A 57,671-nucleotide genomic window follows, 5' to 3' on the forward strand; every position below is an offset into this window, starting at 1 on the left:
TCTCGGAGGCCCTCGGCCTGGACGTCTCACAGGGCGACGAGCCGGGCCGGGTCGACGCGACGGTCGGCCTGCCGCTCGCCGGTGACGTGACCGTGAGCGCGGGCGTCTCGGTGGCCGACGGCAACCGCATCGCCTTCTCGGACTTCCGCATCGCCGAGGGCGAGCCGATCCCTCCCGTGAAGGCGCTGCTCGACAAGACCCTGGAAGAGCCCGTCCCCCTCCGGAGCATCCCCGAGGGCCTACACCTGCGGTCGGTCACCACCACGGAGAAGGGGATCAGCACCCGCTTCACCGGCAAGTCGGTCACCTTCCGCCCGAGTTCGACGTCCGCGTGATCCCTCCGCGGGTGTCCGGCACGGCTGCGGGCAGGCGGCCATGGAACACGCCTGCACGCTGGCCCCGCTCGATCCTCGAAGTCCCCGTCAGGCGGCTCCTCCAGGGCGCTCCGGCGGAGCAGGCCGTCAACCCTGCCGTGGTGGACGCCCCCGACCTCATCGACTACCACGCCCGCTTGGCGCCGACCGCCGCGGGCGGAGGAACACCGCGGCATGAGGCCGGCACAGATCACCGGACGAAGGCGCCTGTACGACGGCTCAGTCGTCGGCCGCGGCCACTGTCGGTGCGACAGCCTCGGCCACGGCCTGCGCCCGTTCCTGGGGCACCCCGGCCGCGATGAGGGTGGAGATGGTGACCTGGAGCCCGTCGTCCGCCAGCGCGCCGGTGTTGACCGACTCCAGGAACGCGACCGACATCGCTTCCAGCCCGGCGCTCAGCACGGCGGCCGGCAGATGCGTGTGGAAGACGCCGTCCCGCTGTCCTCGTTCCAGAATGGCCGTGACCTTCTCGCGGGCCGGCGCGAGCACCTCGGTCACGCGTTCCGCGCCCAGGTCGCGCTGGGCCAGCGCCAGGAGCAGGCGGTAGCGGTCCCCCACGGGCCACATCGAGAGCAAGAGGTGGGCGAGCGCCCGATCGGCAGGCTCCGATTCCGCGAGCTGCGCACGTTCCAGCGCGCTCCGAAGGGCCTCGGAGGCTTCCTCGGCGAGCGCCTCCAGCAACGCCGCTCGTCCCGGAAAGTGACCGAAGAGAGTACGTCGTACGACGCCTGCGGCCTGTGCGAGTTCCTCCAGCGTGACGTCCGGGTTCCGCCCGAGTTCCCGGCGGGCCGTGGCCAGGATGCGCTCGCGGTTGGCCCGCGAATTGCGTCGCAACGGCTCGCGGACAACGGGCTTGGCGGCCACGGAAACCTCGATGGATCAGTGCGGGGAGCGGAGGACGGGGCTGGACGAAGAGCGCGTCCATTCTCGCACGGAGAGTATGTGTCCGATTTGGTCAGTCGCTCGGCTGTCAGAGGGTGAGCAGTTCCTCGTGGAAACCGCCGAACCCCCGCTCGCGATCGACCAGATGAATCTCCAGGATCCAGTGGCAGCGGTGCCCGGCCTTGTCGGTGCGGCGCAGCGGGGTGTCGTTGGCCGGGGTGATGTACGACTCGGTGTCCGCGCCGTCGATCCATTCGTGCGGGAACTCGCCGACCAGATGGCCGGCGTGCCAGCCGCCCAGCTCCCAACCCGCCTTGTCGGCCAGGCGGGAGACCTCGGTGTGCAGGCGTTCGCCTGTGATGTCCGGGGCGTTCTCGAAGAAGCGCTTGCCTGCCGCGAACACCTCGGGGAGGTCGTCGCGCAGCCGGTGCTTGACCGGGTCGTCGCCCAGGACGAAGGTCCGGCCGAAGTCGGCCTCGTACTCCTCGAAGATCGGCCCGAAGTCGGCGAACACGATGTCGTCAGCGCCGATCACCCGGTCCGGCGCATTCTCCCTGTACGGCATCAGCGTGTTCGGCCCCGAACGCACGATCCGCTTGTGCCAGTGCCGAGTCGTGCCGAACAACTCGTTCGCCAGGTCCCGGATCCGGTCACTGACCGCCCGCTCCCCCTCGCCGGGCGCCACCATCCCGCGCACCTCGATCTCCGTGAAGAGCCGTGCGGCCTTGGCCTGGGCATCCAACAAGCGCGCGGCTCGCGTGGGTTCGTCATCCGCCATGGGCCGAAGCTAGCCAGCCGTATCGCTCCCGGCAACGGAATTCCTGACGGCTCAGTCGCGCAGGAACCGGGCCTCACGCCCGTCGAGAGCGGCGAGTACCTCGGCGCAGACGGCAAGCGCCGTCTCGGCCGGTGTGCGGGCGCCCAGGTCGAGGCCGATCGGGCCGTGAATGCGCGCGATGTGTGCCTCGTCGAGGCCGGCCTCGGCAAGGGCTTGGGCGCGACGGGCCTGGGTGCGCCGTGAACCGAGCGCGCCGACATAGGCGATGCCGGTGGTCAGCGCGGTGTGCAGAGCCGGGATGTCGACGTCCGGTTCATGACTGAGGACGATCAGGCAGGCGGCGGCCGGACGGTCGGCGATCAGCTTGACGGCGTCCTGGGCGGCGAGCGCCACGGTGGCCTGCCAGCCCAGCAGATGGGCCTGCGCGACGAGGAGCTCGGCGAGTTCGCCCCCTCCGGCGATGACCAGTTGGGGTACGGCCGGGAAGGACTCGATGAGGACGAGTCCGTCGTCCGTGACGCGGGTGTCGCGGCCCGCCCGGCGGCGGGCGAGCAGATCCCGGGCACGTTCGACGGCCTGGACGGGCCCCTCCGCGCCGACGCCGCCCGACTGCTCCGGTGTCGCTACGGTGCTGACCGCCTGCGTCCGGTCCTCGTCCAGCCGGGTGATCAATGCCGCGTCGGCCCCCTCGCCCAGCAGGGCCCACCAACGGGCGGGAATGGTGTCGAGCCGTTGCAGCAGGACCTCGGCCTGCCCTCCGCAGGTCAGACCCGCCTGCTTCACCTCGTCGTTGTGGACGGACACCTCGCAGACGCGCGCCGTGCGCTCCGCCGCGGTCAGAGCAGCGGCTTCCACCGCGAGGTGCTCGTCGAACACCCCGCGGTACAGGGTGCCGTGGCAGCGCCCGTCCTCGTCGATCAGAACCGCGTCGGTGGGATGCCGGGGACCGAAGCCCTGCTCGGTGACGGGGCGGGCGAGTACACCCGTACGGCCCTGGGCCGCCCACTGCCGTGCCGTGTCCGCCAGTTCGCGCATGAGCGCGGCCCTCCTCATTCCGAGCGTCGGCGCCGGGAACCTGCCTGGTCGGCGGACGGCACCGTGACCGGAATTCTAGTGAGAAGCGGCCCCTGGAGTTCAGGAGCGGGCGGCGGAGAACCGTCGTAGCCCACCACCTCGCCGAACCCGCATGCGGAACTTGGGCACAGTGGAGGGTTCTACCGGGTGTGCCCAACGCCCTCGCGGTAGAGGACAAGGTGTTCGTGGAAGAGGACGCCGTCGCGGACGTCGCCGGTGGCGGTGAAGCCGGTGTCGTCGGCGTAGTCGATGTGGTTGCCGGTGACGGTGTAGCTGCCGGTGTAGGCGCTGCGGCGGTTGCCGCGGGCCTCGTCGTAGCGGCCGTTGGGCAGCAGTTCCTGGCGGATGAATCCGTCGGCGGTCACCCACATTCCGACGTACGAGTGCGGGTCACGGGGCGTGTCGTTGCTGGTCATGGCTCTACGATCGGCCCGGCGGCCGGGAGTAACCAGGCCGCCGTCTCCCCAGGTGAGAGCATCCTGGGTTCCGCGCACCCAGCATCGTGAGGGATGGCACCCTTTACCGAGAGATGAAGCAGTCCTGCATCAAATGAGGTAATACTGCTCCAGAGGGCGAGGTGATGTGCCGGTGCGCACGGACATGGATGCGGTGCTGGAGCGGGCGATCAGGGTGATCGCGCAGGACCGGGGTGCATCGATGGGAGACATCGCCGCCCGGGTGGGGGTGTCGCGGGCGACGCTGACGCGACTGTTCTCGACCCGCGAGGGGATGATCGACACGATGGGCCGCAGGATCCTCGCCCACTGCGAGGAGGTCCTCGACGAGGCCCGCCTGGACGAGGCGCCGGTCGATGAGGCCCTGGCCGTGCTGGTGCGGAACTACGACGTGCTCGCCCAGCTGTGGAACGTCGTCTACGTGGAAGCGGATGTGCTCGGCGTCCCCGAGCTGAGTGATGCCGCGGACGTGGTCGTGGAACGGATCACCGCCTTCGTCGTCCGAGGTCAGGGCGACGGCCTGTTCCGCACGGACATGCCCGCGACCTGGCTCGCCTCCACCCTGTGCTCCCTGGCCGAGTGCGCGTGGGAACTCGTCGGCGAGGGCGACATGGGTGAGCGCCAGGCCCCGGACTACCTCACCAAGCTGCTCCTCGACGGCGCACGCCCCTGACCGCCTGCCGGGCGGCCTGTCGACGTACTTCATCACCCATGGGCAACCCCGGCCAGGGCATGCCGATGTTCGGCGCAGGTTGGGGCTGGCGGGGTTCGGGACCCGAGACGGAACCACAGGGCCGCCAGGCGTCGCCAAGGTGTTGAACCGGGCCCTAAACAGCCCTAGCGGTCTTCGTCGAAACCGAGGCCGGGGCGTCGGCAGGGCACTGGCGCCTACCCGTGAAACGCTCGCGAAGATGCATACATGCCTCTACTGAGGCAGAATTGCGTCATAGGTGTCGTGGTGCGAACGGGCGCGGACGAGGTCGAGTGAGCGGCAGGTCCGCGGCTTCATCGCCACGATGCCGCTGCATGGCACGGTGCCTGCCCCGGCTGTGCGCCTTTCCATCGAGCGAAAGAGCGACCATGACGAAGCGTGTATTTGAAGGCTTGAGCCGTCGCGGCCTTCTGGCAGCGGCGGCGGGATCCGTGGTGTCGCTGGCGGGCTGCGCCGGCACTGAACCCCGGAGCCGAGCCGGCGGGCGCGGTGTCCCCGATCCGGTGTCGTTCCTGCGCACCTCGTGGTCCACCGATCCCTTGGCGCTGTGCTCGTACTCCTTCCTCGCGCCGAGCCCGCTGGGCGTCGACGTCCGTACCCGGCTGGCCTCATCGGTCGGCGGGCGACTGCACTTCGCGGGCGAGGCGACGTCCAGCGAGGCTCCGGCCACCACCACGGGCGCCCTGATCAGCGGGCGCCGCGCGGCGCGAGACATCCTCAAAACCGCCCGCCCGGGCCATTCGGTCACCGTCGTCGGAGCCGGGTTCGCGGGACTGGGGTGCGCTCGCGCGCTGACGGACGCCGGGGTGCGGGTGACGGTGCTGGAGGGGCGTGACCGGACCGGCGGGCGCGCGTGGACCAAGCAGATCGCGGGCGTGCCCGCGGAGATGGGCGCGTCGTGGATCCACGACTGGCGCGGCGGCAATCCGGTCGGCCGGCTCCTCAAGCAGAGCGGCGGGCGATCCTCGACCTTCGACTACGAGAGTGTCGACGGAGAGGACAAGGCCGCGATGGCGGAGCTGCAGCCGTACACCCGCAAGGTGAACGATGCCGCCGACCCCGACACCACGGCGATCGGTGACCTCCTGCCCGACAAGCCGTCGGCCGCGCTGCGGTGGGCGGCCAACGAGACTTACACCCAGGAGTACGCCGCCGAACCGGACCAGATCGCGGTCAGCGCATTGGAGGAGGGCACCGGCGGCAGTGGAGGCGACGTCCTGCTCCCCGACGGCTACGACAAACTGATCGCCGAAGTCCAGGGCGACATCAAGGTGCGTACCGGTGCCACGGTCACAGGCGTCCGCCACGACAGCACCGGGACCACCCTCACCCTGGACGGCGGCGAGGAGATCGAAGCCGACCACACCGTGATCACGGTGCCCATCGGCGTACTCAAAGCCGGCCGTATCGCCTTCGACCCGCCCCTGCCCGACGAGAAGCAGCAGGCCATCGATGCATTGGGGGCCGGGCTCCTGGACAAGCTCTGGCTGGAGTTCGACGAGGTCTTCTGGGACCGCGACGCCAGCGTCATCGAATGGTTCGACCACGACGACCCCGGCCTGTGGGCCTATTGGATCAACGGCCACAAGGCCTTCGGCAAGCCCGTCCTGCTCGGCTTCAACGCCGGCGCCTACGCCCACCGCCTCGCCGAGCACACCGACCAACAGGTCGTCACCAGCGCGCTGACCGCACTGCGGGGCATGTACCCCTGACCCGGTGTGCGTCATGCCACCAGCAGGCCAAGAACCTACTGACCGCCGTTCCCCGTTCTGAGGCAGAGTCTGGCTTGCCGACAGCTGCTTCCAAGACCCGTCGCTACAGCGCTCCAACGGTGTCCTCGACGGGACACCAACCCCGACCTGGCCGACGACAGCGCCGCACGAGCCGACAGGCCGACTGACCGAGAACCGACCGTCACCCCGGCCGCCCCGGAGCCGTGGTCGAACTGCGCACCACCAGCCGGGACCCGACCCGGATGAGCCGACCGGCACCCTCCGGGCCGCCGGGTCCGCCGTTGTCGGGTCGGCCGTCGATGCGGCGCAGCAGTTGCTCCGCGGCGAGCTCGCCGAGATCGCGGGCGCCGTTGTCGACGACGGTGATCGGCGGGTGCCAGTACGAGAACCAGGGGGCCTCCTCGTGGCACACGAGGGAGAGCTGCTCCGGCACCCGCACCCCGAGCTGGACCAACGCCCCGAGCGTCCCGAACGTCGCCTCGTGGTTGGCGCTGTACAGCGCGGTCGGCGGACGCTCCGCGGCCATCACCCGCCGGGCCGCCTCCGCACCGAACGCCATGGTGTACGGCCCCCGCGCGCACAGGTCGGGATCCGGTTCGAGCCCGGCGGCACCGAGGGCGGCGGCGAACCCGGCGTACCGGTCGCGTCCGGAGTCGATGTGCGCGGGCCCGCCGATGAAGGCGATGCGCCGGTGGCCGAGCCCGAGCAGATGCCGGACGGCCAGCTCGGCGCCCTCCCGGTCGGCAGCCATCACGGAGTCGCCGGGCACGTCCTCGGGTGTGCGCATCAGGTTGACCACCGGGATGCCGGCCGCGCCGACCTGCCGGACCATCTCGGTGTTGTCCCCGGTGCCCACGATGATCAGCCCGTCGACCCGGTGGTCGAGCAGCATGTCCAGGTAGCGGGCCTCGCGGGCCGGATCCGCGTCCGTGACGCACAGCAGCACCTGGTAGCCGCGCTCGTCCAGGCGCTGCTGGAGCACCTCGGTGATGACGTGGAACGAGGCGTTCACCAGGTTGGTTATCACCAGCCCGATCAGGTTGCTGCGCCGCGTGCGCAGCCCGCTGGCGATCCGGTTCGGCCGGTAGCCGAGCCGCTCCGCCGCGGACTGCACCGCCCGCTTCGTCCGGTCACTGACCCGGCTCGATCCACTGAGCACCCGCGAGGCCGTGCTCTTGGAGACCCCTGCGGCCTCGGCCACCTCGTCCAAGGTGACTGCCACCCGCCCACCCCCGATCCGATCTGATCCGATCATGAAATCGATCCCATACAACCCTGCTCACACGCGGAGTCGAGATCGCCATGATGGCAGATCCGGTGAAGTCAGTGGCGTAAACAATGCGTTTCACAAGCAGTTTCCAGCCAGAACGGCATTGACCCCCGCCCCGACCCGCTGCCACCGTGCTGTGCAATCGATCCCACACGGAGCACAGCATGACCTCTTCGAGTGCCGTCCCCTGGCGAGGCTACTGGCCCGCCGCCCCCACCCCCTTCGCCGCCGACGGCTCCCTCGACGAGGACGCCTGGCGCGCACTGCTCGGGCTGTACGCCGAGCACGGCGTCCACGGGGTCCTGGTGAATGGCACGACCGGCGAGTGGTTCACCCAGACCCCCGAGGAGCGCCGCCGGGTCGCCGAGATCGCGGTCGCCGAACTCTCCGGGCAGATACCGGTGGTGATCGGCTGCGGCGCGTACACGGCCGCCGAGTCCGCGCGCTACGGCGAGCACGCCCGCTCGATCGGCGCGGACGGCATCCTCACCACCCCGCCGCCCTACGTCCATCCCAGCCAGGACGAGATCCACTCCTTCTACGCCACCCTCGCCGGGGCGGTCGACCTGCCGCTCATGGTCTACAACTGGCCGCGCGGCACCGCCGTCGACATCAGCGTCGACACCCTGGCCAGGCTGGCCGAACTGGACACCGTGGTGGCCGTCAAGGACAGCTCCGGCGACGAGTTGAAGGTCGCGGACACCTGCGCCGCCCTGTCCGGCAAGGTCCAGGTCTTCGGCCGCTTCATCCACCGCCGCGGCATGGCCGTAATGGCCGAGTTCGGCGGCGCCGGAAACATCGACGGCGGCGGCCTCGGCGCCCCCTTCGCCGTCCCCTTCTACGAGGCCTACTGGGCAGGCGACTTGCCGCTCGCCCGGGAATGGTCCGCACGTTACGAACGGCTTGTGAACCTGCTCGTCAACGACGACTACAGCTCACGGTTCGCCTCACCCACCTCGCAGCTCAAAGCCGCCATGCGGCTGCTCGGGCAGCCCGGAGGGCATGTACGCCCCCCGCTGCTCCCCCTGGAGGACCCGTCCGCGCTGCTCGGCCTGTCCGAGGCGCTCGACGAGGCCGGGCTGCACCCCTGTTCCACCAGCACCGGAAAAAGGTGAACCGACCGTGCGCAGACTTCTCATCGCGGCCTCCTCCGCCGCCGCCCTGCTCCTGACCGTGACGGCCTGCGGCAGCGAGGACTCCTCGTCGTCCGCCGCCGCGGCCCCGACCGGCTGCACGCCCAAGGTGGCCAAGTCGGACCTGGTCAAGGCGGGCACGCTGACGATCTCGACCAACGCGACCCTGCCGCCCATGCAATACCTGGACGCCTCCAACAAGATCGTCGGCATGCGGGTGGACCTCGGCAACGAGATAGCCAAACTCCTCTGTCTCACCCCGAAGTTCGTCAACATCCCCTTCGACGCGCAGATCCCCGGCGTGCAGTCGGGCCGCTGGGACATGATCGACACCGGCATGTTCTACACACCGGAGCGCGCCGAGACCATCAAGCTCGTCCCGTACGAGATCCAGGGCGTCTCCGTATCCGTCGCCAAGGGCAACCCGAAGAAGATCACCTCCGAGGACGACCTGTCCGGCAAGACCATCGCCGTGGAGGCCCCGGGCTACGAGTTCGACACCCTCACCGCGCTCAACAAGGAACTGAAGGCCGCCGGGAAGTCGCAGATCACCATCCGCTCCTTCACCACCACCGCCGACGCCTACCAGGCGCTGTCCGCGGGCCAGGTCGAGGGCGTGGCCATCGTCGAGTCGGTGACGAGCTACTACCAGAAGGACGGCCGCTTCGAGACGGCCGTCGCGGGCATGAACCCCGCCCCTCTCGCCCTGGGCTTCGGCAAGGACAAGCCCGCCGAGGCGGTGGCGGAGGCGCTCAACACCCTTCGGGACAACGGCTACTTGGCGAAGTTGTTCAAGGAGTACGGCGTCACGTCCTACACCGGCGACCTCAAGGTGACCACCGGCGCGATCAGCGCGAAGTAGCGATCGAAGGGCGAGAGCCATGTGGTCCTGGGATGCCTTCTTCTCCTTCCTGACCAATCCCCAGCTCATTCAGGGAGCTTGGACGACGATCTGGCTGACCACGGTCAGCATGGTGCTCGCCCTTCCGCTCGCCGTGCTCGTGGCGCTCGGCAGAGCGTCCCGCATCGCACCGGTCCGGGCGGTCACCGGCTTCTACGTGTGGCTGATGCGCGGCACCCCGCTGCTGGTCCAACTGGTCATCATCTACACGGGGTTGCCCCAGCTGGGCCTGCGCCTCGGCGTGATCAGCGCGGCCCTGACCGGCCTGGTCCTCAACGAGGCGGCGTACCTCTCGGAGATCGTCCGCGCCGGGGTCATGTCGGTCCCGCGCGGCCAGTCCGAGGCCGCCCGCGCGCTGGGCATGCCGCCCTGGAAGGTGTTCCGGGTGGTGGTCATGCCGCAGGCGCTGCGGGTGATGGTCCCGCCGCTCGGCAACAGCTTCAACGGCCTGCTCAAGACGACCACGCTCGTCTCGGTGATCTCCGTCGAAGAGCTGCTGCGCCGCACCCAGTTCGCCGTCCAGACCAACTTCCGCGTCCTGGAGGGCCTCACCGCGGCGGCCCTGTACTACCTGGCGATGACCACCCTGTGGGGCCTGGTCCAGCGCTGGCTGGAGGCCCGGGTGGGCCGCGGTCACGAGAACAGGCCGACCAGTGGCCGCCGCATGAAGAGCGCGGTCCTCGAATTGGAGACCCGATGAGCACCGAGACGGTCGTCGAAGCGCGCCAGGTCCGCAAGTCGTACGGCGACGTCGAGGTCCTCAAGGGCATCGACCTGACCGTCCGGCGCGGTGAAGTCGCCCTCGTCCTGGGCCCGTCGGGCGGCGGCAAGAGTACGTTCCTGCGCACCCTGAACCACCTGGAGAACCCCGACTCGGGCACCGTCACCATCTGCGGCGAGCGGATCGGCTACGGCGAGAAGGGCGCCCTGCGGGAACGGCGGATCGCCGTCCAACGGCGGCGTACCGGCATGGTGTTCCAGCAGTTCAACCTGTTCCCGAACATGACCGCCCTGGACAACGTGGCGTCCGGTCCGGTGCATGTGAACGGCGTCTCCAAGGCCGAAGCCCGCGGTGCGGCAAGGGAGTTGCTGGCGATGGTCGGCCTGGCCGACAAGACCGGCTCCTACCCCGCCCAGCTCTCCGGCGGCCAGCAGCAGCGGGTGGCCATCGCCCGTGCCCTGGCGATGCGCCCGGAGCTGCTGCTCTTCGACGAGCCCACCTCGGCGCTCGACCCGGAGATGGTCGGAGAGGTCCTCGACGTCATGGTCCGGCTCCGCGAGGAGGGCATGACCATGATCGTCGTCAGCCATGAGATGGGCTTCGCCCGTGCGGCGGCCGACCGGGTCGTGTTCATCAGCGACGGGCAGGTCGTGGAGGACAAGGCCCCTGATCTCTTCTTCTCCGCCCCGGAGCACGAGCGCACCCGCCAGTTCCTGGACCGGATCCTTTGAACCCCCCGCCCCTCTTGAGCCCTGTGAGCACCACCATGAGCACACGCCCCCTGCCGGAGACCGTCACCGTCACCATCGACGGCACCCCCAGCCAGGCCTGGGCGGGCCAGTCCGTGACCGCCGCCCTGGTCACGGCCGGCATCTGGCCCCTGCGCCGCAACGCGGTCAACGGCCAGTTGCGCGGCCCGTTCTGCGGGATGGGCGTCTGCATGGAGTGCGAGGTGACCATCAACGGCCGCCCGGATTCCCGTAGTTGCACCGCGCACGTCACCGACGGCATGGACATCCGGACGGCGGCACATGGCTGATGTCATCGAGGAGTCGCAGGCGGACGTGGCGGTGGTCGGCGGCGGCCCCGCCGGACTGCACGCGGCGCTGGTGCTGGCCCGGGGCGGCCTGAACGTCGTCCTGCTCGACGAGTCCGACACCCTCGGCGGTCAGTACTACAAGCGCCGGCCCGCCCAACTCGCCGCTTCCTTCGGCGACTTCCGCCCGCGCGGCACCGAACTGATCCGCGAGGTACGGGAGGCGGGCGTGGACTGCCGCACCGGCACCCTGGTCTGGGGCGCCGAGGACGACGGCCGCACCCTCTTCACCTCCGACGTCCGCACGGGCGCCCTCGGTCGCGTCAACACCCGGGCCACACTGGCCGCCACGGGCGCGTACGAACGCTCCCTGCCCTTTCCCGGCTGGACACTGCCGGGCGTGGTCACCCCCGGGTTCGCCCTGCACCTGGCCACTATGGACCGGGTTCCCGTGGGCAGCCGGGTCGTGCTGGCCGGGACCGGCCCGTTCCTGCTCCCGGTCGCGTGCGCGCTCCTTGAGGTGGGCGCCGGGATCGAGGCGCTGGTCGAGCTGAACCACCCCTACCGGCCCGGGGTTTCCTCGATCGGCGGCGCACTGCGGCAGCCCGCCCGACTCGCGGAGGCGGCCCGCTACCTGCTGACCCTCGCCCGGCACGGCGTGCGCGTCGAACAGGGCGCCCGCGTGGTGGCCGCGCACGGCGACACCCAGGTCACCGCGGTGGACATAGCGGGCGCGGACGGTGGCGTCCGCCGGGTGGAGACCGACGCGCTGTGCGTGGGCTTCGGCTTCCGCCCCAGCACCGAACTGCCCCGGCTGCTGGGCTGCCGTACCGAGCCGGACCCGACGGGCACGGAGCAACTCCCGGTGGTGGACGCGGACGGCGCGACCTCGGTGGACGGGCTGTACGTCGCCGGGGACTGCGCCGGTATCGCGGGCGTGCACGCGGCGGGCGTACGAGGAGAGCTCGCCGCCCACGCGATCCTGCGCCGCCTGGCACCCGAGCGCGCGCCCGTGCAGGTGCCCGACCTCCGCCGCAGGGCCCGCGCCCTGGACCGTTTCGCGGCACTGGCCGACCGCCTCTACCCGATGCCAGCCACGGCCGACATCCCCGACACCACCCAGGTCTGCCGCTGCGAGGGCGTCACCGCCGGAGAGATCCGTGCGGCCGTCGACACCGGCTGGAACGACCTGCACGGCACCAAGGCCGCCACCCGCGCCGGCATGGGCCCCTGCCAGGGGCGCGAATGCGGCCACATCGTCGCGGCGCTGACCGCGCGGGGCTCCGGGCCGGGACGGGCGGCGGAGTGCTTCGCGGCCCGTATGCCACTGCGGCCGCTGCCAATGGCCACGATGGTCGAGGCAGTCGAGGCGCAGGAGGTGGCGGACCGGTGACCCAGCCCGACGTCATCGTCATAGGCGCCGGCATCCTCGGCGCCAGTGCCGCCTTCCATCTCGCCGAACGCGGTTACCGCGTCGTCGTGTTGGAGCGCGGCGCCCCCAACAGGGAAGGCTCCGGCACCACCGCGGGCAACCTCCACATCCAGGCCATCCACACCCGCCGCCCCGGTCAGGAGGTCCCGGTCGACAGTGCCCGCCTGCTGCCGCTGCAGCGCCGGGCGTCGGACCACTGGGCGCAGATCGAGGAACGACTCGACGCGGACGTGGAGTTGCGGCGCGGCGGCGGCTTCATGGTCGCCGAAACCGCCGTACAGGAAGAGGAGTTGAGGGAGAAGCACGAGTGGGAGCGCCGGGCGGGCATCCCCACCGAGGTACTCACCGGCGACGAGGCCCGCAAACAGCTGCCGTTGCTCTCCGACCGTGTACGCGCCGCCAGTTGGTGCTCGCTCGACGGTTACGCCAACCCGCTGCTGATCACCCCCGCCTATCTGGCCGCGGCCCGCCGCCTCGGCGCCGAACTGCACACCTTCACCCCGGTGACCGGCATCGAGCGGATCGGCGACGACTACAAGGTGCTCTCGGGCGACCGGAGTTGGACGGCACCCGTGGTCGTCAACGTGGCCGGACCGTGGATCACCGAGATCTCCGCACTCGCGGGGGTGGGGATACAGATGTCCCCGGTCGCGATCCAGATGCATGTGACCGTGCGGGTCCCGCCGGTCATGCACCACCTGGTCCAGCACATCGGCGAGGGCATGTCGGTCAAGCAGGTCAGCGCGGGCAATCTGCTGATCGGCGGCGGCTGGCCCGCGGCGAGGCTCGACATGGAAGGCCGCAGCACCGTCAGCGTGCCCAGCATGACCGGCAACCTCGCCCAGGCCGGGCGCATCCTGCCGTTCCTCGGCGACCTGCGGCTGCTGCGCATGTGGGCGGGACCGCTGGCCGCGACCCCCGACGAGATGCCGGTGGTCGGCGAAGTCCCCGGCCACCCGGGCTTCTTCGTCGCGGGCGGCACCTACGCCTTCACCCTCGCCCCGGTGTGGGGCGACACGCTGGCCCGCCAGATCGCCGGGGAGCCCTCGGCCGACCCGGTGGACGACCTGGGCCCCGGGCGCCTGCTGCACAAGGTCACCATCCCCACTCCCCGAAAGGCCACCGCACCATGACCACTCTGAGGATGTTCGTCAACGGCCAGGCGATGTCCGGAGGCACCCTCAACCACGCACTGCGCGAGGCCCGCCTCCTCGGCCCCACCCGCACGGCACCCGCGTACCGATTCTTCTCCGTACGCGACGAGTTCCCCGGTCTGCACCCGGTCGCGGAGGGCGGCGCCGCGATCAACGGCGAGGTGTACGAGGTCAGTTACGAGGTACTGCGCGAGCAACTGCTGCCCGAGGAACCCGCGGAACTCGAACTGGGTGTGATCGCCCTGGCGGACGGCTCGGGCTCCTTCTCGATGCGCATGCGCGCCTCCGCGCTGACGGCACCCGGCGTCGTGGACATCACCGCCCACGGCGGCTGGCACGCCTACCTCGCCACCCTCTGACAACTCGTCCTCGCTGGAGGTCTGCCATGTCCCACCCCTCATCGATCGAACCCGTCGACCTCGTCGTCCGAGGCGGCACCGTGGTCAACGCCGACTGGCAGGGCGCCGCGGACGTCCTGGTGGGCGGCGGCAAGGTGCTCGGGGTGGTGGAGCCGGGCGCGTACCGCACCGCACAGGCCCCCGGCATCACCGAGATAGACGCCTCCGGACGCCTCGTGCTGCCCGGCGGCGTGGACCCGCACTGCCATGTCGGCTTCACCTCGGGGGACTTCACCTCCCTCGACGACTACCGCCAGGCCACCACCGCGGCCGTGTTCGGCGGTACGACCACGATCGTGGACTTCGCCATCCCGCGACCCGGCGAGAACCCGGCCGATGTCGCGGCGGCCCAACGCGCCAAGGCGGCACAGGGCTTGTGCGACAGCGCACTGCACGCGTGCGTGGTCGAGTGGGACGACTCCGTGCCGGAACAGCTGCGGTCGCTGGCCTCCGACGGCATCGTCACGGTGAAGATGTTCACCACGTATCGCGGCGAGACCATGGCCGACGAGAAGACCATCCTCAACGTGATGACCACGCTGCGTGACCTCGGTGGCATGGTGGTCATCCACTGCGAGGCCGACCACATCATCGCGGACACGCAGGAGCGCGGCGAGGCGGCCGGGTCGATCAGCGCGTCCCATCACGCCGGTACGCGACCGGAGTTGGCCGAGAATGCCTCGGTCGCCGAGATCCTCGCCATCGCGGAGTCGGTGTCGGCCCCGGTGTACTTCGTCCACCAGTCGACACCCGAGGCAGTCGACCTGGTGGCTCGTGCCCGCGGCCGGGGAGTGCGGGCGTTCACGGAGACGGTTGCCCACCACCTGGTTCTGGACGACACGGCGTACGCGGGTCCGCACCCCGAACGCTTCGTGTGCTGCCCGCCGTTGCGGGACGCAGGCACGGTCGCCGGACTGCGCTCACGGCTGCTCATGGGCCAGGTCGCGACGATCGGCAGCGACCACTGCTGCTACGACACGGCGCAGAAGGAGTCGGTGAGCCACGACGTACGGGCGATGCCGAACGGTCTGCCGGGAGTGGAGACCCGCATGCCGGTGATCTTCAGCGAGCTGGTGGTCAAGGGCGGCCTGCCCATGGGCCGCTTCGTCGAATTGATGTGCGCCAACCCGGCCAGGCTCAACGGCCTGTACCCCCGCAAGGGAGTCATCGCGCCCGGCTCGGACGCGGACCTGGCGATCTGGGTCCCCACGGCCACCCGGACCGTCCGCAGCACCGGTCTGCACATGGCCACGGACTACACGCCGTACGAGGGCATGCCGGTCACCGGCTGGCCGCAGACCGTCGTGGTGGGCGGTCGTCCCGTCATTGAGGCGGGCCGGCTGACGGACACCGCGCCCCGGGGCCGTCACCTGCGCTCAGGCCCACTGAGCCGGTCCCTGGTCTGCTGATCCCGCAGCTCTCCTTGCCGCGACCATTACCTTGCGCTCGGTCCGGGGGCCGTCGCCGCCGGGAGACGGGAGGGCAAGACCCCCGGGCCGATCACGGAGTGCTGCGCTCAAAACCCTGCCACCCACCGAAACCGGAAAGGTCCGCAAGTCCGTGTTGCGCGAACGCGCGGTGACGACCCGTACCTGGGACCGCGTCGGTGGTCGCTCCGTATGCCCCGGGGAGCGACCACCGACGGCCCGCAACTCGCAGTCAAGACGCTTCGGAGATCACGCCCTGACGCTCCTTCAGCCAGGCCACGCTTTCCGCCACCAGGTCGAAGATGTCCGCCCCTTCGGCGATCCCGTCCGCCTCGATTATGTGCGCGCGGATCGAGTCCCGGCCGGCGTCGAGCGCGTCCGCCAGGGCCACCGAGCCCTGCCCGGCCGCGACCTGCGGTTCGCCGCGTACCGCCGGGCCGTCCTTCACATGGACCAGCTCGACCCGCTCGCCGAGCCTGGCGACCACCTCGGCGGGCACCTGGCCCGCGGTCTGGGCCCAGTAGAGGTCGACCTCGGCGACGACCGCCGGGTCGAGGGCGTCCCACAGCACGTCGTAGCCGTATCGGCCGTCGTCGAGCGGGGTCCACTCCCAGTAGTGATTGTGGTAGCCGACCCGCAGGCCGTGGGCGGCAGCCGCCTTGGCCAGGGCGTTGAGCCGGTCGGCGTAGCGGCGCACCCCGTCGGCCGAGACCAGGGCGTCGCGAGTGAATCCGGGGAGCGCTTCGGGGGTGGAGGCGATGGCGATGGGCGCGCCCGCCTCGGCCATCTCCTCGAAGAACCAGCCGGGATCCTCCGCGTCGGGCAGGCGGGCGTGGGTCGAGGAGACCGTGAGGCCGGCGGCGTCGATGTCGTCCTTGAGCGAGCGCGCCTCTGCCAAGCGCGCGGCACGGTTCAGGTCGCTGCGGCCCAGGCGGAAGGGCTCCACCGAGGTCACCCCGAGGCCGGCGATCCTGGCGAGCGTGGCGGGACGGTCCGCCAGGACGTCCATCAAGGTATAGAGCTGCAAGCCTATGGTCGGCATTCCAAGTTCCAATCTGTCGGGGACACTTGGTCACTTCACGGCGCCGGCGGTGAATCCGGTGATGAGGAAGCGCTGGAGAAGCAGGAATCCGGCGACGACCGGGACGGACACGACCAGCGAAGCGGCCATGACCTGGTTCCAGTAGACGTTCGCCTCGGTGGAGTAGGCCTGTAGGCCCACGGCCAGGGTGCGGGTCTGTTCGGTGGTGAGGACCGAGGCGAAGAGCACTTCGCCCCAGGCGGTCATGAAGGCGTAGATGCACACGGCGACGATTCCCGGCGTCGCGGCGGGCACGATGATCTGCAGCAGGGTGCGCAGCGGCCCGGCGCCGTCCATCTTCGCCGCCTCGTCGAGGTCGCGCGGAACGGTGTCGAAGTAACCGACCAGCATCCACACCGCGAACGGCAGGGAGAAGGTCAGGTACGTGACGATGAGCCCGGTACGGGTGCCCACGAGGTTGGTGCCGAGGTTCTGGTCGGCGTAGACGAACAGCAGGTACAGCGGCAGCAGGAAGAGGATCCCGGGGAACATCTGGGTGGCGAGCACCGCTGACTTGAAGCTTCCGCTGCCGGGGAACTTCCAGCGGCTCAGCGCGTAGGAGGCGAAGATCGCCACCAGTACCGACAGCACCGTGGCGGACACGGCCACGATCGTCGAGTTGACGAAGTACTGGGCGAGCGGCACGGTGCGCCAGATGTCGATGAAGGACTGGATCGTCGGCGACGACGGGATCCAGGTGAACTCGCCCTGCACGTCGGGGAGCGTCTTCAGCGACGAGGCCAGCATGACGTACAGCGGGGCTATGACGAACACCGACAGCAGCGTCAGGGTGACGTACCGGAATAGCCGGTAGCCCGGGGTGTCATGATTCATGGCCGGTCCTCCGGGTGAAGGCGAGATAGCAGGCGCTGACCAGCGTCAGGAACAGCAGGAGCAGCACGCTCATGGCCGATCCGAGGCCGAAGTTCCAGGTGGCGAACGAGCTCTGGTAGATGTGCACCGAGATCAGGTCCCCCGCGGGCGGGGCCGAGCCGCCGAACAGGATGTACGGGGTGCTGAAGTCGTTGAAGGTGTGCAGGAACATCACGAGGACCAGCACCTTGTTGACCGACGAGAGCAACGGCAGGGTGATCATCTGCAGTTGCCGCCACGGCCCTGCTCCGTCGATGCTCGACGCCTCGTAGACCTCGCCCGGAATCGCCTGCATGCCGGCCATGAGGATCAGAAAGGCGAAGGGCCACATCCGCCAGATCCCGACGACGCACTCGGCCCAGAAGGCGTTCTGGCCTATCAGCCAGAACGGGTTGTCGTCGATCAACCCGAGCTGGCCCAGCAGGTGGTTGAGCATGCCGTTGTCGCGCTGGAAGATGAAACGCCAGGTGATGACCGCGGCGTACGCGGGCAGCGCGTAGGGCACGAGGAACAGCGTCCGCAGCAGACCCCGGCCACGGAAGCCGCGTTGCAGCGCGAGCGCCGCCGCCATGCCGACGATCCAGGCCCCGGTCAGGACGACGGCCGTGAAGCCGAGGGTGACCAGGAACGACTGGGCCAGAGCCTTGCCGGTGGGGCCGTCGAAGTCCAGGGCGATCCTGAAGTTCCCGAGGCCGGTGAAGGGCGCCTCCCACCAGTGGCTGATCTGATACTGCGTCACACGCAGGCCGCTCATCGCCATGCCGAGCACGATGGGCACGAAGTGGATGAGCAGTTCTAGGGCCAGGGCGGGGAGCAGGAAGGCGTACGGGATCCAGCGGCGCCCGCGCGCCCGGGAGCGGCCGCCTGGGGACTGCTTCGGTATGTCCGGTGTCCCGGGACTCTCGCGTGTCCCGGAAGGACTGATGACTGCCATCGTCCCGCTCCTAGCTGCCCGCTTCGAGCTTCTGGTTCGCCGCGGCCATCTCGCTCTTGATCTCGGCCTTGCCGGGCTGCTTTCCGGTCGCGGTCTGTGCGGCGAAGGAGCTCATCGCCTGGCCGACCAGGGTCTCGAACTGCGCTTCCTCGGCGATCTGCGGAAGCGGTACGGACCGGGAGGTGAGGGTTTCGCGGGCCACGGCCAACGTCGGGGTGTCGAACGCCGGGTCCTTGGCGTCCGTGACCGAGGGCAGCGTCCCGTAGACCTTGTTGAGGATCACCTGCTCCTTGGCGCTGGTCAGGAACTTCACGAACTGGGTGGCCCCGTCGAGGTTCCCGGTGTTCTTGAAGATCGCCACGTTGATCCCGCCGACGAACGAACCGATGTCCTTGGCGCCCGCGGCCGGCGAGTCCTGGGCCGGCACCGGGACGACTCCGTAGTCGCCCGTCGTCATCTTGTACTGGCCCAGAGTCAGGCCGGTCGACGACTGGGCGAGGATCATCCCGGCCTTGCCGGAGGCGAAGTTCTTCAGGAGAGCGACTTTGTCGGTGGTCTCGGCGTCGGACGGGTTGACGATGCCGTCCTTGCCGATCCAGGACAGCCACTGGTCGATTCCGTCGACCATGCCCGCGTCGTCGAACTTCGGGGTGTGGCCGTCGAAGACCTTGGCTCCGTGCTGGGTGCCGAGAATGAACGCGAAGTGCGCGGCGAACGAGGACGATGCGCCCTGCAGGCCAAGGCCCCACTGGTCGGTCTTGCCGTCGCTGTCGGTGTCCTTGGTGAGCTTGCGCGCGTCGGAGACGAACTCGCTCCAGGTCTTCGGCGGCGAGCTGATGTTCGCCGCCTTGAACAGCTTCTTGTTGTAGAAGAGCTCGTACGCACTGGTGTAGAGCGGCAGACTCGCCGGGTCCTGGCCGGTGGCGCCGGTGGACTTCAACGCCGTTGGCAGGAACCGGGATTCGCCGCCGACCTTGGCCATCAGCTCCTTGTCCCAGCCGACGAAGGCGCCGGTCGCCTGGAGTGACGCGGACCAGGTATTGCCGATGTTCAGTACGTCAGGGCCCTTGCCGCTGGTCGTCGCCGCGAGGATGCGATTGAGCAGGTCCGCCGAGGGGATAACCTCCAACTTGACCTTTACACCGGTCTGTTGAGTGAACTTGTCGATCTCCGGCTGGAGGATCTTCTTGTCCGCGTCGAGGCTGGTGCTCTGGTTGGTCGCCCAGTAGGTGATGGTCTTGTCACCGGAGGCGGAGCCTGAGCCGCCGCCGCACGCTGTGACACCTGCGCCTGCCAGCATCGCGGCAGCCGCGAGCGCGACTGCACGGGTTCTGCGCTGCATGGGGATTCCTTTCACGTCACGCACGATTGGTTCAGAGGGTTTTGCGGGATCGGTGCCGGCGTGCGGGGCCGGAGGGGACTCAGACGGAGACGGACTGCGGGAGGGCCGCGGCCGCGGGCCGCACGGCCTGGCTGGTGATCGCCCGGACTCCGCCGGCGAACGTCGACTGCTCGATCGCCTCCAGCACTTCAAGGACGTGCAGCGCGAACTCGCCCGGGACGCGCAGCGGTGCACCGCGCAGGGACTCGACGAGGTCGTTCACGCCGTGGCCGCGGAAGGGGCCTGCTTCGGCGGCGCGGGTGGGCGGGATGACCGAGGGGAGTTCGGACCAGTCCGCGTCCGTACGGCGCTTGATGAGAACCGGGGCGTCGTGGCGGTTCGGGTCGGGGATGTTCAGGGTGCCCTCGGTGCCGTACACCTCGATGTGGGGCAGTGTCATGTCCCAGATGTCGAAGCTGTAGAGGGTGGTGACGATCGCGCCGGAGACCGTGCGCAGGATCGAGGCGGTGGTCGTGGGGACGGTGACCTCGACCTCGTCGACGACGCGGTCCGGGGCGGTCACGGTGATCCGGGGGCTCGGGATCGTGCTGGTCCCGACTACCTCGGCGACGGGCCCGAGCAGGTTGACCAGGGCCGCCACATGGTAGGGGCCCCAGTCGAGCGTCGGTCCGCCACCGGGCTGGAAGAAGAAGCCGGGGTTGGGATGCTTGGCCTCGACCTTGGACGAGCGGACGAAAGAGGTCGCGGCGAAGGGCGTGCCGATCAGGCCGCTGTCGAGGGCCGCGCGTGCCGTCTGGCCGGCCGTGCCGAGGAACGTGTCGGGCGCACCGGCGAGGACGCGACCGGCGGCACGTGCCTGTGCCAGGTTCTCGCCGGCCAGTGCGACCGTCGCGGCGAGGGGCTTCTCGCTGTACACGTGCTTGCCCGCGGCGAGCGCGTCCCGTGTCACCTCCCAATGGGCAGTAGGTGGCGTGATGTTGACGACGACGTCGACGTCCGGGTCCGCGTAGAGCTCCCCGGGCGTGCCGTAGGCGGGGATGCCGTGGAGTTCGGCCTTGGCGCGGGCTTTGCCGACGTCGATGTCGGCAATCCTGGTGATGGGCAGATCGCCGTACCAGGCGAGGCCCCGGGCGTAGGCGTCGAAGACCATGCCGGCACCGACGACGCCGATGCGTGCACGAGGGGTGGGTTTGTTCACCGTGTCTCCCAAGTCTCGGTCGAGCGGAGCGAGTCCGCCGGTGGATGAGACCGGACGTGCGAGACGCGATGGAAATTAGCGGCGGCGGTGGGAGGCGGTAAAGAACGCTGGTCCGCTGAACGGACCGCCCTGCCGTCACCTCACTTCATGAAGTAACGCGCGGCCCCAGGAAGCGCCCGATCCCGGTCGGCGAGAGCAGCTGCTCGATGCCGAGCACCATCGCCCCCACCACCGACGCGTCCCGCCCCAAGTCGCTGCGGGTGATGGACAGTTCGCGGGTGGCCAGCGGTAGGGCGTGCCGGTACACCACGGCGCGCACCGCGGACAGCAGGTCGTCGCTGGCTTCGACGACCTCGCCGCCGACGACGACATGACGCGGGTTCAGCATGTGGATGCACAGGGCGATCACCTCGCCCAGCGCGGCCCCGGCAGCCCGCACCGCGTGCAGTGCGTCCGGCAGGCCGTCGCGCAGCTGTGCCACGAAGTCCCGCATCGCGGCACCGTCCTCCGCCATGCCGAGGGGCGGTTCACCGGTCGGCGTGAGGCCTCGTGCGAGTGCCGCGGTGGACGCCACCGCCTCGACGCAGCCGGCCTTTCCGCACCGGCACACCACCTCATCGGCGCCGGGGACACGGATGTGCCCGATGTCTCCGGCCGCGCCGTCGGCGCCCCGGTGCAGCGTCCCGTCGGCGAGGACGAACCCGGCGCCGATACCGGCGCCGACGGTCACGAACAGCAGGGGCAACTGCTCGGGCGGCACCGTCCGTGCCTCACCGAGCGCCATGAGGTTGACGTCGTTGTCCACCAGGACGGGGCAGTTGAGCAGGCCCGCGAGCCGATCAGCCACCGGGAAGCCGTCCCAGCCCGGCATGATCGGCGGGCGGACGGCCATGCCCCGTGCCACGTCCACCGGGCCCGGTAGTCCGACGACCAGGACGCGGGGCCGGTCCGCCGGCACCTTCGCCAGTTCGAGCAGGTCGGCGAACTGCTCCACCAGAAGGGCCACGGTGGGCTCCGGACCTTCGGACAGTTGCCAGGGGGAGTCCACGTCGGCGAGCACCTGCTGGGTCAGGTCGGTCACCACGCAGCGTGTCGAGAAGGGGGCGAGGTCGGCGATGAGCACGACGCCCGCGTCACCCGCGAGGCTGAGCCGCAGCGCCGGCCGGCCTCTTCCTCCGCCGCCGGCGTCCTCTCCGTGCAACAGGCCCGCGTCCACCAGATCCTGTACGTGGGTGTGGATCGAGGACCGTGAGAGTCCGGTGAGCCGGGACAGGTCGAGGCGGTGGGACGCCTCGCCCGCCGCGACCAGCCGGGCGATCTGGCTGCGGACCGCGTCGGAGTGACGGCGCGAGCCGGTGCCCGGTGCGCCCAGTCGTGCTGCCACATTCGCTCCCCTGGTGAGGCCGACGACACCAACGGACGATTAATATTCCAGAAACGACAATAATCAAAGGGCTTTCCCGAAAGAAGTCGAGCTCTTATTGTTGGCCGCGGATGAGGCCGGAACAGCGAGTTCCCGTACGGCAATTGCCGAAAGGATCTTGCATGGCTGCCCCGACTGGGCATACGCACACCCCACGCGTCACCGAAACTCACGCACGACGTCCACGTATCCCGCGTCCACGGGTCGCCGTGCTCGGCGCGGGAATGATCGCCGGAGTCCATGTCCGCAGCGCACGCGCGGCCGGCGCCGACGTGGTCGGCGTCCTGGCCTCCTCACCCGAGCGGAGCCGGGCGGCGGCCCGCGACTGGCAGGTCGACGTCGCCTATCCGGACGTCGACGCCGTCCTGAACGACGACCGTGTCGACGTGGTCCACATCTGCACGCCCAACCACCTCCATGTCGCCCAGGCCCGCGACGCGCTGATCGCCGGCAAGCACGTCATCTGCGAGAAGCCGATCGCCACCTCGGCGGCCGACGCCCAACTGCTCGCCGACACCGCCGTGGCCTCGGGCAGGATCGCCACCGTGCCGTTCGTCTACCGCTATCACCCCATGGTCCGTGAGTTGCGGGCCCGGGTCTCGGCCGGCGACTTCGGCCCCTGGCAGCTGCTGCACGGTTCGTACCTCCAGGACTGGCTGCTCTCCCCCGGGAGCACCAGCTGGCGGGTGGACCCCACGGTCGGCGGCCCGTCGCGGGCCTTCGCCGATATCGGCTCGCACTGGTTCGACCTGGTGGAGTGGGTGGCCGGGGTCCGGATCGCCGAGGTGCTCGCCGAGACCGCGACGACGGTGGCCGAACGGCCCGATGTCGGGGGCCCGACGTTCTCCGGCGGGTCGCTCACCGACGCCGTACGCGTTCCGGTCACCACGGAGGACGCGGTCGGAGTGCTCGGGCGGACGACGGACGGGGTCCTGGTGTCCGCGACCGTCTCGCAGGTCTCGGCCGGCCGGAAGAACCGGCTGTGGTTCGAACTCGACGGCGCGGACGCCAGCGCCGTCTTCGACCAGGAGCTGCCCGAGTCCCTGTGGCTCGGCTACGGGAACCGTACCGAGACAGTGGTCCGCGATCCGGCGTCCAACTCCCGTGAGGCGGCCCGGCTCTCGCTCGTACCCGCCGGACACGCCCAGGGCTACCTGGAGTGCTTCGAGAACTTCGTCAGGGACACCTACGCGGCCCTGCGCGGCGAGTCCCCGGAGGGCCTGCCCACCGTGATCGACGGTGTACGGTCCGCCCGCCTCGTCGACGCCGTCCTGGCCTCGGCGGACCGGCGCGCGTGGACCACGGTCCCCGGCTGACCCCCATCCCTCTCACTCACCGAAGCGAAGGACCCGCGCCATGAAGCTCGGTTTCTTGACAGCCTGCCTCCCTTCCCTGTCGCTCGACGAGATCGCCGACTGGGCCGCCGCCGAGGGCTACCAGACCCTCGAAGTCGCGGTGTGGCCGAACACCGGCGGCCGCGACTTCGAGGCCTCACACCTCCCCGTGGCGACCTTCTCGGAGGCCGACGAGGACGCGACCCGCGAACTCCTGCGCCGCACCGGCCTGGAGATCAGCTCCCTGGCCTACTACGAGAACAACCTGCACCCCGACCCCGCGACCCGGGAGGCGATCAGGGCCCATCTCCGGCATGTGATCGACGTGGCGGCACGGCTGGGCGTGGAGTCGGTCGGCACGTTCATCGGACGCGATCCGGGGCTCTCCGTCGTGGAGAACCTGCGCGAGGGCGAGAAGATCCTCCCCGAGCTGGTCTCCTACGCGGCGGATCGCGGCGTCAAGATCGTGATCGAGAACTGTGTGATGGAGGGCTGGCATCCGGACGGCTATCCGGGCAACCTCGCCTACTCCCCCGAGCTGTGGGAGTGGATGTTCGGGCTCGGCTTCTACCTCAACTGGGATCCCTCGCACCTGACATGGATCGGCGTCGACCCGCTCACGACTATCGAGCCGTACATCGACCGGATCGTCCACACCCAGGCCAAGGACGTGGAACTCTTCCCCGGCAAGCGCGACCGTTTCGGCTTCTTCGGCACCGTCCACAAAGGCAACAACCCCTGGGAGACGGGCTGGTGGCGCTACCGGGTACCCGGCCTGGGCGAGGTGGACTGGCGCCGTGTCGTCGACCGCTTCCACGAGCTCGGCTACACCGGCACCGTCTCCGTGGAACACGAGGACCCCGTCTGGTCCGGCACCGAGGACAAGGTGAAGCAGGGGCTGCGCATCGCCCACCGGACACTGCGACCGCTCATCGGTGAGTAGGCGACCGCGCGACGCACCGACAGGACAGGGCCGCGTGAAGGAGGATGGCCTCCGTGAACGGGGAGAGCAAGCGCGAGGCCGTCGTCAGCCGTCTGTGGCAGGAGCACCTGGACGCGGAGTTCCCCGCCGGACTGCGCGGTGCGGAACTGGCGGGCATCGACATGGTGTTGCTCGACGCGGACATCGCCGGCTGCGTGACGACGTGGCGCGGCAACGGAGGCTTCCTCACGGACCGACCCGTGGCTCACCGAATGACACCCTTTCCAGGCGATGCGCGCTGAGGGCCAGGACCACCAGGGCCGCGTCCTCGGGGCGTCTGGGGTCCCGTCCGGTGAGTTCGGCGAAGCGGTTGAGGCGTTGCTGGATCGTGTTGCGGTGGCAGTACAGGACGGCGGCCGTGTCGGCGACGGAGCCGCTGCCCGACAGGTGAACCTGGACCGTCTCCAGCAGCCGGTCCGCCTCCGCCGCGGGAGCCCCGGCGTGCAGCCCGCCGAACACGTCGGCCGCGAGATCCCGGCCGAGGTCCCCGGCCCGGTGGACCAGGACGTCGAGCCAGCTGTCCTCCAGGCGGTGGGGTTCGCCGGCGTCGGGCGGCAGCACGCGGGCCGTCGCCGTCGCCAGGGTCACCGCGCGGGGCAGCTCGGTCAGCCCTGTCACCTCGGAGGAGACACCGCACGGCGTTCCCTGAAGCTGGGTCAGCACCGCGTCCCGGGTCAGTCGGGGACTCAATTGGACGACCAGGACCATGTCCGAGGCGACCGCCTGCTGTTGCAGCGGGGCACCGAGGCCACGAAGCGCGTTCGCGACTCCGCGCAGCGACGCTTCGCCGCCTCCGGGTGTGACCGCACACAGGAAACGCCCGGACACCTGAAACCCGAGCGCCCGCGCGGCGTCCTGCACCACGGTGGGATTACGGCCGTCGCTGTCGAGGAGCCGGCTGAACCACAGCCGCCGCTCGTCCTCCGTCCGCCGGCCCATCTCCAGCACGGTGCGCTGATAGGCGGTCATGATGCCGGTGACGTGGTGCTCGACCGCCTCCCACACGTAGTAGGCGGAGTTGACCAACTGCGCCTTGCCCTCGTCACCCGCGCGCCGCACCAGGGCGGCCCACACGACCCGAAAGTCCACGCGAGCGGCCTGCAGCAGCGCGTCCAGTGGAACGCCCTGCCGGGCGCGCTGTTCGCCGACCCGTTCGGAGACGTCGGCGATGTGTTCCGGCACCGGCAGTCGGGCGACGGTGCGCAGCAGGACCTCGAACGCCTGCCAGGCACTGTCACGGAACTCCTGCGGGGAGACCAGGTCCGAGTAGGAGGCACGCAGCGGCCCCACGTACTCGGCCCACTCGTCGACCAGGCTGTCGATCTCCTCCAGGCACTGGCGTGCCAGAGCCACGACATGAGGGTCCGGCGGAGGCAGGGCCGAGGGTGAAGGCGGAGTGTGCATGTGGTCCATCCTGGCCTTGTCCGCCCCGCCCGGCATCAACGGGCTCATCCCCGTACGCGGATGACCTTCCGGTTGACGAACTCGCTCATGCCGTACGCGCCCAGCTCCCGCCCCACACCGGAGAGCTTGATCCCGCCGAAGGGAAGGTCCTCCTGGGTGCCGGAGGGGCCGTTGATCGAGACCATGCCGACATCGAGCGCGTCGGCGACCGCCTTCGCCGCGTCGAGGTCGCGGCCGAACACGACACTGCCCAGGCCGTACGGCGTGTCGTTGGCGAGGCGGATCGCGGCTGCGGTGTCGGGGACGCGGTGCACGACCGCGACCGGGCCGAAGATCTCCTCCCGGTACGCGCGCATGCCGGGGGTGACAGCGGTGAGGATGGTCGGTTCGACGAAGGCGCCCTCGCGGGCGGGCCGCTTGCCGCCGGTCATCACTGTCGCGCCCTTGGCCACCGCGTCGTCCACCTGTCCGATCAGCGTCCGGGCGGCCTCCTCGGAGGAGAGGGGACCGAAGGAGACGCCGTCGGCGGTGGGGTCCCCGACGGTCAGGGCCCGCACGGCGTCGGTGAAGGCGCCCAGGAAACGGTCGTAGGCGGAGTCGACCACGATGAACCGCTTCGAGGCGGTGCACGCCTGGCCCGCGTTGCCCATCCGGCCCTCGACGGCCGCAGCGACAGCGGCGTTCAGGTCGGCGTCGGGCAGGACGACGAAGGGGTCGGAACCGCCGAGCTCGAGGACGTACTTCTTGAGGTGGCGGCCCGCGACCTCGCCCACCGCCCGCCCAGCACGCTCCGAGCCCGTGAGCGAGACGCCCTGGACCCGAGGGTCCGCAATCACGCGGGCGACCTGTTCGTTGGTGGCGTACACGTTGACGTACGCACCGGCCGGCAGTCCGGCCGCCCGCATCATGTCCTCGATCGCCTGGGCCGACTCGGGGCAGTTCGGGGCGTGCTTGAGGACGACGGTGTTGCCGAGGACGAGGTTGGGCGCCGCGAAGCGGGCGACTTGGTAGTACGGGTAGTTCCACGGCATGACGCCGAGGAGCACGCCGAGTGGTTCGGACCGTACGACCACGTCGTCGCCGCCGCGGACGTCGAGCCGCTGGTCCGCGGCGAAGCCGGGGCCGTGCTCCGCGTAGTACGCGAAGATCGCCGCCGACAGGTCCACCTCGCCCAGTGCCTCACGGGTGGTCTTGCCCATCTCACGAGTGATGATCGCGGCCAGTTCCTCGCGCCGCTTCTCGAACTCCCGCGACACGGCGAGGACGAGATCGGCACGCTCCTTGATCGGGCGTCGGCGCCAGGCAGCGAACTCCGCTGCTGCTGCCTCGACCGCGCGGTCGACCGTGGCGTCGTCCGACGTCGGATACCGCCGCACGAGGGTGTTCGTGGCCGGGTCGACGATCTTGTATTCCGTCACGTGCTTCTTCCCTTGGTGGGGTCTGGTTCTCGGTCAGCCGAGGTGGAGCAGCGTCCGAAGGTCTTCGCCCGCCCGGATCCGCGCGAGGAGTTCCGGTTCGGCCGCGTCCGACAGCTCCGCCTGCCGTACTACGGCGGCCAGCGCGACCGGCGGCAGGGCGATCACGCCATTGGCGTCGCCGAGAACGATGTCCCCCGGCGCGACACGGACACCGCCGATGTCCACGGGCACCTGGTGCCGCCCTCCGCCGCCGTCCAGTCGCTTGGTGGTCAGGCAGGTGGTGCCGCGGGCGTGGACCGGCAGGCCGAAGTGCGGATCCATGAGCGCGTCCACGTCGGTCACCACTCCGTCGACGAGGATGCCCGCGGCCCCACGCGCTCGTGCCGCCGCGACCGTGACGGCGCCGATCGGCGCGTGGGTGTGGTCGCCGCGCATGTCGACGACGAGTACGTCACCGGGGCGAAGTGCGAGGAGTGCGCGGTTCACCGCCGTGGCGTCCGGAACGTCGAGGGCGAGCGTCGCGGCCGTACCGGCCATCCGGCGCGGTTGCCCCAGTCGCCGTACGGCCGGGTCGACGAAGCCGTCTTCGAGCAGATGGCCGAGGGTCGGGAGGTCGACGTGCTGGAGGCGCTCCAGCAACTCCGCCTGCCCGAGGGCCACTTGGCCCTGGACCGTGACGCTCACCGGTCCGCTTCCGTCCGGACCACCGCGACGCAGTCGATCTCCAGGGACACACCCCACAGCCCCACGCACACCGTTGTCCGCGCCGCCCGGCGGCCGGCGAAGAACGTCTCGTAGACCTGGTTGTAGGGCGCGAGTTGGTCCGGTGAGCTGAGGAAGGTGTTGACCTTGAGGACGTGGTCGAGGTCGGAACCGGCCGCGTGGAGCACGGCTTCGAGGTTGCACAGCGTCGCGTGCACGTCGTCCTCGAAGGTTCCGGTCGACCGGCCCGGGGCGGCGGGTATCTGGCCGGTGGTGAAGACGAAGCCGCCGGCGGACGTCGCCTGGACATAGGGGCCTACGGCGGCGGGGACGCCCGGCGCCGACTCGATCCGCGTGATACTCATGCGACCGCCCCGATCGGGCTCGCGGCGGGCCGGGAGGACTCCGCTCCCACCTCGTCGATGTCCCCGAACCGGGTCTCGGCGAGCAGGAACAGGGCCAGCAGGGACAAGGTCGCCGCACCGAGCACGTACCAGGCGATCGAGGAACTGTTCCCGGTGGCCGTCAGCAGCCACGCGGTGATGGCGGGCGTCGCCGCGGATCCCAGCAGGCCCGACAGCATGTAGGCGACCGAGAGACCCGAGTACCGCACCCGGGTGCCGAACAGCTCGGCGAGGAAGGTCGCGATCGGGCCGTAGTTGGCGGAGAACGCGAGCATCATCAGCGCGTAAGCCACAAAGACCAGAGGCGCCGACCCGGTGTCGAGGAGCCAGAAGAACGGGAACGCGAGTACGGCCTCCGCCGCGATGCCCGCGTAGATGACGGGCTTGCGGCCGACCCGGTCGGACAGCCGGCCGAAGTACGGGATCGCCAGGAACGCGACACCGCAGGACACCATGACCGCCCACAGCATCAGGTTCTTCGAGTGCCCGAGGTCGTTGGTGCCGTAGCTGACGCCGGAGGCCACCATCAGGGTGAAGGTTGACCCGGTGGACAGCGTCGCGACACCGCCGAGCAGCACCTGGCGCCAGTACCGGCGCATCAGCGCGACGAACGGGATCTTCGCCTTGGCGCCCTCGTCCCGGACCGCCTGGAAGGACGGCGTCTCCTCGATGTGGAGGCGGATGTACACACCGATCCCGACGAGGAGCGCCGAGGCCAGGAAGGGGATCCGCCAGCCCCACGAGTACAGCGCGTCGGTGCTCGTGGTGGAGGCGACCAGCAGGAACGCCCCGTTGGCGAGCAGCGTCCCGATCGGCACGCCGATCTGGACCATGGAACCGAAGAATCCACGCCGGTGATCTGGTGCGTGCTCGACGGTCATCAGTACGGCACCACCCCACTCACCGCCGAGCGCGAGGCCCTGGACCACGCGGAGGCCGAGCAGCAGGAGGGGCGCGGCCACACCGAGCGTGTCGTAGCCGGGGACGAGGCCGATGCAGAAGGTGGCCACGCCCATCGCCGTCAGGGAGATCAACAGCATGGACTTGCGGCCGAGACGGTCTCCGAAGTGACCGAAGAACACGGCGCCCACCATGCGCGCCAGGTAGGCGGAGGCGAACGTCAGGAACGACAGGATCGTGCCGACGGCCCCGTCGAACTCGGGGAAGAACACCTCGCCGAACACCAGCGCGGAGGCGGTGCCGAACAGGAACAGGTCGTACCACTCGACCGTGGTGCCGACCATGCTGGCGAGGGAGATCCTGCGCATCTTCGTCGCGTCGAGCCGGCTGTCGGGGGTCGGCGGGAAAGCGTGAGCGGTCATGGGGACTCCGGTCTGAGGTCTGAGCGGTTGGCCAACCGTGCATCGACGACTTCTCCGACGACAAGAAGCAGAAGCACACCGGAGAGAGCCGGCGACTGTGCACATGACCAATGCGCCACGTCGCGCCACGAAGACTGGATGAAAACTTCGTGTTACGGACCCGGTCCCCGCACCCACCCCTGTTCATCTGCACATCGCGGCGCCCGTATCCGGGGTCCTTTGCCCCGTGCCCGCGACCGCCCCCGAAAGCAACACTGGCCGGGCACCCGCGGCCTCAAGAGAAGGAACAGACCTCCGATGGCGAACGTCGCACCCGAACCCCCCGCCTCCCCCGAGCGCCCCCTCTCCGCCGGCCATCTGATCGTCGCGCAGCTGGAGCGCGAAGGCGTTCGGCGGGTGTACGGCGTTCCCGGCGAGTCCTTCCTCGACGTGCTCGACGGCCTGCACGACTCGTCGATCTCGACGGTGGTGACCCGGCACGAGGGCGGCGCGGGCTTCATGGCGCTGGCGGAGGGCAGGCTGACGGGGCTGCCCGGGGTGGCGATGGTCACCCGGGGGCCGGGCGCCGCGAACGCCTTCATCGCCGTGCACACCGCGTACCAGGACGCGACGCCGTTGCTCCTCTTCGTCGGGCTCGTCCCGGTGTCCGACCGCGGCCGGGAGGCGTTCCAGGAGTTCGACCTCGCGGGGTGGTTCGGCAGCACGGCGAAGAAGGTCGTGATGCTCGACGACCCGACCGCCACCGCCCGCGTCGTGGCCGAGAGCATCCACGTGGCGCGGAGCGGTCGGCCGGGTCCCGTGGTGATCGGCCTCCCCGAGGATGTCCTCACCCGGCCCGCGGGTCCCTCACGCCCGGTCCGGCCGCTCGCGGTGCCCCGGCCCCGCGCCGCCGAGGCCGAACTCAAGGAACTGGTACGCCGGTTCGAGCACGCGCGCCGCCCGCTGATCGTCGTGGGAGGCGAGGGCTGGACCGCCGAGAGCGGCCAGGAACTCATGCGCTGGGCAACCCGGCACTCGATCCCCGTCCTCGCCGACTTCCGCACCTACGACGCGGTCCCCCACGACCTCGAAGGCACCGGCGCCTACGCGGGCTCGCTCGGCTACGGCCGCGGCGACCACGCGGCCCGACTGCTGGACGAGGCGGACCTCACGGTCTTCCTCGGCGCCCCGCGCGGCGATGTACTCAGCGACGGATACACCCGGGGCCTCGACTCGGAGACGGTGCTCGTCCTCCCCGGCGACGCACAGGGCCACTGCGGCCGCATCGACCAGTTCGTCTCGGCCCACGCACCGTCCTTCGTCCTCGACCTCGTCACCACGCCCGCGTCACCGGACGCCGACGTGGCGTGGTTCGGGGCCGCCAGGGAGGCCCACGCCCGCTTCGCCGCTCCCGCCCCCGAGCCGACCACCTCGGACGACGACGCCTACGTCGACCTCACCGCGGTCATGGCCGTACTGCGGGAGGAACTCACCCCCGACGCGGTCATCACCTACGGCGCCGGAAACCACGCCCTCTGGCCGGCCCGGCACCTTCCGCACCGCACCCCGGCCTCCCTCGTCGCCCCCCGCAACGGCGCCATGGGCATGGGCATACCGGCCGCCGTCGCCGCGTCTCTGGTCTTCCCCGGGCGCGAGGTCGTGTCCGTCGCGGGCGACGGCTGCTTCCTGATGAACGGCCAGGAGCTGGCCACCGCGGTGGGCCACGGCGCCGTCTTCGTCGCCCTGGTCGTCGACAACGGCTGCTACGCGACGATCCGCGAGCACCAGGAGGGCGCCTACCCTGGCCGCCCGTCGGGCACCCGGCTCACGAACCCGGACTTCGCGGCGTGGGCCCGCTCGTACGGGGCGTACGGCGAGACCGTGACCTCGCACCGCGACTTCCGCGAGGCGTTCCGGCGCGCACGCGCGAGCGGACTCCCGGCCGTACTGCACCTGATCCAGGACCCGGCGGTCCGCGCACCGGCGACTGCCGCGTAAGCCCCGAAGCCGCCCGTACACGTAAACCCGACCGACAGGACGTGATCATGAGCACCCCCGACAACACCCTGCTGACGGACTTCGCCACCCTCTCCTCCTTCGGCGCCACCCCCGCCGGCGGCGTCGACCGTCAGGCCGCCACCCCCGCCGACGGGGAACAGCGAGCCTGGCTCCACCAGTGGCTCACCGCCCGCGGCGCCGAGGTCCTCTACGACGGCGTCGGCAACCAGTTCGGGCTCTTCACCGTCACGCCCGGTGCCCCGTACGTCCTCACCGGCTCCCACCTGGACAGCCAGCCTCTCGGCGGCCGATACGACGGGGCGTACGGCGTCCTGGCCTCGGCGCACGCCGCGCACCGGGCCGTGCGGCGGTACAACCACTCGGACGCCGTACCGAAGTACAACGTGGCGGTGGTGAACTGGTTCAACGAGGAGGGCTCCCGCTTCAAGCCGAGCATGATGGGCAGCGCGGTGTTCACGGGGAAGCTGCCGGCCCGCACCGCCCTCACCACAACCGATCCTGCCGGTACGACGGTCGAGGCCGCCCTCCGCGAGATCGGCACGATCGGCGACTACCCCGGACCGGAAGTGGCGGCGTACGCCGAGATCCACATCGAGCAGGGCCGCGACCTGGAGAACAAGGGGATCACCATCGGCCTGGTGGACGCCACCTGGGCGGCACGCAAGTACCAGGTCGTGGTCCGCGGCGAGCAGTCGCACACTGGATCCACGGTTATGGCGGACCGACGCGACGCCCTGCTCGGTGCCTCGCTCCTCGTCGTGGCGGTGCGCGAACTGGCCGAGCAGAGCACGGACGTGCCGTTGCACACCTCGGTCAGCGAGATGACCATCGAACCCAACTCGCCCGTCGTGGTCGCGCGCGAGGTCCGCGTACACGTCGATCTGCGCTCGCCCGACGAAGGCCTTCTCGACGCGGCGGCCAAGAACCTGGCCGAGTCGATCCCCGGCATCGAGGAGCGCGCCTCGGTCACCATCGAGCAGGTCCAGACCCACGGTTGGGGCGTGGCTCCGTTCCCTGCGGCCGGCGTCGAACTCGCCGCCCGGACAGCCGACAAGCTGGGCCTCAGCCACCAGACCATGATGACCATCGCCGGCCACGACTCGGTCAACATGAAGGACATCGCACCGTCGATCATGCTGTTCGTGCCCAGCATCGATGGAATCTCCCACAACGAGGGCGAGTTCACGAACGACCAGGACATCAGCGCGGGCACCGATCTGCTGACCGAGGTGGTCCACCGACTCATGTCGGGCGCCCTGGACGACACACGATGAACCAAGAGACAGAAACGGATTGAGCCTCTCCCTGAGGACGGGGAGGGCGATCAAGCGGCTTGGTCCGTGGTCACAACAGGGATGGCCTGCTCGGCCCAGATGGTCTTGCCGGTGCGGTTGTAGCGCGTTCCCCATCGCTCGGTGAGCTGAGCGACGAGGAACAAGCCGCGGCCTCCTTCGTCGAAGACGCGGGCGCGGCGCAGGTGTGGGGCGGTGCTGCTGCTGTCCGAGACCTCGCAGATGAGGTTGTTGTCACGGATGAGCCGAAGTTGGATGGGCGGCTGACCGTAGCGCATGGCGTTGGTGACGAGTTCACTGACGACCAGTTCGGTGGTGAACGCCTCCTCCTCCAGGCTCCACACAGCGAGTTGGTCGTGGACCCGCTTGCGTGTCTCGGCAACCGTGGCTGGATCACTGGGTAGGTCCCAGAAGACGACATGGTGCCGGTCGAGGACCCGTGTGCGGGCGAGCAGCAGGGTGATGTCGTCACCACGATTTTTGGGGCTCAGCGTTTCCAGGATGTCGTCGGCGAGTGCGTCGAGCGAGGTGGCGGGCTGCTCCAGGGCATGGCACAGGTCGCGGAGTCCTTCGTCGATGTCGTGCACACGGGTCTCAAGGAGCCCGTCGGTGAACAACGCGAGCAAGCTCCCATCGGGAAGGGTGAGTTCGGTCGCCTCGAAGGGCAGCTTGCCCAGGCCGAGCGGGGGGCCGACGGGCAGGTCTATGACACTGCTGGCACCGTCCCGGGAGAGCAGCACCGGAGCGGGGTGGCCGGCCGTCGCCATGGAACAGGTGCTGGAGACTGGGTCGTAGACGGCGTACAGGCAAGTGGCACCGACGTCACCGGGGATCTCTCCGGTGGCGTCGGGGTCCTGGTCGTCCGCCGCATGGGTCACGATGTCGTCGAGATGCGTGAGGAGTTCGTCGGGCGGCAGGTCGATGTCGGCAAGGGTACGCACCGCCGTGCGGAGTCGGCCCATGGTCGCCGACGCGTTGATGCCGTGACCGACGACATCACCGACGGCGAGGCCTACCCGCGCCCCTGGCAGAGGAATCACGTCGAACCAGTCGCCGGCCGCCTGGCTGCCTCCCCCCGCAGGCAGATAGCGGGCGGCCGTGTCGACGGCCGGGTGCACGATGGGCCCTTGCGGCAGCAGGTTCCGCTGGAGGGCGAGCGCGATTCCGCGTTCGCGGGTGAACCGGCGGGCGTTGTCCAGGCAAACCGCGGCCCGCGCAACCAGATCTTCGGTGATGGCGAGATCGTCGAGGCCGAAAGGTTCGCGAGAGGTGGCAGTCCTGATGAAGAGCACCGCCCCGAGGATCGTGCTCCGGGCGCGGATCGGCACTGCGATCAGTGAGTGCGTCCCGAGTGACTCGGCAAGCGCCGCTGGAAAGTGTTCGTCGGCCGGCCAAGGAGCGATCTCAACGTCTTTGACGTAGTGCAGCACTGCGCTGCCGTTGGCAAGGCACTGGGCGACCGGTGAAGACGGGCCATGGCTGTGTGCTTTTCCGGGGCTCGGTTCGGTCTCAGGCGGCCACGACGACACCGACCGATGGGCCGCACGGCGCAGCACAATGGGATTGAGCGGGATGGTGGGCGCGGGCAACTCACCGCCAAAGACGGATTCCACTAGATCGACGCTGACGTGGTCCGCGAAGCGCGGGACAGCAACTTCCGCTAGTTCCCGGGCAGTTGTCACCACGTCCAGGCTGGAGCCGATACAGGTCCGGGCCTCGCTCACCAGGGCGAGTCGCTCCCGAGAGGCGTACTGCTGGGAGTAGTCGGATGCCGCCCAGCCCACTGCGCGGATCCGGCCTGCCGCGTCATTGAGTGGAAAGATATCGACGGCCCAGGCGTGCGGCTTGGGCTCTCCTGGGAGCCTGACGAAAGGCTCGGTGAACTCCGGCTCCCCTGTTCGGGCCACCCGGAGGATCCGCCGCTCCACATCCTCGGACACGCTGTCGTCGACGAGTTCGGTCGGTCGTCGACCACGGGCTTCGCCCTCCGAAGTGCCGATCGTCCTCAGCATCATCGCGTTTCCGTGCAGCACCCTTGCGTCGCGGTCGTACACGACGAGGGGGGCGGGGTGCTGCTCGAACATCCACCGCATGAGTGAACTGTCCGGGGACGCACCCGACAGCTGACCGGGGTAGACCGTCACCAGGTATGCCGCCTCCCGATCGGTGTCGAGCAAGGGGCTCAGGTGCACTCGCGTGTCCAGGTGCCGCCCGTCACGGTGCAGCGTCGCGCCATCAGCAGTGACCAGGTCGGCCACCGACCTGCCGATGATCTCTGCAGGTGTGTATCCCAGCAGGGATTCCGCCCCGCTGCTCCAGTACGTCACCCGGCCGTCCCGGTCCGTCACCGCGATGGCGACGGACGTGTCGACACGAGCGCCGGTGAGCGAGCCGATCTCCTGGCCGGATCCGTCCATGGCGTTCCTGACCTTTCTGCCGCATAAGCAGACAATACCCACCATGGGCTTGGGGTCTCCGGATGGCAAGGCGGCCCGCACTTTCAGGGAGCCTGGTGTCCGATGGGTGGCCAGACAACCGAAGAGCACATCCGACCAGCAAGAACGAAGATTCTCAAGATCTTCCCCTATTCCAGGGAAATGATCACGGCAGCCGCGTCATAGGGCCGCTGCACATCGAGCCCGGTGTACTTCTCGAAGGCGTTGAGCCGGTTCAGCACGGTGTTGCGATGGCAGTTCAGGGCACGGCCGGTGTCTCCAAGACTGCCCGTTTCGAGATATTTTCGGACCGTTTCGAGAATCTTCGCCCTTTCCAGCTTCGTGCATGTGTCCAGATACGGAAAGACGATCTGCCCGAGTTCACAACCGACGCCGGCCAGCAGATGCCGTGTCACGGATCTCCAGCGGTCGGACAGTGTCGCGACACCCGTGCTGTCCATCGGCAGGTCGGTCATGATCTCCCTGGCCGCCGCGGCAGCTTCCCGGACCCGGACGAGTCCTCGGGCCACCGGTGCGACGGCGACCGCCATGTCGGTGAACAACTCCTTGGCCGTGGGCGGGAGTCCGGCCAGGGCGGTCTGCGCCGCCGGCCAGATGAAGAGTGTGTGGTGTCCCATGTCGTAGGTGAGGAAGCTGTCGTCCCGGCGGGTCATGGCCCGCAGTCTTCTGCGGGTGGTGACTCCGTCGTCCCTGGACGTGGCCGCCACACAGAAACGTCCCGTCCTGGGAATGCGGAGCGCTCCCGCGATGCGGTCCAGCGCGGCCCCGGTCGGCCGGATCGGTCCGAACAGCTGGGACAGGTACTGCCGTTGGAGGTCGGCGTCGGCCTGTTCGATCGCCACCTGTTCCGCGAGGTAGTGCTCCTGCACATGGGCCGCGAAGGCGTCCACCGTGGCCCACACCCGTCCGGCGTTGCGCACCAGGAGGGCCGGATCGGCGCCGCAGGAGGGGTCCGCCAGGTTGTCCCACAGGACGGTGAAGTCGAGCCGGACGGCACGCAGCAGGCTGTCCAGGGGGACGGCCTGCCGGGCGCGCCGGGTGCCGATCGGCTCGGCGATGGAGGTCAGCACGTCCGCGGTCCCGTCGGAGCGCAGGCTGTCGAGGATGGCCGTGAAGGACTGGACGCTGGTCCGGCGCAGATCCTCCGCTGTCAGGGCCGAGTCGGCGTACGCGGGGTCCACCATGGTCCGGGCCAGGAATTGCTCGACCATCGCGTCCAGTCGGCCGCGCGTGCGCTCGATGACGTCGTCCCATCGCTCCGTGTCGTGGTCGGACACGCGCGTCTCCTTTCCACCGCTGCCACATGCCACGCGGTCCCGTGATGTTACGTAGCGGTGGCCGCCGACGGAAATCGCCCGACCCCCATTGTGCAGAGGCCAAATTTTTGGCGCCGTGCACGGTGCACATTTTCATTGTCCGCCCCAACCGCCGCTGACACTCTTCCGGTGCGCACCCTTCGGTGCAGTGAAAAGGAGGAGCTCGTGGCTGTCGAAACAGGCCCACAGTCAACCCGTCCCGCTGACTCCAGCGGCGACTCGTCGGGCTACCAGCAGCAGCTTTCCAACCGGCAGATCCAGATGATCGGCATCGGCGGGGCAATCGGCACCGGTCTCTTTCTTGGCGCCGGGGGCCGACTGGCATCGGCCGGTCCGGCGCTGGCTATCGTCTACGCTTTCTGCGGAATCTTCGCGTTCTTCATTCTGCGCGCGCTCGGCGAACTGGTGCTGCACCGCCCGAACTCGGGGTCTTTCGTCTCGTACGCCCGCGAGTTCTTCGGGGAAAAGGCCGCCTTCGTCTCCGGCTGGGTGTATTCGATTTCCTGGGCTCTCACCGGAATCGTCGACATCACCGCGGTCGCCACGTACTTCCATTACTGGCCGGCCCTGCACAGCGTCCCCCAGTGGCTTCTGGCGCTCACCGCGCTGCTCGTCGTGACCTGCGCGAACCTCGTGTCCGTCCGCTTCTTCGGCGAGCTCGAATTCTGGTTCGCCCTCGTCAAAGTCGCCGCGATCGTGGTCTTCCTCGTGACCGGAGCCGTGTTCCTCGCCGCCGGGTTCCCGGTCGACGGACATGACGCCGGACTTTCTACGGTGGCCAACCACGGAGGGATCCTGCCGAACGGGCTCCTGCCCGCGGTGATCATCGTCCAGGGCGTCGTGTTCGCCTACGCCGGCATCGACCTGATCGGCGTCGCGGCCGGCGAGGCCGAGAACCCCGCCAAGGTGATGCCACGTGCGGTCAACGCCGTCATCTGGCGCATCGCCGTGTTCTACGTCGGCTCCACGACCCTGCTCGCGCTCCTGCTGCCGTACAACTCCTACCGGGCCGGCCAGTCGCCGTTCGTGACGTTCTTCAACGGCATCGGTGTGCCCGGCGCGGGCGGCGTGATGAACCTGGTGGTGCTCACGGCGGCGCTGTCGAGCCTCAACGCCGGTCTGTACTCGACCGGCCGTATCTACCGCTCGATGTCCCGCTCCGGCACCGCTCCCCGGTTCATGGGCCGGCTCAGCGGGCAGGGCGTGCCATATGGGGGCGTCCTCTTCACCGCGGTACTGGCCCTGCTCGGTGTCGGCCTCAACGCCTTCGTCCCGGAGCGGGCGTTCGAGATAGCGATCAACGCGACCGCCCTGGCGATCCTGTGCACCTGGGCGACCATCGTGCTGTGTCAACTGCGGCTGTACCGCTGGTCACAGCAGGGCAGGGTGAACCGCCCCGCGTTCCGTCTCTTCGGCGCCCCCTGGACCTCGTACCTGACGCTGCTGTTCCTGTTCGGGGTCCTCGTGCTGATGCTGTTCGACTACCCGGTAGGGACGTTCACGGTCGGAACGCTCCTCGTCATCGTCCCCGCGCTGATCGCCGGCTGGTTCGGGGTGCGCGGCCGGGCCCTCGCCCTCGCGGCCGACCGTCGCCCCGCCGGGTCCGAGACCGGTCCAACTCGCCAGTGACATCACCTCCTTCACCCACCGTCCCCTCCCGAGGAGAACTCCCCCATGACCACTGAGCGAACCGACGCCCGCACCACATTGGGCTCCGCCACCGACTCCGAACTGTTCCTGCGCGACTTCCGCTCGCTGAGCCGTATCGGCGAGACGCCCGGCGGCGGTGTCGACCGCCAGGCCGCGACCACCGCCGACGCCCAGTCGCGAGCGTGGTTCACCGCTCTGCTCAGCCAGTACGGGTTCACGGTCGAGACCGACGCGATCGGCAACGTCTTCGGGCTGCTGGAGTGGAATCCGGGAGCGTCGTACGTCCTGGTCGGCTCGCACCTGGACAGTCAGCCCCTGGCCGGCAAGTTCGACGGGGCCTACGGTGTCGCGGCGGCGCTGCACGCGGGGCGGCGGCTCGCCTCGGGCCGCGCCCCCGGGCACCTGCCGAAGTACAACCTGGCGGTGGTGGACTGGTTCAACGAGGAGGGGTCGCGGTTCGCCCCGTCCATGATGGGCAGCTCCGTCTATACCGGGAAGTTGACGGCCGCGGACGCCCTGGCCATCCGGGACACGGAAGGAGTGACGGTCGCGGACGCACTCTCCGCCATCGGGCACACCGGTACCGGAACCGGGCCGGTGCCCGCCGCGTGCGCCGAGATCCACATCGAGCAGGGCCGTTCCCTGGAGGACTCCGGCACCACGATCGGGCTCGTCGACTCCTGCTGGGCCGCCGAGAAGTTCACCGTCACCGTGCACGGCGAGCAGGCGCACACCGGGTCCACCGTCATCGCCGACCGCCGGGACGCCGTACTCGGCGCCTCCCGCCTGGTGGTTCTGCTGCGCGAGCTGGCCGACCGCTACCCCGCCGGCGTCCTGCACACCTCCGTCGGCCAGTTCACGGTGCTGCCCAACTCCCCCGTCGTGGTCGCCCGCCGGGTCGACCTGACGATGGACCTGCGCTCGGCGGACGAGGAGGTCCTCGCGGAGGCCAAGCAGCTGCTGGAGAACGGCATCAAGCTGATCGAGGACGAGGTCGACGTCCGTATCGAGGTGCGCGGTTCGCACGCCTGGGGTGTCCGGCCGTACCCGGCCGCCGGTGTGGACCTGGCGCGCGAGTGCGCCGACGCCCTCGGCCTCACCAGCAGGCCCGTCCACACGCTGGCCGGGCACGACTCCATCAACATGAACGACGTCGTCCCGACGGTGATGCTGTTCGTCCCGAGTGTCGAGGGCGTCAGCCACAACGAGGGCGAGTTCACGAACGACGCCGACCTGTGCGCCGGAGTCGACGTGCTGACCGAGGTCGTACGGCGGCTGTGCGAAGGCGCTCTCGATGACACCCGCTGAGCCCGCGCGCCTGCGGGTGGGAATCCTGCAGGCCACCGGCATCGTCGGAGACCCGCACCACAACCTCACGGCTCTGGAGAGGGCGGCGCACGCTGCCCGGTCGCGGAACGTGCAACTCCTGGTGACCCCGGAGCTGTTCGTCAGCGGTTACGACCCGGTGGCCGTCACCGACGTCGACGGCCACGAGCAGCGGCGGTCGCTCGCGGACATCGCGCGGTCGGCCGGGCTGGCCCTGGTCGCCTCGACCGTCGACGACCGGCACGGCGAACGCTTCGTCAGCGCGTCGCTGTTCGACGGCGACGGGCTGGAACTGACCAGGTACCACAAGACGCACCTGTTCGGCCCGGCGGAGAACGCGGTGTTCACGCCCGGCAGGGAGCAGCCCCGGGTCGTCCCCCTGCACGGCGTGAACATCGCGCTCGGCATCTGCTTCGACGTGGAGTTCCCCGAGTTCACGCGTGCGGTCGCGCGTTCCGGCGCCGACCTGCTGTGCGTGCCCACCGCCGTACCGCTGCGTCCGTCTGCCGACGGGCGGCCGGCACCGTTCGACACCCGGCTCGTGCCCGGCATGGTCGTCCCCACCCGGGCGTTGGAGAGCCAGCTCTTCATCGCCTACGCCAACCACGCCGGGCCCGGCTTCGCAGGGCTCAGCGGTCTCAGCGACCCCTACGGGCGGCGCGTCGCCGCCGGCGAGAGCGACGAGGAGCTGGTGGTGGCCGACGTGGACCGCCGCATCCTGCTCGACGCCCGCCGCGACACCGACTACCTCTCCTCCTCGCTCATATGACCCGCGCCGGATCCCACCCCGGCACGAGCCCTTCAGGACACCAAGTGAACACGCCCTCGCGCGAAGTCAGCATGCTGATCCCCGACTTCCCCTTCCCCTACGACGAGTACCTGGCCCACCCCGACGGCCTGGGCTCGGTCCCGGCCGAGCAGCACGGGACGGAGGTCGCCGTCGTCGGCGCCGGCATGTCCGGTCTGGTCGCCGCGTACGAACTGATGAAACTGGGCCTGAAGCCGGTGGTGTACGAGTCCGCCCAGCTCGGCGGCAGGCTGCGCGGTGCCCGCCAGCCCGGTTCCGACCACCCCGTCGCCGACCTCGGCGGGATGCGGTTCCCCCGCTCGGCACGTGCGTTCTTCCACTACGTCGACCTGCTCGGCCTCGACACCAAGCCGTTCCCCAACCCGCTCACCGCGGCCTCCGACAGCACCGTGATCGAGATGGCCGGCCGGCGGCACTACGCGGAGTCCCCGGCCGACCTGCCGCAGATGTTCCACGACGTGGGCGCCGCGTGGCGGGACTGCCTGGAGGAGCGCGCCCACTTCGGCGCGATGCAGCGGGCCATCGCGGACCGCGACTACGCCACGGTCAAGAAGCTCTGGAACGAGTTGGTCCCGCTCTTCGACGACGTGTCCTTCTCGCACTACCTGGCCACGTCGAAGTCCTTCTCGGCGCTGCCGTTCGAGTACCGGGAGGCCTTCGGGCTCGTCGGATTCGGCACGGGCGGCTGGGACACCAATTTCCCCGACTCGATGCTGGAGATCCTGCGGGTGGTGTACGTCAACGCCGAGGACGACCAGCAGCGCATCCTCGGCGGCGCGCAGCTCCTGCCCCAGAGCCTGTGGCAGCGCGCACCCGATCAGCTCGCGCATTGGCCGCCCGGTACCAGCCTGGCCTCCTTGCACAGGGGCGCGCCCCGCGGAGCGGTCAAACGAATCCGGCGCATCGACGGGCCCGGCAACAGCATCGAGATCACCGACCGATGGGGCCGCACCTCGGCCTACCCTGCGGTCATCGCCACCTGCCAGTCCTGGCTGCTGTCCGCGCGGATCGACACCGACGAATCACTGTTCAGCCACCCGTTGTGGACGGCGATCGAGCGCACCCACTACATGCAGTCCTCGAAGACGTTCGTGGTCGTCGACCGCCCCTTCTGGAAGGACGTCGACCTGGAGACCGGGCAGCACGTGATGAGCACGACGCTGACGGACCGACTGACCCGCGGCACGTACCTCCTCGACGACGGCCCGGACCGGCCCGCGCTGATCTGTCTGTCGTACACCTGGAACGACGACGCACTGAAGTGGCTGCCGCTGGACGTCGAGGAGCGCGTACGGCTGATGCTGCACTCCCTCAAGCAGATCTACCCGAACGTCGACATCGCCTCGCACATCATCGGCGACCCCGTCACCATCTCGTGGGAGGACGACCCCAACTTCATGGGCGCCTTCAGCGACAACCTGCCCGGTCACTACCGCTACCAGGAACGTCTCTACACCCACTTCATGCAGGACGGTTTCGACCCGGCCCACCGCGGCATCTACCTCGCCGGCGACGACGTGTCATGGACCGGCGGCTGGGCCGAGGGCGCCGTCACGACAGGGCTCAACGCGGTGTGGGGCGTGCTGACGCAGCTCGGCGGCAAGACCACGGCCGGCAATCCCGGACCGGGCGACCGCTTCGAGGAACTCAGGCCGATCAGGCTGCCGTAGGCCGAGTATCCATCAGGTTCCGGGGGCCTCCGGATGGGAGGCTCCCGGGCAAACGGAGGCCACGGAGTGGAGATTCTCTCCTCAGGGCGCCGCACTCTCCTCACGGTCCAACTGCTTGAGCTGCTGGATGCGGAACCGGCGGGCGCGGATGCGCAGCGCCCACGCGGACAGCGCCACCGCGAGGATCAGTGCCGCGCCATTGACCAGTGGCGACGCCCACAGTGGTGCACCCAGCAGCACCAGGCCCGAGGAGACGAAGGCCAGGAACAGCACGGCCACGAACAGGCCGAGCACGTTCTGCCTGCCGGGTGTGAAGGCCGTGGAACCCAGGAACACCGCGGCGAAGATCGGTAGGAGCAGGCTGTTCGCCGCGCCCGAGGCTGTCGCCGAGCCGAGTTGGCCGGTGAGTACGACGCCTGCGACGCCCGCCAGGGTGCCCCCGAAGGTGAAGGCAGCCACCCGGAACAGGCCCGGTCGGATGCCGGTGAGTGCCGCGGCCCGTGGGTTGGCACCGACCGCGCGGAGCTTCCGCCCGACGGGGAGGTAACGGAGCACCAGAGCCGTGACCAGCATGCAGACGATGCCGTAGTAGACGGAGAGCGGCAGCCCGAGCGTCTCGGTACGGGCCATCGACGTGACGGCGTCCGGGACGGTCAGGATGTCCGCGCTGTCGCTGTAGGCCAGGCCGACCCCGCTCAGCAGGGTCGCCATGCCGAGCGTGGCGACGAACGAGGTCACCTGCAGTCGCTCGACGATCAGGCCGTTGATCAGGCCGACGACGGTGCTGGCCAGGATCGCGGCCACGACCGCGAGCGGGGTCGCCAACCCTTCGTTCGTGGTGAGGCCTGCCACCAGGATGTTCGCCATCGAGATGTTGGCCGCGACCGAGAGGTCTATGGAGTCGGTCAGCAGCGGGATCATCACGGCGAGACCACCGATGATCACGGGCGTCTGCTGGTCGAGGGTGGATTTCACGTTGTCCCAGGTCGCGAACTCCTCGGGACGGGCCAGGCTGAAGGCAACCAGCGTCAACACGAGCAGCATGAGCAGGCCGTACCTGCCGAGGCGGTGCGACAGGACGCCGACGCTCCCGGAGCTCGGCTGGTGACGTCGCGGAGCGGCGCTCGGCGCGCTCGCTCGGATCGGGGCGGTCATAGCGTTCCTCCGTATGCCATCTCGGTCAGCAGGTCGGCGTGGAGTCGGGACGCGTCGAGTTCACCGACGACCTGCCCTCGACGCATGATCAGGGCGCGGTCGCACAGGTCGACCATCTCCTGGAAGTCGGTGGTGATGACCAGGGCCGCGGTGCCCTTGGTCTCGCACTCCGAGCGGATCTCCTCGTGGATGTCCGCCTTGGCACCGACGTCGACGCCCGCTGACGGTTCATTCAGGATGATCAGACGGCGGTCGAAGCCCAGCCATTTGGCCAGCAGGATCTTCTGTTGGTTTCCGCCGCTGAAGGTGGAGACGTCGCGGTCGGCCAGGGGCGGCGACACCCGGAACGTTTCGAGCAGTCGGCGGCAGGTCGATTCGTCGGCTTTCCCGCGCACCCGGCGCCACCACGGTCCGGGCGGGCTCATCAGCATGTTCTCCGCCGCGGTGAGGGAGGCGGCGAGGCCCTCCGCCCTTCGGTCGGCCGGGACGAATCCGATCCCGGCCGCCAGCGCCGCACGCACGCCGCTCGGGTGGTAGGGGCGCCCGCCGAGGGTGAGGGTGCCTGCGCCGAGAGGCATGTCCCCTACAAGAGTCCGGCCGACCGCGAACTGGCCCGCGTCGGCCAGTCCGCACAGCCCGAGCACCTCACCTTCGTGGAGGGTGAGCGAGACCGGTCCGAAGCCCCGGCCGCGCAGACCTTCGGCGGTCAGCCTCGCGGATCGGTTCGAGCGCATCCCTTCCCGTCGTACCGCCTTTGCCGAGGCGTCGCCTCTGCCGGTGATCAGGCGGATGAGCTCCGTCTCGGACAGCTCCTCCGCGGTACGCACCGCGACGGTTCGTCCGTCACGGAGGACGGTCACCCGGTCGCAGACACGGAGGACGTCCTCGCTGCGGTGGGTGATGAGGACGCAGGCCACCCCGTCGGCTCGCAATCCGGCCAGGAGGTCGAACAGTTTCCTGGCCTGGCGGGCTTCGAGGTATGCCGTCGGTTCGTCGAGCACGATGAGCCGGGCACCGTGGGCCAACGCCCGGCACACCGCGACCAGGGTCTGGTCGGCGAGCGGCAGTTCGCCCACGGGCCTGGTCACGTCGCAGTCGAACCCGAGGCGGTCGACCACGGCCTGCGCCGCCGCCACCGAGGCCGACTCGTCGATCAGCCCGGCGCGCCGGACGTACCCACTGGACAGAGCGATCGTGTCCGCGACCGAGAACTCCGGGAAGAGTCCGAGATCCTGATGAATGAAGGCGAGACCCGCTCCCCGGCGTTCGCCGGGGCCTCCTGAGGCGAGCTCTCCGAAGAAGCGCAGCTCTCCGTCGTCGGGTCGTTCGACGCCGGCCAGGAGCCGTACCAGCGTCGACTTGCCCGCGCCGTTCTCTCCCAGCAGGCCGTGGATCTCACCGGCGCGGACCTGGAAGTCCACTCCGGCGAGTGCCGTGGTCGGGCCGTACACCTTGCGCAGGCCCACCGCGTCGACCGCCGGCTCGGCGACGGAACTGCCGCTGGGCGAAGCGCTGTTGAGCGGGTGCTCACTGGTCATCTCAGTTCCTGACCCCGAGGACCGTGTCCTTGAGAGAGACGTTCCAGGCCTTCTCGTACGAGGACAGCCAGTCGTTCGCCTTCAGCTCGGCCGCCGTGATCGAGGCGTAGTCCGGAGCCGAGGTGTCTTCCTTCGTCCAGTACGTGATCGGAAGCCTCAGCGCGTCCTCCGCCAAGGGCTTCTCTCCCTGGGCGAGCCGGCTGACCTGGTCGATCGCGGCAAGGGCCAGCAAGGCCTCGGGATGGTGCACGACCACGGGGAGCTTGCCGTCCTTGAGCAGCTGGATGCTGCCGGGCCCCGCGGTGTTGACGATGAGCTTGGCGTCCCGGTTCCGGGAGGCGCTGATGCCGTTCAGAGCACCCGGCAGCGGCGCGGACCCGTTCGGCCACAGCACGTAGTCCACGTCGGGGTCCGCGGCCAGGGCCGCGGCGACGCTGCTCTGCGTCTTCGTCGGGTCGATGAAGACGTCGGGGTTGAACTGGATGCTCTTCGTCGAGCAACCGGAGCAGCCCTTGAGGTACTTCTCCGCCGCCGGGACATTGGCGTCGCTGAAACCGGGTGCGCTGACCACCAGGGTCTTCGCCTTGCCGTTGCTCTGCGCGACCGCCCAGGCCGCGAGGAGCGCCTTCTGGACTCCTTCGGCCGCGGGAACGTACGCGTCGAATCCGCCACCACCCGACGTGTCCTGGTGGATGCCGACGGTGTGGATGCCCTGGGCATGGGCCTTGGTCAGCGCGGGGGCGATCCAGGTGGCCGGGACGACGGGGGCGACGATGGCGGCGGGCTTGTAGAGGATCGCCTGCTGCATCGCCGCCAGCGCGCCCTGCTGAGTGGGGGTCGCGGCCTGGAAGACCTTCACGTCCCAGCCGAGCTTCGGGCCGATCTTCTCGATCAGATGTGTCTGGTACACCGGGCTGCCCACCGGGAACGCGTACACCACTGCCACCTTGATCTTCTTGCCGGTGGGCAGCGCGCTGGGGGTGGGCATGTCCTGCGCTTTCCATGCCACGAGCTTGTCGGCGGCGACCGTCCCGAACGAGGGACCCGTCACCGCGCCCTGGGCCGCCTTGTCGAGCAGCGCTCGCGACTGCGACACGTAGTCGCCGCCCCCGGTGGTCGCGCCGGCGGCCGCGGTATCGGCCTTGCCGGACGAACATGCGGCCAGCGTGGCCAGCGCCAGCGCGCCGACCAGGGAACTTGTCAGAGTGATGCAGCGAGACGCCCGTCGATTGCGGGCCATTGGCTGTACAGCGACCTTCATGTACCTCTCCTGCCTCGTCGCAGGTGGAATGAGCCTGACTGGGATGCCGTCTCCATGGAGGCCACGTGTCGTCGGTGAGGGACCACGTGACGCGGATGACGATAGGGGCAGCTCAGCCAAAGAACAACACTTTTACGTCGCCATAGCGTTATTTGTTTTAGATTCGCCGATGCCTTGGCGGCCCTACGACACGGCGCGACCAAGAAGTCGATCACCCAACTGGGCACCGGTCAGAGGGAATAGGACAACGGCACCCGGGACAGGAAGCGCAATGAGACCAGAAATGATCAATAACAAGATTGCGTCAGTCGTTCAGAAAACACGGACTCTGGATCCGGGGCGTTCCAGAAACGGTCGGGCCACCGGGTTCGACACCGTCCGCGCTGTCATCGCGACACGGAGGAACCCAGCGGCCCGCCTTACCTGTCACCCCGCCCCCGGCTCAGCCGTGCGGGCCGCCCGCGACGTACAGGACCTGTCCGGACACATAACCGGCGGCCTCGCCGGCGAAGAAGGACACCGCGTGGGCGATGTCCGCCGGTGTGCCGCCGCGGGACACCGGGATGGTGCTGACGACAGCCTTCTTGAAGTCCTCGAACTCGATGCCCAGCCGCGCCGCGGTGGCCACCGTCATCTCCGTCTCGATGAAACCCGGGGCGATGGCGTTGGCGGTGACGCCGAACTTGCCCAGCTCGATCGCGAGGGTCTTGGTGAACCCCTGGAGGCCGGCTTTGGCGGCGGAGTAGTTCACCTGGCCTCGGCTGCCCAGGGCCGAGACGCTGGAGATGTTGACGATCCGGCCCCACCTCGCCTCGGTCATGTACCGCTGGGTCGCGCGGGTCATGAGGAAGGAGCCGCGCAGATGGACGTCCATCACCGCGTCCCAGTCCTGTGTGCTCATCTTGAACAGCAGGTTGTCCCGGGTGACACCGGCATTGTTGACCAGCACGGTCGGCGCACCCAACTGTTCGGCCACCCGCTCCACACCCGACTGCACCGCCTGCTCGTCGGCGACGTCCACTCCCACCGCGAGGGCCCGGCCGCCGGACTGCTCGATCTCGGTCACCACCGGCTTGCAGGCGGCCTCGTCGAGGTCCAGTACGGCGACCGCGAAACCGTCCTGCGCCAGACGCCGGGCCACAGCGGCGCCGATTCCGCGGGCCGCGCCGGTCACGATGGCGACGCGTTCGTTGTGGGTGCTCATGTCGGCTCTCCTGCCGGATCGAAAATCAGGTGGACGCCGGGCTCCGAGTCCCGAGCCCGGTGCTTCGGTCGGGTTCAGTCCCCGATGCGCGCGACCAGACGCGCGTCCAGTCCGCCCTTCGACAGCCGGGCGAGGCCCGTGGCGGTCTCCTCGAAGGCGATCGTCTCGGTGACCGGGCTCAGCTCGCCGGTGGCCATCAGCTCGTACACACCCCGCTGCGCGTCCGGCGAGGCGCCCAGCGCGCCGACCAGGGTGACCTGCTTCATGATCAGCGACTTGGTGCTGATCGTGGTCTCCAGCGCTGCCATTCCAGGGAGGACGACCCGTCCGCCGCGGCGGACCGTGTCCACGGCGGCCGCCGTCGTCGTGCCGGCGCCCGCGAAGTCCACGATCACGTCGAGTTGCTCGTCGGCCAGTTCCCGGATGTCGCTGACGACCCGCTTGGCGCCGACCTCCCTCGCCAGCGGCCAGACGTTCTGGTTGCGCGTGGCGACGTAGACCTCGTAGCCCTTGAGGACCGCGATCCGCGCGGCGATCTGTCCCAGACCGCCGAAGCCGATGATGGCCACCTTGTCGCCGGGCTTGGCCTGACCGACGCCGACCAGGGCGTGGTAGGAGCATGCACCCGCGTCTGCGCCCACGGCCGCGTGCTCCCAGGAGACACCTGCGGGAACACGGATCAGGTCCTGGGCGCGGGCGAGCATCTTGGGGGCGTAGCCGCCGTCCCGTTCGTGGCCGGGCATGGACGCGTAGGTGAGGAAGACACTGACCGAGTCACCGGTCTTCCATTCGGTGACGCCCTCGCCCACCTCGCCGATCACACCGGCGATCTCGTGGCCGAGGGTGATCGGGTTCTTGCTCCCGTGACGGGGCCAGTTCTCGTCCTCCAGCATGCCGATGTCGGAGTGACACAGACCGGCGGCTTTGACGTCGATCACTACTTCGCCGGGGACGGCGACGGGTTCCGCCACCTCGTTCAGGACGAGGGGCTCATGGACCGCGGTGAACTGCCATGCCTTCATGCGCGCAGCGCTCCTTGTACGAGTACGAATCACGAGTACGAACAGGGGTGAACGAGTGCAGACGAATGCCGAGTCGCTCGGTCAGCGCGGCAACCCCATGCCCCGCGCGACGAGGTTGCGTTGGATGTCGCCGGTGCCGCCGGCGATCACGCCCATGATCGAGGCGCGGAGACCTTCCTCGAAGTACCCGTCGCCGACCGCGCCTTCGGCCCCGTGGTGGTAGAGGGCGTCCGGGCCGAGCAGTGCGACGGCGGTGGCGTTCAGGTTCTCGGCCAGCTCGGTCGCAGAGATCTTGGCCATCGGCGCCTCCTTTCGTGCACCGTCTCCTGAGGCCATTGCCTCGACCGCGGCGTTGACCAGGGCGCGCGCCGCCTGCAGTCGCACGGCCAGGCGGCCGATCTCCGGCCGCAGGTCAGCCCTGCGCTTCGGCGGCACCAGCTCCGGGTGCTCGGACACCAGCCGTACGAGCCGGTCGAACGCCCGGTGGGCCTTCATGACACTGGCACCGATCAGGACCCGCTCGGCCGCGAGCGCGACGCTCAGGGCCGCCCACCCCTGGTTCTCCTCGCCGATGAGCCGGTCCTCGGGGACGAAGACGTCGTCCCAGAAGGTCGTCGCCGACACGTCGCCGCCGAGCGAGTGGTGCCGCTGGACGGTGATGCCCGGGGAGTCCAGGTCGACCAGGAACAGGCTGATCCCCGCGTGCGGCGGGGCGGCCTCCGGTGCGGTCCGGGCGGCGAGCACGATCAAACGGGAGTCCGGCACGCAAGTGCCCCACAGCTTCTGGCCGTTGACCCGCCAGCCGCCCGGCACCCGCTCCGCGCGAGTGCGCAGCGATGCCAGGTCGGAGCCCGCGCCGGGCTCGGAGTAGCCGAGCGCGACGGACAGGTCGCCGCGCCGGATCTCCTCCAGCAGCAGGTCCCGCAGCCCGGGCGATCCGGCCTTGATCAGCATCGGCGCGATGGAGTTGATGCCCATCCAGATGTTGCCGACCGGGGGGTCGCTGTAGGCGATCGCCTCGGAGAAGGCTGCCGCCTCGGCCGTGCCGAACCCGCCGCCGCCCACCTCGTGGGGCCAGCCGACACCTATCCAGCCACGGTCTCGTAGGACGGCGCGCGCCGCGTCGTCCCATGAACTCAGGCCGGCCGGGGGCCCGTTCGTCCAGGGCGCGAACGCGTCGAGGACCTCCCGGCGTATCCGCTCCGCTTCCGGCCCCAGGTCGAAGTCCGGCAACCGCGCGCCCTCGTCGAGGAGTTGGTCCCCCACACCCGTCGTTCCAGCCGTTGCCGACAGTACGGCCAGATCGGCGTGGGCCCGGCGGAACAGCCAGGGCGCCTCGTGTTCCTCGAAGTAGCCCACGGCCGCCAGCGTGTGGTGTCCGTCGAACTGGAGTTCTGCAAGGGTTCCGGTGACGAACTCCAGGTGGATCTCCGCCGCCGTCCGCCACTGCTCATCGCCCTTGCCGAGCAGGACCATGGCGTGGTCCAGGAGCCGCCGGGCCGCGGTCAGCGCGGTCTCCACGTCGACGAGCCGGTGGGACACCGCTTGGAAGGTGCCGATCGGCTTGCCGAACTGCTCGCGCTGACAGGCGTGTTCGACCGCCAGCTCGTGGGTGCGTCGTACGGCCGCGACGGCGCGGGCGGCCAGGCCGGTGCGCCGTAGCAGGAGCAGGTCGGGGTGGTCCTCCAGTTTGGCGGTCCATTCCGGCGGCCCGGACAGCCGTACCTCGGACCAGGCCGGAACGGCCAGCCCGGGCAGTGGAGTTACGACGGCATCTTCCAGGGCGTGCCAGGCCAGCAGGCCCGCCTCCTGGTCGACGGCCAGGACGTGCGTGGCGGCGGTCCCGGCCTCCAGATGCCGTGCGACGGTCTCGCCGCCCTCCCGGCCCCGCGTCACATGGGCCAGGACCGGGCGGAGGGAGCCCCGCGCGATCTCGCGGACGGCGGAGCCGTGACCCCGGTCCTCCAACACGCCCGCTGCCAGCGCGGTGTCGACGACGGGCAACGGACAGGCGACGCGGCCCAGTTCCTCCTGTACGGCGATCGCGGCGGGGGTGAGTTCGCGGCCGGCGAGATCCGTCCAGCCCTGTCTGGCGGCCACCGCCCACAGCGCGGTGACGTCACCGCCCTCGGCAGCCGTGGCCGTCGGCCAGTGACGGGAGCACTCTCCACGTACGGACTCGCGCAGGGCGTCCAGGTCCGCGGCGTCCATGCCGCCCCAGGAAGCGCCGGATGTCTTCGCCGGCGTCTTCCCGTCCGGTCGTTGTCGGTTCATGGTTCTCCTCGTTCCGGCACGGTCGGGCCGACCGGATGGTCCCGGTGCTGTCAGGCCCTCCGGATGGTTCCGGTGCGGTCAGGCCTGCCGGATGTCGAGCCGTCCGGCCTCGCGGTCGGACCTCAGCTGGGTCTTGAGCACCTTGCCGCTCGGGTTGCGCGGCAGGAGCGGCACCACGGCGATGTGGCGCGGGTGCTTGTAGCGGGCGAGGCGCTCCGCGCACCACGCGACGAGTTCGGCGGGCGTGGGCGGGTCGTCCTCGGTCCCCGCGACGACCACCGCGAGCGGCGTCTCGCCCCACTTCTCGTCGGGTACCGCGATCAGCGCGACCTCGCGGACCTTCGGGTGGGCGGCGAGAACGTTCTCCACCTCCGCGCAGTAGATGTTCTCGCCGCCGGAGATGATCATGTCCTTCTTGCGGTCGACCACGTAGAAGTAGCCGTCCTCGTCCTGCCGCCCCAGGTCGCCGGAGTGCAGCCAGCCGCCCCGGAACGCCTCCGCCGTCTCGGCCGGCTTGTTCCAGTAGCCCGTCATCACCGCCGGCCCCCGGTAGACGATCTCGCCGATCTCACCGCGCGGTACGTCGTTCATCTCGTCGTCGACGACGCGGACTTCGACGTTGGCCAGCGGGGTGCCGACCGAGCCGATCCTGCTCAGGGCCTCGTCGCCGCGGAGCATGGTGACGATGGCGCTGGACTCCGTCTGCCCGAACGCCGTCTCCACCGAGGCCGTGGGAAACGCGCCGATGAGCTTGCGCAGGAACGTGGTCGTGGCGGGAGCCGCGCCCCAGGCGACGCGGCGCAGCGCCGACAGATCGCGTCCGGCGATGCCGGGTACGGCGCAGATCAGCTCCCACTGGGCGGGGACGAAGAAGCAGGACGACACGCGTTCCCGCTCCAGCAGGTCGACCACGCCGACCGGGTCGAACCCGCCGGACGGGAGGACGACGATGCGCCCGCCGCGCATGAGCGTGGGCAGCATCCCGGACAGTCCGGCGATGTGGAACAACGGGGTCGCGGCCAGCCACACCTTGTCGTCCGGCGGAAGGCCGAGGTGCGTCATGACACTGAACGCGTGCATCAGCAGGTTGTGGTGGGTGAGCACGGCGCCCTTGGGACGGCCGGTCGTGCCCGAGGTGTACATGATGAAGGCGGGGGCCTGCTCGTCGACCGGCGCACCCTCGTAGTGCGGGGAGGCCGTGCGCAGCGCCACCTCGTAGTCCTCATCGGAACCGTCGTGTTCGCCTCCGAACACCAGGCAGGGACCGGTGTGCCCTGCCTCCTTGCGGGCCTGGGCCATCGTCTGCGCCAGCGCGTCCTGTACGACCACGGCGGCGGCCCCGCTGTCCTGGAGGACGTAGGCGATCTCGTGGGCGACCAGCCGGAAGTTCACCGGGACGCAGATCGCGCCGAGCCGGCAGGTGGCGAAGTAGGCCTCCAGGACCTCAAGGGTGTTGAACCCGAGCACGACCACACGGTCGCCGGGGCCCACCCCACGGTCGCGCAGAGCGTTCGCGAGGCGGCTGACCCGTTCGTCGATCTCACCGTACGTCCGCTGTGTCCCCGCGCAGCAGAAGGCGATCTCGTCGCCGACCGTGCGGGCGTGCCGGGCCAGTTGGTCGGCCAGGGTCATGCCGCGGCCCGGCAGCTGTGGTGTCGAGTCGGTCGTGCTGTCGGACATCGTCGTGCTCTCCCTGTCGGACATCGTCGTCCCTTCCGGAGCGTGAGCGCCGGAGCCGGTCACAGAGCGGTCATGCCGCCGTCGATGAGAAGGTCCACACCCGTGAGATAGCCCGCCTCGTCGGAGGCCGCGAACACGGCCAGCGACGCCACGTCCTCGGGGGTGCCCATCCGGGTCGCGATCAGCGAACGGTCGATCAACTCCTGCTCCGCACCGGGGTGCTTGGAGAGGTAGTTGCGGTCGACGACGGGGGTCTTGATGGCGCCGGGGCTGATCGAGAGGGCGCGGATCCCGTGCGGGGCGCCGTCGGACGCGACCTGGCGGGTGAAGGCCAGCACCCCGCCCTTGGCCGCGCAGTGGGCGGCGAAGCCCTGGCCAGGGGTGGCGACGTACGCCGACGTCGACGCGGTGTTGATGACGACTCCGCCGCGCTCGGCGAGGTGGGGCCAGGCGAACTTCGTCACGTAGAAGACGAGGTCGAGTTCGTTGCGCATGGCGTATCGCCAGTCCTCCACCGAGAGGTCCGGCAGGGGCGCGAAGCGGGGTGAGGAGGCGTTGTTGAAGACCACGTCGATGCGTCCGTGGACGGCGGCCGACTCCTCGACCCAGGTACGCGCGGCCTCCGGGTCGCCGAGGTCCACCGGCGCCATGCCGGTCATCTTGGCGCCGGTCTCCGCCACCAGCTCGACCGTCTCGCGGTTGCCGTCCTCGGAGAGGTCGCAGCCGATGACCAGCGCGCCCTCCTGGGCGAACCGGACGGCTGCGGCGCGGCCCATGCCGCTCGCGGTGCCGGTGATGAGGGCGACCTTGCCCTCAAGGCGTCCGGTCATCGGCCGGCCTCCTGACTTGTGTCGGCCACGGCGGCCGGGAGGAGCTCCGGGTCCTCGCGGAAGAGCAGGTGTCCGCGGCCGGGGAAGGTGCGCAGCTCGGCCTGCGGAATCGCCTTCTGCCATGCGGCGGCGTGCGGCATGGGACTCACCCTGTCCTCCTCGCCCCACAGCAGCAGTGTCGGCGCGGTGATCCGGGCGAGGGTGTCCGTCAGCTCGGGGTCATGGGGGCCGGGCATGATCCGGGTGCGCGACACGTGCTCGCGCTCGCGGGCCGCCCGGAACTCGGGGTCCGGCCCGCTGGGGTAGCGCCCCTCGTAGATCCGCGGGTCGGTGGTCATCACGGCGAGGCGTTCCGCGGGGCTCATCGACGCCAGGTCCGGCCCCGGGCACTCGGGAACGTGCATGCCCCAGGGCGCCCCCAGGACCAGCCGGCTCACCCGCTCCGGGTACAGGGCCGCGACGTACGCCGCCCGCCATCCGCCCAGCGAGTGGCCCACCAGGACCGTCCGCTCGATGCCGAGTGCGTCGAGCACGTCCAGCGTGTGCCGTGCCACGTCCTCCCGGCTGCTGATGGGAGGGTCGAGTTCGGTGGATCCGTATCCCGGCAGGAGGGGTGCCACGACCCGGAAGCGGCCGGACAGGGCCGTCAGGAAGTCGAGGCCCTCCACGATGCCGCCGCCGTGCAGGTAGACGAGTGGTTCGCCGGTGCCGTCCACGCGTACCTCCGTGGATCGCCCCCGTACGTCGATGGTGATGCCGGCGAGGGTCATTCGTCCACCGCCTCGCGGACCGCCGGGATGACGTGCTCGGCGAAGGCGTCCAGCGTGCGGGTACCTTCCTCGGCCGTCATGTCTCCGAACGGGATCATGAGGACGAAGTAGTTCGCGTGTCCGCGCCGCGCCTGCTCGACGTAGTAGTCACGCACCTGCTCGACGGTGCCGGCGACCGCCATGCCCGATTCCAGGGGGTCCTGGTCGAGGACGGCCTGGGCGACCGGGTTGTCCATGGCGGGCAGCTCGGTCTGCAGGTGCGGCGGAACGTTGCCGCGGGCCCGCGTGATCGACTCCTGGTAGTAGGACCACGCACGGCGGAGGGTCGCCTTGGCCTCCGCCTCGGTCTCCGCGATGACGACCGACTGGGTCTGGCCGATCAGCGGGTCCTTGACGTGCGGGTTCTGGTGACCGGGCGCTTCCCGGCTGGCCGCGCGCAGCTCGTCGTAGCGCGCCCGCGCCGCGGCCGTGACGGGGCCGGTGGTCACGAAGTTGTGCCCGCCGCGCCCCGCGACCTCGATGTTGCCGGCCGTCCACAGCGGCGGGTACGGGTGCTGGACGGGCTCGAAGGGGAGCTTCATCTCCATGAAGTCGTAGAAGGTGGAGTCCTCGCTGGAGATGATGCCGGTCTCCCACGCCTGCAGCAGCATGGCGGAGATCTCCTTGGCGCGTGCCGAGGCCTCCTCCGGGTCGTGGCCGAACTGCCGGTGTTCGAACTTGGTGATGCCCTTGCCGAGCCCGAGTTCGAGCCGGCCGTGGGACAGCACGTCGAGCATCGCCATGTCCTCGTAGACACGGACCGGATGGTGCAGCGGAAGACAGACGACCGTGGGGATCAGCTTCAGCCGTGTCGTCTCACGGGCGAGTGCGGCCAGGAACACCGAGGCGGACGGGGAGGCCGAGAGTCGGTGGCCGTGGTGCTCGGCGAGGTGGAATCCGTAGAAGCCGGCCTCCTCGGCCCGCTTCAGGAAGGCGATGCGCTCTTCGTAGAGGGCCTGGACGCCCTGGTCACCGCTCATCTCGATGTGATCGAAGATCCCGAACTGAATGGGCACGGGTTGCTCCTTGGTCAACCCCACCGGAAGAGCGGTGGGAGGGGGTGCGAGGGGAGGTGGCGGGTACCGGCTTACGAGGCGGTACCCGCCGTGCGGCTGCGGCCGAACCGGAGGCTCAGCCCCGGCCGGTCACTGGCGGAAGGACTTCGGCCAGATCCCCTGCTTGCCGGGGGACAGGATCCCGTTCGGGTCGACGGCGTCCTTGATCCTCTCCACGAAGCGGAGATAGGCGTTGTCGCCGAAGCTGTACTGCGCCTGCGCCAGGTCCATGTTGGCCAGGTGGGCGCGGTACTCACCGAAGCCCTCGCGTCCCGCGTCCTCCACCACGCGCCGGCACACCTCGTAGCCGCGCTCGCTGTCGGACGCGTTGAGGACGTCGAAGATCACTCCGAACACGTGGATGTAACTGCGGGAGTTGATCAGGACGGGGTTGGCGAAGTAGTCAAGGCCCATCTCCCGCTCGATGAAGTTCTTCAGCAGGGTGTGTAGCCGGAATGCCTCGTTGCCCTCCAGCGGCGAGACCAGCCCCGTGCCGGTGTGAGCGCCCGCGTCGGTCCCGTACCAGCGCAGGAAGCTGAGCCACTCCAGGCTCGGCGCCCCGCCGAGCACCCGGTCCGGGAAGCTCTCCAGTCCGGCGATGTCCTCCGGGGCGTGCTTGGTGAAGAGCACCCGCCCGCCCTCGATCTGTCCGATGGCGGCGGTGATCTTCTCGATCTTGTGGTCGGTGACCGCGTTGTCGTCCCACAGCGCGCCGTGCACCGTCCACCGGCCGATCCCCAGGTCGCCCGCGATCTGGTCCACGACGTGGTCCGGGGTCGGCCCGTCACCCTCGTACCAGCGCGACCGCTCTCCGGTGATCGACGCGAGGGTGAGGGTGTTGTACATGACGGGGACGCCCTCGATCGTCCGGTCCATGCGCAGCCGGCGCATGGTGTCCATCAGCGGGACCAGGTCCGCCTCGCGCGGGACGTGCATCCAGAACGGCGCGTACACCTCGGGCTTCGGCATCAGCCATACGCCCATCTTCACCACGACGCCGAAGTTGGACTGCATGAACAGCGGGTCCAGGGTCGGGCCGAGGCCGCGCCGGTAGAGGTGCCAGGCCTTGCTGCCGGGCAGGGCTCCCATGCCTGTGCGCAGCACCTCGCCGTTGGCCAGGACCACTTCCATGCCGCAGGGGGCCTGGAAGTCGGCGCCGTAGGGCAGGTAGGTCGTGCCGTGCTCCAGGGAGTTGCCGATCACGCTCCCCCAGCCCAGGTCCGTAGTCGAGACCATCAGTTTGTGTCCGCCGGCCTCGATGGCCTCGTACAGCTGGGACCAGGTCACGCCGGGTTCGACGACGGCGTATCCCATCTCCTCGTTGATCTCCAGGACCCGGTTCATCCGGCGCAGGTTCACGACCACGGAACCCTGCACCCGGGGCGAGCTGCCGCCGAGGCCGTTATTGCGTCCGGTGGAGGTGGTCCAGATCGGTACGCGCTGCTCATTCGCGATGCGCAGGATGGCCTGGATCTCCTCGACCGACCCCGGCTGGACGACCCCCGAGGACTCGAACTGGGGCCAGTCCCGGTGCCAGAACGGGTCGCGGAACTCCAGGGCGTCCTCACCGGTGAGCACATGTGCGTCACCCACTACGGCTCGGAATGCGTCAAGGGCCTTCTCGAGCTCTGCTCTCGACAGACCTGCGGGGACTACGGTGGTGTTCAACTTGCCTCCGTCCCGCGCGTCACCGGCTCTGTCGCGGAGGTGCGACATCAGCCAGGCGGCTCTGCGCGTACACGTCGTTGTGATGGAAAAGGCCCCTGAACAGGACCGTAACTTCTTCGAATGACAATGTCACGACTGTCGTCGCAGATTTGTTTAGCTTTTCTGCGGTTCCGGACCAGGTGTACGGACCACGTGGGCGCGCAGTTGCGTGCCGGTGTCGTCGACCCAGCCCTTGGACGCTGCGAATGCCACCATCGCGTCGAAATCCCGCGCCCAGGCCGGGTCGCCCTCGCGGGCGCAGGCGGCGCGCAGTTCCCGGACGGACACCCACGCGTGCGTGGGTGACTGCAGCCGCACCAGCGGTGCCGCGATCCGGTCGATCTCCTCGTCGGGGGCCTCGCCTGCCACCTCGACGCTCAATCGTTTGAGGTCGTCGGCATCGCGCACTTCGCAGTGCCGGCGGCCGACCTCCACATGGACAATCATGCGACTCTCCTTGCCGTGCGGGCGACCGGAGTTTTCCCGTCGCCTCCGGGCCTTTTCCGGCTCAGCCGACGCCGGTCAGCGTCACGCCGCCGTCGACGACGAGCTGCTGTCCGGTCAGCCAGCCGGCGTCCTCCGACAGCAGGAACGCGACGACGCTGCCGATGTCCTCGGGGACGCCCAGCCGCTTGAGCGGGTAGGCGGCGGCCACCTCCTCCTCGCGCCCCTCGTACAGGGGAGCCGCGAACCGGGTCTTCACCACGGCGGGGGCCACCTCGT

52 protein-coding genes (2 of these 52 running past the window's edge) are annotated in these 57,671 nt (G+C 69.7%); 21 read left to right on the forward strand and 31 right to left on the reverse strand.

The window, feature by feature from the left end; all coding sequences use genetic code 11:
* Nucleotides 1-335, forward strand: partial view of a DUF2993 domain-containing protein gene (locus OG219_RS46715; protein ID WP_266837673.1) — the 3' portion only. 448 nt of this gene lie to the left of the window's left edge; 335 of the gene's 783 nt are visible here — the last part of the coding sequence; its start codon lies off the left edge, out of view; it ends in the stop codon at nt 333-335.
* A gap of 258 nt (nt 336-593) precedes the next feature.
* Here OG219_RS46715 and OG219_RS46720 read toward each other — a convergent pair whose 3' ends face one another.
* The 4 genes from OG219_RS46720 to OG219_RS46735 all read right to left on the reverse strand — a co-directional run bounded on the left by OG219_RS46720 (nt 594) and on the right by OG219_RS46735 (nt 3,524).
* Nucleotides 594-1,238, reverse strand: a complete 645-nt coding sequence (locus OG219_RS46720) for a TetR/AcrR family transcriptional regulator (RefSeq protein WP_266837675.1) — start codon at nt 1,236-1,238, stop codon at nt 594-596.
* A gap of 106 nt (nt 1,239-1,344) precedes the next feature.
* Nucleotides 1,345-2,034: a M24 family metallopeptidase gene (locus OG219_RS46725; protein ID WP_266837677.1), complete on the reverse strand. Its 690-nt coding sequence runs from the start codon at nt 2,032-2,034 to the stop codon at nt 1,345-1,347.
* 51 nt (nt 2,035-2,085) lie between these two features.
* On the reverse strand, nt 2,086-3,069 hold the full coding sequence (locus tag OG219_RS46730; protein ID WP_266837679.1) for an XdhC family protein: 984 nt from the start codon (nt 3,067-3,069) through the stop codon (nt 2,086-2,088).
* A gap of 179 nt (nt 3,070-3,248) precedes the next feature.
* Nucleotides 3,249-3,524, reverse strand: coding sequence for an Atu4866 domain-containing protein (locus tag OG219_RS46735; protein ID WP_266837681.1), 276 nt, complete (start codon nt 3,522-3,524; stop codon nt 3,249-3,251).
* 172 nt (nt 3,525-3,696) lie between these two features.
* Here OG219_RS46735 and OG219_RS46740 point away from each other — a divergent pair, with 172 nt between their 5' ends.
* On the forward strand, nt 3,697-4,236 hold the full coding sequence (locus OG219_RS46740) for a TetR/AcrR family transcriptional regulator (protein WP_266837683.1): 540 nt from the start codon (nt 3,697-3,699) through the stop codon (nt 4,234-4,236).
* A gap of 407 nt (nt 4,237-4,643) precedes the next feature.
* Nucleotides 4,644-5,987, forward strand: coding sequence for an FAD-dependent oxidoreductase (locus OG219_RS46745; RefSeq protein WP_266837685.1), 1,344 nt, complete (start codon nt 4,644-4,646; stop codon nt 5,985-5,987).
* 202 nt (nt 5,988-6,189) lie between these two features.
* Here the strand turns inward: OG219_RS46745 and OG219_RS46750 are convergent, their stop codons facing one another.
* The gene (locus OG219_RS46750; RefSeq protein ID WP_266837687.1) at nt 6,190-7,230 is read right to left on the reverse strand and encodes a LacI family DNA-binding transcriptional regulator; all 1,041 of its coding nucleotides are present in this window, start codon (nt 7,228-7,230) and stop codon (nt 6,190-6,192) included.
* A gap of 212 nt (nt 7,231-7,442) precedes the next feature.
* On the opposite strand from OG219_RS46750, the gene OG219_RS46755 reads away from it, so the two are divergent.
* The 9 genes from OG219_RS46755 to hydA are packed head-to-tail and all read left to right on the forward strand — an operon-like array spanning nt 7,443 to nt 15,462.
* On the forward strand, nt 7,443-8,393 hold the full coding sequence (locus OG219_RS46755; protein ID WP_266837689.1) for a dihydrodipicolinate synthase family protein: 951 nt from the start codon (nt 7,443-7,445) through the stop codon (nt 8,391-8,393).
* 7 nt (nt 8,394-8,400) lie between these two features.
* On the forward strand, nt 8,401-9,273 hold the full coding sequence (locus tag OG219_RS46760; protein ID WP_266837691.1) for an ABC transporter substrate-binding protein: 873 nt from the start codon (nt 8,401-8,403) through the stop codon (nt 9,271-9,273).
* A gap of 19 nt (nt 9,274-9,292) precedes the next feature.
* On the forward strand, nt 9,293-10,012 hold the full coding sequence (locus OG219_RS46765) for an amino acid ABC transporter permease (RefSeq protein ID WP_266837693.1): 720 nt from the start codon (nt 9,293-9,295) through the stop codon (nt 10,010-10,012).
* On the forward strand, nt 10,009-10,764 hold the full coding sequence (locus tag OG219_RS46770; RefSeq protein ID WP_266837695.1) for an amino acid ABC transporter ATP-binding protein: 756 nt from the start codon (nt 10,009-10,011) through the stop codon (nt 10,762-10,764). The genes OG219_RS46765 and OG219_RS46770 overlap by 4 nt, the downstream gene beginning before the upstream one ends.
* Before the next feature lie 35 nt (nt 10,765-10,799).
* On the forward strand, nt 10,800-11,072 hold the full coding sequence (locus tag OG219_RS46775; protein WP_266837697.1) for a (2Fe-2S)-binding protein: 273 nt from the start codon (nt 10,800-10,802) through the stop codon (nt 11,070-11,072).
* Nucleotides 11,065-12,462, forward strand: a complete 1,398-nt coding sequence (locus OG219_RS46780) for an FAD-dependent oxidoreductase (protein WP_266837699.1) — start codon at nt 11,065-11,067, stop codon at nt 12,460-12,462. The genes OG219_RS46775 and OG219_RS46780 overlap by 8 nt, the downstream gene beginning before the upstream one ends.
* A complete protein-coding gene (locus tag OG219_RS46785; protein WP_266837701.1) occupies nt 12,459-13,634 on the forward strand; it encodes an FAD-binding oxidoreductase in 1,176 nt (391 codons plus the stop codon). The genes OG219_RS46780 and OG219_RS46785 overlap by 4 nt, the downstream gene beginning before the upstream one ends.
* Nucleotides 13,631-14,014, forward strand: coding sequence for a gamma-glutamylcyclotransferase (locus OG219_RS46790; protein ID WP_266837703.1), 384 nt, complete (start codon nt 13,631-13,633; stop codon nt 14,012-14,014). The genes OG219_RS46785 and OG219_RS46790 overlap by 4 nt, the downstream gene beginning before the upstream one ends.
* Nucleotides 14,015-14,040: 26 nt before the next feature.
* Nucleotides 14,041-15,462, forward strand: coding sequence for a dihydropyrimidinase (gene hydA / locus OG219_RS46795; protein ID WP_266837705.1), 1,422 nt, complete (start codon nt 14,041-14,043; stop codon nt 15,460-15,462).
* Between the two features lie 250 nt (nt 15,463-15,712).
* Here hydA and OG219_RS46800 read toward each other — a convergent pair whose 3' ends face one another.
* The 6 genes from OG219_RS46800 to OG219_RS46825 all read right to left on the reverse strand — a co-directional run bounded on the left by OG219_RS46800 (nt 15,713) and on the right by OG219_RS46825 (nt 22,292).
* Nucleotides 15,713-16,522, reverse strand: coding sequence for a sugar phosphate isomerase/epimerase (locus OG219_RS46800; protein ID WP_266837707.1), 810 nt, complete (start codon nt 16,520-16,522; stop codon nt 15,713-15,715).
* 30 nt (nt 16,523-16,552) lie between these two features.
* Nucleotides 16,553-17,395 (reverse strand): carbohydrate ABC transporter permease, encoded by an 843-nt coding sequence (locus OG219_RS46805; protein WP_266837709.1) that lies wholly within the window; start codon nt 17,393-17,395, stop codon nt 16,553-16,555.
* Nucleotides 17,385-18,368: a carbohydrate ABC transporter permease gene (locus OG219_RS46810; protein WP_266837711.1), complete on the reverse strand. Its 984-nt coding sequence runs from the start codon at nt 18,366-18,368 to the stop codon at nt 17,385-17,387. Before OG219_RS46810 ends, OG219_RS46805 begins: the two co-directional genes overlap by 11 nt.
* A gap of 10 nt (nt 18,369-18,378) precedes the next feature.
* Complete coding sequence (locus OG219_RS46815; protein ID WP_266837713.1) at nt 18,379-19,710, reverse strand: sugar ABC transporter substrate-binding protein; 1,332 nt, start codon at nt 19,708-19,710, stop codon at nt 18,379-18,381.
* Between the two features lie 79 nt (nt 19,711-19,789).
* On the reverse strand, nt 19,790-20,908 hold the full coding sequence (locus OG219_RS46820) for a Gfo/Idh/MocA family protein (RefSeq protein ID WP_266837715.1): 1,119 nt from the start codon (nt 20,906-20,908) through the stop codon (nt 19,790-19,792).
* Nucleotides 20,909-21,053: 145 nt separating this feature from the next.
* Nucleotides 21,054-22,292 (reverse strand): ROK family transcriptional regulator, encoded by a 1,239-nt coding sequence (locus OG219_RS46825; protein ID WP_266837717.1) that lies wholly within the window; start codon nt 22,290-22,292, stop codon nt 21,054-21,056.
* 161 nt (nt 22,293-22,453) lie between these two features.
* Between OG219_RS46825 and OG219_RS46830 the strand changes: the two genes are divergently transcribed.
* Genes OG219_RS46830 through OG219_RS46840 form a run of 3 tightly spaced genes read left to right on the forward strand, consistent with a single transcriptional unit; the run spans nt 22,454 to nt 24,889 of the window.
* Nucleotides 22,454-23,647, forward strand: a complete 1,194-nt coding sequence (locus OG219_RS46830) for a Gfo/Idh/MocA family protein (protein ID WP_266837719.1) — start codon at nt 22,454-22,456, stop codon at nt 23,645-23,647.
* Between the two features lie 40 nt (nt 23,648-23,687).
* Nucleotides 23,688-24,608 carry a sugar phosphate isomerase/epimerase gene (locus tag OG219_RS46835; RefSeq protein WP_266837721.1) on the forward strand — a complete coding sequence of 307 codons (921 nt, stop codon included), beginning with the start codon at nt 23,688-23,690 and terminating at the stop codon, nt 24,606-24,608.
* A 53-nt stretch (nt 24,609-24,661) separates the two neighbouring features.
* Nucleotides 24,662-24,889, forward strand: a complete 228-nt coding sequence (locus OG219_RS46840; RefSeq protein ID WP_266837723.1) for a hypothetical protein — start codon at nt 24,662-24,664, stop codon at nt 24,887-24,889.
* On the opposite strand, the gene OG219_RS46845 is transcribed toward OG219_RS46840, so the two are convergent.
* The 5 genes from OG219_RS46845 to OG219_RS46865 all read right to left on the reverse strand — a co-directional run bounded on the left by OG219_RS46845 (nt 24,834) and on the right by OG219_RS46865 (nt 29,897).
* On the reverse strand, nt 24,834-26,000 hold the full coding sequence (locus OG219_RS46845; RefSeq protein WP_266837725.1) for a CdaR family transcriptional regulator: 1,167 nt from the start codon (nt 25,998-26,000) through the stop codon (nt 24,834-24,836). The genes OG219_RS46840 and OG219_RS46845 overlap by 56 nt on opposite strands.
* 95 nt (nt 26,001-26,095) lie before the next feature.
* Nucleotides 26,096-27,469 carry an NAD-dependent succinate-semialdehyde dehydrogenase gene (locus tag OG219_RS46850; protein WP_266837727.1) on the reverse strand — a complete coding sequence of 458 codons (1,374 nt, stop codon included), beginning with the start codon at nt 27,467-27,469 and terminating at the stop codon, nt 26,096-26,098.
* Nucleotides 27,470-27,502: 33 nt separating this feature from the next.
* Entirely contained in the window at nt 27,503-28,153 is a 651-nt protein-coding gene (locus tag OG219_RS46855) for an RraA family protein (protein WP_266837729.1), read from the reverse strand.
* Nucleotides 28,150-28,536 carry a RidA family protein gene (locus OG219_RS46860; RefSeq protein ID WP_266837731.1) on the reverse strand — a complete coding sequence of 129 codons (387 nt, stop codon included), beginning with the start codon at nt 28,534-28,536 and terminating at the stop codon, nt 28,150-28,152. Before OG219_RS46860 ends, OG219_RS46855 begins: the two co-directional genes overlap by 4 nt.
* The gene (locus OG219_RS46865) at nt 28,533-29,897 is read right to left on the reverse strand and encodes an MFS transporter (RefSeq protein WP_266837733.1); all 1,365 of its coding nucleotides are present in this window, start codon (nt 29,895-29,897) and stop codon (nt 28,533-28,535) included. The genes OG219_RS46860 and OG219_RS46865 overlap by 4 nt, the downstream gene beginning before the upstream one ends.
* Nucleotides 29,898-30,194: 297 nt before the next feature.
* On the opposite strand from OG219_RS46865, the gene OG219_RS46870 reads away from it, so the two are divergent.
* Both OG219_RS46870 and OG219_RS46875 read left to right on the forward strand, forming a co-directional pair.
* Nucleotides 30,195-31,874: a thiamine pyrophosphate-dependent enzyme gene (locus tag OG219_RS46870; protein ID WP_266837735.1), complete on the forward strand. Its 1,680-nt coding sequence runs from the start codon at nt 30,195-30,197 to the stop codon at nt 31,872-31,874.
* Between the two features lie 47 nt (nt 31,875-31,921).
* A complete protein-coding gene (locus OG219_RS46875) occupies nt 31,922-33,169 on the forward strand; it encodes a M20 family metallo-hydrolase (protein ID WP_266837737.1) in 1,248 nt (415 codons plus the stop codon).
* Between the two features lie 50 nt (nt 33,170-33,219).
* Here OG219_RS46875 and OG219_RS46880 read toward each other — a convergent pair whose 3' ends face one another.
* Both OG219_RS46880 and OG219_RS46885 read right to left on the reverse strand, forming a co-directional pair.
* The gene (locus tag OG219_RS46880) at nt 33,220-35,649 is read right to left on the reverse strand and encodes a SpoIIE family protein phosphatase (RefSeq protein ID WP_266837739.1); all 2,430 of its coding nucleotides are present in this window, start codon (nt 35,647-35,649) and stop codon (nt 33,220-33,222) included.
* Between the two features lie 122 nt (nt 35,650-35,771).
* Entirely contained in the window at nt 35,772-36,920 is a 1,149-nt protein-coding gene (locus tag OG219_RS46885; protein WP_266837741.1) for a helix-turn-helix domain-containing protein, read from the reverse strand.
* A 204-nt stretch (nt 36,921-37,124) separates the two neighbouring features.
* Here OG219_RS46885 and OG219_RS46890 point away from each other — a divergent pair, with 204 nt between their 5' ends.
* The 4 genes from OG219_RS46890 (at nt 37,125) to OG219_RS46905 (ending at nt 42,413) form a co-directional block, all read left to right on the forward strand.
* Nucleotides 37,125-38,588 (forward strand): amino acid permease, encoded by a 1,464-nt coding sequence (locus tag OG219_RS46890; RefSeq protein ID WP_266837743.1) that lies wholly within the window; start codon nt 37,125-37,127, stop codon nt 38,586-38,588.
* Nucleotides 38,589-38,633: 45 nt separating this feature from the next.
* Entirely contained in the window at nt 38,634-39,917 is a 1,284-nt protein-coding gene (locus OG219_RS46895; RefSeq protein WP_266837745.1) for a M20 family metallo-hydrolase, read from the forward strand.
* On the forward strand, nt 39,904-40,704 hold the full coding sequence (locus OG219_RS46900; protein WP_266837747.1) for a nitrilase-related carbon-nitrogen hydrolase: 801 nt from the start codon (nt 39,904-39,906) through the stop codon (nt 40,702-40,704). The genes OG219_RS46895 and OG219_RS46900 overlap by 14 nt, the downstream gene beginning before the upstream one ends.
* 71 nt (nt 40,705-40,775) lie before the next feature.
* A complete protein-coding gene (locus OG219_RS46905; RefSeq protein ID WP_266837996.1) occupies nt 40,776-42,413 on the forward strand; it encodes an NAD(P)/FAD-dependent oxidoreductase in 1,638 nt (545 codons plus the stop codon).
* 81 nt (nt 42,414-42,494) lie between these two features.
* Here OG219_RS46905 and OG219_RS46910 read toward each other — a convergent pair whose 3' ends face one another.
* The 13 genes from OG219_RS46910 to OG219_RS46970 all read right to left on the reverse strand — a co-directional run.
* Complete coding sequence (locus OG219_RS46910) at nt 42,495-43,568, reverse strand: ABC transporter permease (protein ID WP_266837749.1); 1,074 nt, start codon at nt 43,566-43,568, stop codon at nt 42,495-42,497.
* The gene (locus OG219_RS46915; RefSeq protein ID WP_266837751.1) at nt 43,565-45,106 is read right to left on the reverse strand and encodes a sugar ABC transporter ATP-binding protein; all 1,542 of its coding nucleotides are present in this window, start codon (nt 45,104-45,106) and stop codon (nt 43,565-43,567) included. Before OG219_RS46915 ends, OG219_RS46910 begins: the two co-directional genes overlap by 4 nt.
* A gap of 1 nt (nt 45,107) precedes the next feature.
* The gene (locus OG219_RS46920) at nt 45,108-46,367 is read right to left on the reverse strand and encodes a sugar ABC transporter substrate-binding protein (protein ID WP_266837753.1); all 1,260 of its coding nucleotides are present in this window, start codon (nt 46,365-46,367) and stop codon (nt 45,108-45,110) included.
* 442 nt (nt 46,368-46,809) lie between these two features.
* Nucleotides 46,810-47,571: a 3-oxoacyl-ACP reductase FabG gene (gene fabG, locus OG219_RS46925; protein ID WP_266837755.1), complete on the reverse strand. Its 762-nt coding sequence runs from the start codon at nt 47,569-47,571 to the stop codon at nt 46,810-46,812.
* 74 nt (nt 47,572-47,645) lie between these two features.
* Nucleotides 47,646-48,593: a zinc-binding dehydrogenase gene (locus OG219_RS46930; protein ID WP_266837757.1), complete on the reverse strand. Its 948-nt coding sequence runs from the start codon at nt 48,591-48,593 to the stop codon at nt 47,646-47,648.
* An 81-nt stretch (nt 48,594-48,674) separates the two neighbouring features.
* Entirely contained in the window at nt 48,675-50,867 is a 2,193-nt protein-coding gene (locus tag OG219_RS46935; RefSeq protein ID WP_266837759.1) for an acyl-CoA dehydrogenase family protein, read from the reverse strand.
* Between the two features lie 78 nt (nt 50,868-50,945).
* A complete protein-coding gene (locus tag OG219_RS46940) occupies nt 50,946-52,547 on the reverse strand; it encodes a long-chain-fatty-acid--CoA ligase (protein WP_266837761.1) in 1,602 nt (533 codons plus the stop codon).
* Between the two features lie 59 nt (nt 52,548-52,606).
* The gene (locus tag OG219_RS46945) at nt 52,607-53,377 is read right to left on the reverse strand and encodes an SDR family NAD(P)-dependent oxidoreductase (protein WP_266837763.1); all 771 of its coding nucleotides are present in this window, start codon (nt 53,375-53,377) and stop codon (nt 52,607-52,609) included.
* Nucleotides 53,374-54,147: an alpha/beta fold hydrolase gene (locus OG219_RS46950; RefSeq protein WP_266837765.1), complete on the reverse strand. Its 774-nt coding sequence runs from the start codon at nt 54,145-54,147 to the stop codon at nt 53,374-53,376. Before OG219_RS46950 ends, OG219_RS46945 begins: the two co-directional genes overlap by 4 nt.
* Nucleotides 54,144-55,202: an LLM class flavin-dependent oxidoreductase gene (locus OG219_RS46955; RefSeq protein ID WP_266837767.1), complete on the reverse strand. Its 1,059-nt coding sequence runs from the start codon at nt 55,200-55,202 to the stop codon at nt 54,144-54,146. Before OG219_RS46955 ends, OG219_RS46950 begins: the two co-directional genes overlap by 4 nt.
* Before the next feature lie 129 nt (nt 55,203-55,331).
* Nucleotides 55,332-56,909, reverse strand: coding sequence for an FAD-binding oxidoreductase (locus tag OG219_RS46960; RefSeq protein WP_266837768.1), 1,578 nt, complete (start codon nt 56,907-56,909; stop codon nt 55,332-55,334).
* 153 nt (nt 56,910-57,062) lie between these two features.
* Nucleotides 57,063-57,395, reverse strand: coding sequence for a hypothetical protein (locus OG219_RS46965; protein WP_266837770.1), 333 nt, complete (start codon nt 57,393-57,395; stop codon nt 57,063-57,065).
* 61 nt (nt 57,396-57,456) lie between these two features.
* A protein-coding gene (locus tag OG219_RS46970) for an SDR family oxidoreductase (RefSeq protein WP_266837772.1) crosses the window boundary here: on the reverse strand, nt 57,457-57,671 show its 3' portion. Its footprint extends 541 nt past the window's final position; only the last 215 of its 756 coding nucleotides appear in the window; the start codon falls outside the window, past its right edge — the gene reads right to left on this strand; its stop codon occupies nt 57,457-57,459.

Origin of the sequence: Streptomyces sp. NBC_00038, assembly GCF_026343635.1 — a bacterium.
Taxonomy (GTDB): Bacteria; Actinomycetota; Actinomycetes; order Streptomycetales; family Streptomycetaceae; genus Streptomyces.

Coding starts and splice junctions, on each gene's coding strand:
- OG219_RS46725 (WP_266837677.1), bottom strand. CDS start 2,034: ATGGCGGATGACGAACCCACGCGAGCCGCGCGCTTGTTGGATGCCCAG.
- OG219_RS46730 (WP_266837679.1), bottom strand. CDS start 3,069: ATGCGCGAACTGGCGGACACGGCACGGCAGTGGGCGGCCCAGGGCCGT.
- OG219_RS46735 (WP_266837681.1), bottom strand. CDS start 3,524: ATGACCAGCAACGACACGCCCCGTGACCCGCACTCGTACGTCGGAATG.
- OG219_RS46745 (WP_266837685.1), top strand. CDS start 4,644: ATGACGAAGCGTGTATTTGAAGGCTTGAGCCGTCGCGGCCTTCTGGCA.
- OG219_RS46755 (WP_266837689.1), top strand. CDS start 7,443: ATGACCTCTTCGAGTGCCGTCCCCTGGCGAGGCTACTGGCCCGCCGCC.
- OG219_RS46765 (WP_266837693.1), top strand. CDS start 9,293: ATGTGGTCCTGGGATGCCTTCTTCTCCTTCCTGACCAATCCCCAGCTC.
- OG219_RS46770 (WP_266837695.1), top strand. CDS start 10,009: ATGAGCACCGAGACGGTCGTCGAAGCGCGCCAGGTCCGCAAGTCGTAC.
- OG219_RS46775 (WP_266837697.1), top strand. CDS start 10,800: ATGAGCACACGCCCCCTGCCGGAGACCGTCACCGTCACCATCGACGGC.
- OG219_RS46780 (WP_266837699.1), top strand. CDS start 11,065: ATGGCTGATGTCATCGAGGAGTCGCAGGCGGACGTGGCGGTGGTCGGC.
- OG219_RS46790 (WP_266837703.1), top strand. CDS start 13,631: ATGACCACTCTGAGGATGTTCGTCAACGGCCAGGCGATGTCCGGAGGC.
- hydA (WP_266837705.1), top strand. CDS start 14,041: ATGTCCCACCCCTCATCGATCGAACCCGTCGACCTCGTCGTCCGAGGC.
- OG219_RS46800 (WP_266837707.1), bottom strand. CDS start 16,522: ATGCCGACCATAGGCTTGCAGCTCTATACCTTGATGGACGTCCTGGCG.
- OG219_RS46805 (WP_266837709.1), bottom strand. CDS start 17,395: ATGAATCATGACACCCCGGGCTACCGGCTATTCCGGTACGTCACCCTG.
- OG219_RS46810 (WP_266837711.1), bottom strand. CDS start 18,368: ATGGCAGTCATCAGTCCTTCCGGGACACGCGAGAGTCCCGGGACACCG.
- OG219_RS46815 (WP_266837713.1), bottom strand. CDS start 19,710: ATGCAGCGCAGAACCCGTGCAGTCGCGCTCGCGGCTGCCGCGATGCTG.
- OG219_RS46830 (WP_266837719.1), top strand. CDS start 22,454: ATGGCTGCCCCGACTGGGCATACGCACACCCCACGCGTCACCGAAACT.
- OG219_RS46835 (WP_266837721.1), top strand. CDS start 23,688: ATGAAGCTCGGTTTCTTGACAGCCTGCCTCCCTTCCCTGTCGCTCGAC.
- OG219_RS46860 (WP_266837731.1), bottom strand. CDS start 28,536: ATGAGTATCACGCGGATCGAGTCGGCGCCGGGCGTCCCCGCCGCCGTA.
- OG219_RS46865 (WP_266837733.1), bottom strand. CDS start 29,897: ATGACCGCTCACGCTTTCCCGCCGACCCCCGACAGCCGGCTCGACGCG.
- OG219_RS46870 (WP_266837735.1), top strand. CDS start 30,195: ATGGCGAACGTCGCACCCGAACCCCCCGCCTCCCCCGAGCGCCCCCTC.
- OG219_RS46875 (WP_266837737.1), top strand. CDS start 31,922: ATGAGCACCCCCGACAACACCCTGCTGACGGACTTCGCCACCCTCTCC.
- OG219_RS46880 (WP_266837739.1), bottom strand. CDS start 35,649: ATGGTGGGTATTGTCTGCTTATGCGGCAGAAAGGTCAGGAACGCCATG.
- OG219_RS46895 (WP_266837745.1), top strand. CDS start 38,634: ATGACCACTGAGCGAACCGACGCCCGCACCACATTGGGCTCCGCCACC.
- OG219_RS46900 (WP_266837747.1), top strand. CDS start 39,904: ATGACACCCGCTGAGCCCGCGCGCCTGCGGGTGGGAATCCTGCAGGCC.
- OG219_RS46905 (WP_266837996.1), top strand. CDS start 40,776: ATGCTGATCCCCGACTTCCCCTTCCCCTACGACGAGTACCTGGCCCAC.
- OG219_RS46910 (WP_266837749.1), bottom strand. CDS start 43,568: ATGACCGCCCCGATCCGAGCGAGCGCGCCGAGCGCCGCTCCGCGACGT.
- OG219_RS46915 (WP_266837751.1), bottom strand. CDS start 45,106: ATGACCAGTGAGCACCCGCTCAACAGCGCTTCGCCCAGCGGCAGTTCC.
- OG219_RS46920 (WP_266837753.1), bottom strand. CDS start 46,367: ATGAAGGTCGCTGTACAGCCAATGGCCCGCAATCGACGGGCGTCTCGC.
- fabG (WP_266837755.1), bottom strand. CDS start 47,571: ATGAGCACCCACAACGAACGCGTCGCCATCGTGACCGGCGCGGCCCGC.
- OG219_RS46930 (WP_266837757.1), bottom strand. CDS start 48,593: ATGAAGGCATGGCAGTTCACCGCGGTCCATGAGCCCCTCGTCCTGAAC.
- OG219_RS46935 (WP_266837759.1), bottom strand. CDS start 50,867: ATGAACCGACAACGACCGGACGGGAAGACGCCGGCGAAGACATCCGGC.
- OG219_RS46940 (WP_266837761.1), bottom strand. CDS start 52,547: ATGTCCGACAGCACGACCGACTCGACACCACAGCTGCCGGGCCGCGGC.
- OG219_RS46945 (WP_266837763.1), bottom strand. CDS start 53,377: ATGACCGGACGCCTTGAGGGCAAGGTCGCCCTCATCACCGGCACCGCG.
- OG219_RS46950 (WP_266837765.1), bottom strand. CDS start 54,147: ATGACCCTCGCCGGCATCACCATCGACGTACGGGGGCGATCCACGGAG.
- OG219_RS46965 (WP_266837770.1), bottom strand. CDS start 57,395: ATGATTGTCCATGTGGAGGTCGGCCGCCGGCACTGCGAAGTGCGCGAT.